Source organism: Pseudoalteromonas sp. Of11M-6 (assembly GCF_022347905.1).
GTDB lineage: Bacteria > Pseudomonadota > Gammaproteobacteria > Enterobacterales > Alteromonadaceae > Pseudoalteromonas.
The window spans coordinates 1-57,671 of the sequence record NZ_JAKRFW010000031.1 but is presented as its reverse complement, the minus strand read 5'-3'; the positions used below and the strand labels follow the sequence as shown (position 1 = coordinate 57,671).

General features: G+C 43.6%; 45 protein-coding genes (1 of these 45 running past the window's edge). 21 read left to right on the top strand and 24 right to left on the bottom strand.

Going from position 1 to position 57,671, the window contains the following annotated elements:
• The 3 genes from zipA to MHN32_RS15070 form a co-directional block, all read right to left on the bottom strand.
• Positions 1-724, bottom strand: partial view of a cell division protein ZipA gene (gene zipA, locus MHN32_RS15080; RefSeq protein WP_102057497.1) — the 5' portion only. The gene continues 2 nt to the left of window position 1, outside the view; 724 of the gene's 726 nt are visible here — the first part of the coding sequence; its start codon is at positions 722-724; its stop codon straddles the left edge of the window (only 1 of its three bases is visible, at position 1).
• Positions 725-742: 18 nt separating this feature from the next.
• On the bottom strand, positions 743-4,132 hold the full coding sequence (locus tag MHN32_RS15075; protein ID WP_239422234.1) for an AAA family ATPase: 3,390 nt from the start codon (positions 4,130-4,132) through the stop codon (positions 743-745).
• Positions 4,133-4,196: 64 nt separating this feature from the next.
• Positions 4,197-4,931, bottom strand: coding sequence for an RNA methyltransferase (locus MHN32_RS15070; protein ID WP_239422233.1), 735 nt, complete (start codon positions 4,929-4,931; stop codon positions 4,197-4,199).
• 127 nt (positions 4,932-5,058) lie between these two features.
• On the opposite strand from MHN32_RS15070, the gene MHN32_RS15065 reads away from it, so the two are divergent.
• Positions 5,059-5,355, top strand: a complete 297-nt coding sequence (locus tag MHN32_RS15065; RefSeq protein WP_010378819.1) for a hypothetical protein — start codon at positions 5,059-5,061, stop codon at positions 5,353-5,355.
• A 32-nt stretch (positions 5,356-5,387) separates the two neighbouring features.
• On the opposite strand, the gene gpsA is transcribed toward MHN32_RS15065, so the two are convergent.
• The 4 genes from gpsA to MHN32_RS15045 form a co-directional block, all read right to left on the bottom strand.
• Positions 5,388-6,395 carry an NAD(P)H-dependent glycerol-3-phosphate dehydrogenase gene (gene gpsA / locus MHN32_RS15060; RefSeq protein ID WP_010607583.1) on the bottom strand — a complete coding sequence of 336 codons (1,008 nt, stop codon included), beginning with the start codon at positions 6,393-6,395 and terminating at the stop codon, positions 5,388-5,390.
• A gap of 3 nt (positions 6,396-6,398) precedes the next feature.
• Entirely contained in the window at positions 6,399-6,887 is a 489-nt protein-coding gene (gene secB / locus MHN32_RS15055) for a protein-export chaperone SecB (RefSeq protein WP_010607582.1), read from the bottom strand.
• Between the two features lie 83 nt (positions 6,888-6,970).
• Positions 6,971-7,228 carry a glutaredoxin 3 gene (grxC, locus tag MHN32_RS15050; RefSeq protein WP_206473070.1) on the bottom strand — a complete coding sequence of 86 codons (258 nt, stop codon included), beginning with the start codon at positions 7,226-7,228 and terminating at the stop codon, positions 6,971-6,973.
• 12 nt (positions 7,229-7,240) lie between these two features.
• Entirely contained in the window at positions 7,241-7,672 is a 432-nt protein-coding gene (locus MHN32_RS15045; protein WP_010378806.1) for a rhodanese-like domain-containing protein, read from the bottom strand.
• A 277-nt stretch (positions 7,673-7,949) separates the two neighbouring features.
• On the opposite strand from MHN32_RS15045, the gene gpmM reads away from it, so the two are divergent.
• The 5 genes from gpmM to MHN32_RS15020 all read left to right on the top strand — a co-directional run bounded on the left by gpmM (position 7,950) and on the right by MHN32_RS15020 (position 13,207).
• Positions 7,950-9,491: a 2,3-bisphosphoglycerate-independent phosphoglycerate mutase gene (gene gpmM / locus MHN32_RS15040; protein WP_045990307.1), complete on the top strand. Its 1,542-nt coding sequence runs from the start codon at positions 7,950-7,952 to the stop codon at positions 9,489-9,491.
• Positions 9,492-9,503: 12 nt separating this feature from the next.
• Positions 9,504-10,649 carry a peptidoglycan DD-metalloendopeptidase family protein gene (locus tag MHN32_RS15035; RefSeq protein ID WP_174169725.1) on the top strand — a complete coding sequence of 382 codons (1,146 nt, stop codon included), beginning with the start codon at positions 9,504-9,506 and terminating at the stop codon, positions 10,647-10,649.
• A gap of 38 nt (positions 10,650-10,687) precedes the next feature.
• Complete coding sequence (locus MHN32_RS15030) at positions 10,688-11,899, top strand: S41 family peptidase (RefSeq protein WP_239422232.1); 1,212 nt, start codon at positions 10,688-10,690, stop codon at positions 11,897-11,899.
• A gap of 81 nt (positions 11,900-11,980) precedes the next feature.
• Entirely contained in the window at positions 11,981-12,724 is a 744-nt protein-coding gene (locus tag MHN32_RS15025) for a divergent polysaccharide deacetylase family protein (RefSeq protein ID WP_045990310.1), read from the top strand.
• 9 nt (positions 12,725-12,733) lie between these two features.
• Positions 12,734-13,207: a GNAT family N-acetyltransferase gene (locus tag MHN32_RS15020; protein WP_174169723.1), complete on the top strand. Its 474-nt coding sequence runs from the start codon at positions 12,734-12,736 to the stop codon at positions 13,205-13,207.
• A 21-nt stretch (positions 13,208-13,228) separates the two neighbouring features.
• Here the strand turns inward: MHN32_RS15020 and MHN32_RS15015 are convergent, their stop codons facing one another.
• Entirely contained in the window at positions 13,229-13,882 is a 654-nt protein-coding gene (locus tag MHN32_RS15015) for a DUF2987 domain-containing protein (protein ID WP_239422231.1), read from the bottom strand.
• 136 nt (positions 13,883-14,018) lie between these two features.
• On the opposite strand from MHN32_RS15015, the gene MHN32_RS15010 reads away from it, so the two are divergent.
• On the top strand, positions 14,019-14,438 hold the full coding sequence (locus MHN32_RS15010; protein WP_010378791.1) for a CBS domain-containing protein: 420 nt from the start codon (positions 14,019-14,021) through the stop codon (positions 14,436-14,438).
• A 60-nt stretch (positions 14,439-14,498) separates the two neighbouring features.
• Here MHN32_RS15010 and pepB read toward each other — a convergent pair whose 3' ends face one another.
• Positions 14,499-15,794 carry an aminopeptidase PepB gene (pepB, locus tag MHN32_RS15005; protein WP_102057504.1) on the bottom strand — a complete coding sequence of 432 codons (1,296 nt, stop codon included), beginning with the start codon at positions 15,792-15,794 and terminating at the stop codon, positions 14,499-14,501.
• A 76-nt stretch (positions 15,795-15,870) separates the two neighbouring features.
• On the opposite strand from pepB, the gene sfsA reads away from it, so the two are divergent.
• From sfsA to MHN32_RS14955, 10 genes are all read left to right on the top strand, one after another.
• Positions 15,871-16,590 carry a DNA/RNA nuclease SfsA gene (sfsA, locus tag MHN32_RS15000; RefSeq protein WP_239422230.1) on the top strand — a complete coding sequence of 240 codons (720 nt, stop codon included), beginning with the start codon at positions 15,871-15,873 and terminating at the stop codon, positions 16,588-16,590.
• Positions 16,591-16,764: 174 nt separating this feature from the next.
• Complete coding sequence (gene dksA / locus MHN32_RS14995) at positions 16,765-17,208, top strand: RNA polymerase-binding protein DksA (RefSeq protein ID WP_017216564.1); 444 nt, start codon at positions 16,765-16,767, stop codon at positions 17,206-17,208.
• A 10-nt stretch (positions 17,209-17,218) separates the two neighbouring features.
• A complete protein-coding gene (gene gluQRS / locus MHN32_RS14990) occupies positions 17,219-18,166 on the top strand; it encodes a tRNA glutamyl-Q(34) synthetase GluQRS (protein WP_174169719.1) in 948 nt (315 codons plus the stop codon).
• A 173-nt stretch (positions 18,167-18,339) separates the two neighbouring features.
• On the top strand, positions 18,340-19,656 hold the full coding sequence (gene pcnB / locus MHN32_RS14985; protein WP_029215927.1) for a polynucleotide adenylyltransferase PcnB: 1,317 nt from the start codon (positions 18,340-18,342) through the stop codon (positions 19,654-19,656).
• Positions 19,657-20,139 carry a 2-amino-4-hydroxy-6-hydroxymethyldihydropteridine diphosphokinase gene (folK, locus tag MHN32_RS14980; RefSeq protein ID WP_010607569.1) on the top strand — a complete coding sequence of 161 codons (483 nt, stop codon included), beginning with the start codon at positions 19,657-19,659 and terminating at the stop codon, positions 20,137-20,139.
• 20 nt (positions 20,140-20,159) lie between these two features.
• A complete protein-coding gene (panB, locus tag MHN32_RS14975) occupies positions 20,160-20,954 on the top strand; it encodes a 3-methyl-2-oxobutanoate hydroxymethyltransferase (protein ID WP_010607568.1) in 795 nt (264 codons plus the stop codon).
• A gap of 85 nt (positions 20,955-21,039) precedes the next feature.
• On the top strand, positions 21,040-21,888 hold the full coding sequence (gene panC / locus MHN32_RS14970; RefSeq protein ID WP_206473058.1) for a pantoate--beta-alanine ligase: 849 nt from the start codon (positions 21,040-21,042) through the stop codon (positions 21,886-21,888).
• A gap of 9 nt (positions 21,889-21,897) precedes the next feature.
• Positions 21,898-22,128 (top strand): hypothetical protein, encoded by a 231-nt coding sequence (locus MHN32_RS14965; RefSeq protein ID WP_010607566.1) that lies wholly within the window; start codon positions 21,898-21,900, stop codon positions 22,126-22,128.
• Between the two features lie 329 nt (positions 22,129-22,457).
• Complete coding sequence (locus MHN32_RS14960) at positions 22,458-23,651, top strand: porin (protein ID WP_102057509.1); 1,194 nt, start codon at positions 22,458-22,460, stop codon at positions 23,649-23,651.
• Positions 23,652-23,662: 11 nt separating this feature from the next.
• Positions 23,663-24,070, top strand: coding sequence for a phosphate ABC transporter substrate-binding protein (locus tag MHN32_RS14955; protein ID WP_102057510.1), 408 nt, complete (start codon positions 23,663-23,665; stop codon positions 24,068-24,070).
• A 333-nt stretch (positions 24,071-24,403) separates the two neighbouring features.
• On the opposite strand, the gene MHN32_RS14950 is transcribed toward MHN32_RS14955, so the two are convergent.
• From MHN32_RS14950 to MHN32_RS14895, 12 genes are all read right to left on the bottom strand, one after another.
• On the bottom strand, positions 24,404-26,026 hold the full coding sequence (locus MHN32_RS14950; RefSeq protein WP_010607563.1) for a HAMP domain-containing methyl-accepting chemotaxis protein: 1,623 nt from the start codon (positions 26,024-26,026) through the stop codon (positions 24,404-24,406).
• A gap of 209 nt (positions 26,027-26,235) precedes the next feature.
• The gene (locus MHN32_RS14945; protein ID WP_017216573.1) at positions 26,236-27,204 is read right to left on the bottom strand and encodes a phosphate ABC transporter substrate-binding protein; all 969 of its coding nucleotides are present in this window, start codon (positions 27,202-27,204) and stop codon (positions 26,236-26,238) included.
• A 77-nt stretch (positions 27,205-27,281) separates the two neighbouring features.
• The gene (gene phoR, locus MHN32_RS14940; protein ID WP_237115723.1) at positions 27,282-28,610 is read right to left on the bottom strand and encodes a phosphate regulon sensor histidine kinase PhoR; all 1,329 of its coding nucleotides are present in this window, start codon (positions 28,608-28,610) and stop codon (positions 27,282-27,284) included.
• Positions 28,611-28,661: 51 nt separating this feature from the next.
• Positions 28,662-29,351, bottom strand: a complete 690-nt coding sequence (phoB, locus tag MHN32_RS14935; protein WP_010378755.1) for a phosphate regulon transcriptional regulator PhoB — start codon at positions 29,349-29,351, stop codon at positions 28,662-28,664.
• 301 nt (positions 29,352-29,652) lie between these two features.
• A complete protein-coding gene (locus tag MHN32_RS14930; RefSeq protein WP_010607560.1) occupies positions 29,653-30,606 on the bottom strand; it encodes a porin in 954 nt (317 codons plus the stop codon).
• 528 nt (positions 30,607-31,134) lie between these two features.
• Entirely contained in the window at positions 31,135-32,199 is a 1,065-nt protein-coding gene (gene fba, locus MHN32_RS14925) for a class II fructose-bisphosphate aldolase (protein ID WP_010607559.1), read from the bottom strand.
• 198 nt (positions 32,200-32,397) lie between these two features.
• Complete coding sequence (locus MHN32_RS14920; protein ID WP_239422229.1) at positions 32,398-33,576, bottom strand: phosphoglycerate kinase; 1,179 nt, start codon at positions 33,574-33,576, stop codon at positions 32,398-32,400.
• A 127-nt stretch (positions 33,577-33,703) separates the two neighbouring features.
• Complete coding sequence (gene epd, locus MHN32_RS14915; protein WP_239422228.1) at positions 33,704-34,714, bottom strand: erythrose-4-phosphate dehydrogenase; 1,011 nt, start codon at positions 34,712-34,714, stop codon at positions 33,704-33,706.
• Positions 34,715-34,823: 109 nt separating this feature from the next.
• Positions 34,824-35,441 carry a 3'-5' exonuclease gene (locus MHN32_RS14910; RefSeq protein WP_102057514.1) on the bottom strand — a complete coding sequence of 206 codons (618 nt, stop codon included), beginning with the start codon at positions 35,439-35,441 and terminating at the stop codon, positions 34,824-34,826.
• Positions 35,442-35,444: 3 nt separating this feature from the next.
• Entirely contained in the window at positions 35,445-37,283 is a 1,839-nt protein-coding gene (locus tag MHN32_RS14905; protein WP_102057515.1) for a DUF294 nucleotidyltransferase-like domain-containing protein, read from the bottom strand.
• Between the two features lie 90 nt (positions 37,284-37,373).
• The gene (locus MHN32_RS14900) at positions 37,374-39,098 is read right to left on the bottom strand and encodes a sodium:solute symporter family protein (protein ID WP_010607554.1); all 1,725 of its coding nucleotides are present in this window, start codon (positions 39,096-39,098) and stop codon (positions 37,374-37,376) included.
• An 11-nt stretch (positions 39,099-39,109) separates the two neighbouring features.
• Positions 39,110-39,373, bottom strand: a complete 264-nt coding sequence (locus MHN32_RS14895) for a DUF4212 domain-containing protein (RefSeq protein ID WP_010607553.1) — start codon at positions 39,371-39,373, stop codon at positions 39,110-39,112.
• A 412-nt stretch (positions 39,374-39,785) separates the two neighbouring features.
• Here MHN32_RS14895 and MHN32_RS14890 point away from each other — a divergent pair, with 412 nt between their 5' ends.
• On the top strand, positions 39,786-43,211 hold the full coding sequence (locus tag MHN32_RS14890; RefSeq protein ID WP_227386852.1) for a PAS-domain containing protein: 3,426 nt from the start codon (positions 39,786-39,788) through the stop codon (positions 43,209-43,211).
• Between the two features lie 76 nt (positions 43,212-43,287).
• Here the strand turns inward: MHN32_RS14890 and MHN32_RS14885 are convergent, their stop codons facing one another.
• Positions 43,288-43,434, bottom strand: a complete 147-nt coding sequence (locus MHN32_RS14885) for a hypothetical protein (protein WP_239422227.1) — start codon at positions 43,432-43,434, stop codon at positions 43,288-43,290.
• Between the two features lie 356 nt (positions 43,435-43,790).
• Here MHN32_RS14885 and MHN32_RS14880 point away from each other — a divergent pair, with 356 nt between their 5' ends.
• The gene (locus MHN32_RS14880) at positions 43,791-44,339 is read left to right on the top strand and encodes an ECF-type sigma factor (protein ID WP_227386851.1); all 549 of its coding nucleotides are present in this window, start codon (positions 43,791-43,793) and stop codon (positions 44,337-44,339) included.
• Between the two features lie 18 nt (positions 44,340-44,357).
• Positions 44,358-47,138 (top strand): serine/threonine-protein kinase, encoded by a 2,781-nt coding sequence (locus tag MHN32_RS14875; protein ID WP_239422226.1) that lies wholly within the window; start codon positions 44,358-44,360, stop codon positions 47,136-47,138.
• Positions 47,139-47,321: 183 nt separating this feature from the next.
• Here the strand turns inward: MHN32_RS14875 and MHN32_RS14870 are convergent, their stop codons facing one another.
• A complete protein-coding gene (locus MHN32_RS14870; protein ID WP_239422225.1) occupies positions 47,322-47,852 on the bottom strand; it encodes a DUF1566 domain-containing protein in 531 nt (176 codons plus the stop codon).
• A gap of 189 nt (positions 47,853-48,041) precedes the next feature.
• On the bottom strand, positions 48,042-56,240 hold the full coding sequence (locus MHN32_RS14865; RefSeq protein WP_239422224.1) for a DUF1566 domain-containing protein: 8,199 nt from the start codon (positions 56,238-56,240) through the stop codon (positions 48,042-48,044).
• Between the two features lie 256 nt (positions 56,241-56,496).
• Here MHN32_RS14865 and purU point away from each other — a divergent pair, with 256 nt between their 5' ends.
• Positions 56,497-57,327: a formyltetrahydrofolate deformylase gene (gene purU, locus MHN32_RS14860; protein WP_239422223.1), complete on the top strand. Its 831-nt coding sequence runs from the start codon at positions 56,497-56,499 to the stop codon at positions 57,325-57,327.
• Positions 57,328-57,671: the final 344 nt, after the last annotated feature.

Genomic DNA, 57,671 nt, shown 5'->3' with positions numbered 1-57,671 from the left:
AAGCGGCGAATTCACGCACTTTTTCAACATAACCACGCACGGCTTCAACCGTTAACGGCTCGCGGTCTTTATCAAGTACGGTTGCACCAAACTCTTCAGCTAGTTTTTTCGATGCACTGTGAAGCATATTAAATGCAGCCAAGTTATCGCCTTCACAAGGTAAGGTCATAAATAGGCTAATGCCAGCGGTGCTAAATTGTTCCATGTTATCGATATCAAACGTACCTGGGTTGTACATGTTTACCAATCTAAATAACACAGGACCGTTTCCGGACGGCTCTAAATGGCGATTGAAGAAGCCCTCATCAGAATATTTAAACCCAAGGCTTAACACGGTTGGTAACAACCTTGAACCTGCCATTTTCAGGCCTTCAGGCATGTCAACGTGAAGAATAATAAAGTCTTGTGGCTCTATCGCATTCTCTTCAAGCTCAACCTCTTCAGATCCACTGTTCTCGGTTTGCACCTCAGTTTCAGACTCTTCAGTCGCTATAATGCCCTCAGTCGCAGGCTCGTCATCCACCGCACTAAAGGTCATCTCTCCAATTTCAGGTTCGTCAGGCTCTTTATCATGATTCGGCGTTTGCTCTTTGAGTTCATTGGGCTCCTTTTTAGACACTTTATCGCTGCTCTTCTTACGAACAGACCAAAGTCCATGTATGAGTAACCCGCCTATGACCAACGCACTGATCACGATTAATGCCCATCTTAACTCTGTGGCCATTGCTCACCTTTTTTGTTGTTATGCCTGTGCCATTTGCACCGCTTGTTCTATATCTACGGCAACCATGCGCGACACCCCGGGTTCTGCCATGGTTACCCCCGTCAGTCTACCCGCCATTTCCATAGCGACCTTGTTATGACTGATATAAATAAATTGCACTGTTTGCGACATTTCTTCAACCAAACGACAAAATCGTCCTACGTTTGCGTCATCAAGCGGTGCATCTACTTCATCCAGCATACAGAATGGGGCTGGATTAAGCCTGAATATTGAGAACACCAATGATAATGCGGTCAGCGCTTTTTCTCCACCACTTAACAGATGAATTGTCGAGTTTTTCTTACCAGGCGGCCTTGCCATGATAGAAACACCACTTTCAAGCAGGTCATCGCTAGTCAATTCTAGATATGCATTCCCCCCACCAAACACTTTAGGAAACAACTCGGCTAAATCTTCATTCACTTGATTAAAGGTGGCACTAAAGCGGGTTTTGGTCTCTTTATCAATTTTTCTGATCACCGCCTCTAACGTTTCTAACGCATTCGTGAGATCATCCAGCTGTGTATCTAAATAGGTTTTGCGTGCCTTCGCTTCTTCAAACTCTTCAATTGCGGCTAAGTTTACAGCCCCTAACTTACCAAGATCATTACTGACTCGACTCAAATTGGCTTGATACTGGCCCAAATTCGCGTCTTCAGGTAATTGCGCCAGTTCCGCTTTTAGCGTCCGACCAAGCTCCTGCAAGGGGTCAAGTGCCGCTTGCGCCTTTATCATCAAGCTTTGCTCTTCAAGTTTCACTTGTTGCAAAGACTCATTGAGTTTACTCACTTCGCCTTGCGCATCTTTTAATGCCGCTTGTTTTTGGGAGAAGTTTTCCTTGGCTTGGTTAAGCGTATCCAACATCGTTTGCTTTTGTGCTTTGGCTTCTAGATGTTGGGCGAGCAATAACTCTATATCTTCATGTGCCTCCGCGAGTGGCTCTTCACAAAGTACAATGTCTTCTTGTGTTTGTTCGATGCGTTGGTTTATTTCATCGCGACGATGTTGCAAGTGTTCCAACTTAGAATTACTGAGCTGTAGTTCACTTTCTGCCTGCTGCGACGCAAGTTTAGTGGTATGAACTAATTGCTGCGCGTCTTGTAATGCGGCGCGTCGAGATTGACTATGTTGTTTAAACTCGGCCAACTTAGCCTCGGCCAGTTGTTGTGTTTGTTGTACTTGCGCTAGCAACTCATCACGTTGTAATTGCTGTTCAGTATAAAGTTCAAGTTGTTCGATGACCTCGTCTCGTTCTTGAGCAATGGCATCAAGCTGTTCTTGAATTTTTTGTCCTTGCTCACGCCAAGCGCTCAGATTCTCATCCAGCATTTCAACTTTGGTTTTATGGCTGGCGATCGCTTGGGCTTTTTCGTGAACGCATTGCTGTGTTTCTAATAAGCCAGCTTGCGTGTCTTCAAGGGCAATACGCTTTTGTGCTACAACCTGCTCAGCCTCTTCGGCGAGTTGTTGCAAATGAGGAAGCTGAGTATGGCATGACTGCAATTGGGCATAGCGTTTTAACGCGCCACTCTCTTCATTGCTTTTCGCCTTGGCGTTAAAGTTATCCCCCACAATAACGCCACTGACCGTCACGCCGAGAAGGAATTGTTCACACGATTTAAAGTCTGTAGGTTCAGCACATAATTTTATTTTCGTTAAAAAGCTGGGGAACAGTCCTGAGCTTATTTTTGTCGCGACGGAATCAACGGGAACTTCGAGTTCAATGGGCCATAGCGTATTCATTTCGCTTTGCTCAACGACTAAATGCGTCAACCCAAGCAGTGCCGCTTCCACGCATTCTTCATACCCAGATTCAACAACAAGTTGCGATAACATAGTCGCAGCTGAAGTCTCCGACGTTTCCTCTGCCCAGCGTGATAACGCTTTTATTTCAGATTGCACTTCTTGTAGCGCCTGAAGCGCTTTTTGAGCATGAGTCTGCGCCAGTAAGATTTCTTCTTTATTGGTTTGCTCTTGGCCTTGCAACTTACTAGCTTGGCTTTGTAATTTAGCCATCGCTTGAACTAGCTGATGATGTGCATCCTGAGCTTCAGCCAAGTCATTTTCCAACATAGATGCGTGATGCGTTTCGGCCTGTTCCAGCAGCTCAGCCTGACGCTTATCTATGTGCAGTTTAGCTTGCTGTTGTTGCGCTAATTGGCTTGCCCCTTGCTGTACTTGAGCATGTATTTGTTGGTACTGCTTCTGTGCGTCACTAAACTGCGCTTCTAACTGAGTTTGCTCTGTGTCATTTTGCTCATTTGTGAGTTGAATTTCTTCCAGTTGCAATAGCGCAATTTCAAGTCGTTCAGAAACTTCAGCGACTTTTTCAGCGCTGCTCGCCACATACTCGGCTTGCTCATCTTGCGCCTCAATCACTTCTTGCTGTTGAGATTTCAGTATTTGGGACTGCTCAATGAGCTGACGCTTTTTATCAGTTAGATTGACTTTCTGTTGCTCAAGCGTTGCCAACTGGGTTTCAATTCGGTGCACGCTATGCTGTGCTTGCTCATAGCCATCATTGAAATGCTTAATTTCATGTTCTAGCGTCGCCAAAATGCTGTCATGACCACTGTGAGCTTCATTAAAAAATGCTAATTTTTCGTTGAGTTTGGCAATTTCTTTGGCTTTGATTGCCTGCTTTTGCTCAAGGCTTTGCCACTTTAAAATTGCTATCCACGACTTTAAGTCACGCTCTTGCGACTTTAAAGACTTATATTCGCTCGCCTGTTGTGCTTGAAGTGCCAGTTTATCTAGCTGACTCTGTAGCTCTTGCCTAACATCGAGCAAACGCTCCATGTTTTCGCGGGTACTCTTGATCCGAGTTTGGGTTTCTCGTCGACGCTCTTTGTATTTTGAAATTCCGGCGGCTTCTTCTAAAAAAACTCTTAACTCTTGCGGCTTACTTTCGATCAAGCGAGAGATCATCCCTTGCTCGATAATTGCGTAACTGCGAGGACCTAGGCCAGTACCTAAAAAGATATCCGTGATATCGCGCTTACGGCACTTACTACCATTTAAAAAATAAAGAGATTGGCCATCGCGCGTTACTAAGCGCTTAATGGCAATTTGATTACGATCTGCAAACGTGCCGGGCAACCGGCCTTGAGTATTATCAAAAATCAGTTCTACAGAAGCTTGCGAGATAGGTTTACGTTTGGTTGAACCATTAAAAATAACGTCCGTCATGGCATCGCCACGGAGGTTTTTCGCAGAGCTTTCTCCCAGTACCCAGCGAACCGCATCAATAACATTAGACTTACCACAGCCGTTTGGCCCAACCACACATGTCATCTGGTCAGGAAACGGGATCTTGGTTGGCTCTACGAAAGATTTAAAGCCGGCCAGTTTGATGCTACTCAGTCGCATAGCTTATTATTGTTGTTCGCGGTTACTTTTGAGAATAAGGCAATTCATTAGTAAGATCTATGAGTTAGCAATGACAGCGTTTGATATTATCCAAAATGATCCCGGTAGCCATCGCCACATTCAATGATTCAGCACCACCGAACGCAGGAATAGTCACCTTTTTATTGATGTGCGCCGCTATGGTATCGCTAATACCATGAGACTCGCTGCCCATGACCAACACGGCATTACGACTAAATTGGCACTGATGCACACTCTCACCACCAAGGAATGCACCATAGCACTCGCCTTGATATTGCTTTAAAAAGGCCTCGAGATCGGTTCTCACCACATTAACACGCACAAATGAGCCCATGGTGGCACTGATCACTTTAGGGTTAAATTGATCCGCGCAGTTTTCGCTCACCACAAGCTGCGTTAATCCATACCAATCAGCAAGACGAATAATGGTACCGAGATTACCTGGGTCTGAGACGCCATCTAATGCCAACACCAGCCCAGCAGTATTGACTTCTTCTGCTGGCGGCATTGCAACGACCGCTATCGCCGCATTATTTGACACTAAAGTGCTCACCTTACTCAGCACATCTTCTTCTGCTTCTACACAGGCAATATTAACGAGTTTGGATTTATACTTTGTCATGAACTCACTGGTCGCGAACAATTGCTCAACGACCAACCCAGCATCAACTAACTCAATCACATTCTTCTCGCCTTGTACTAAATACAGGCCATGTTGTTTGCGATATTTTTTTTGCCCTAAAGCACGAAGTAGTTTTTGTTGATTCTTGGAGATCATGTGCACCTCAAAAGTTGGATTCACCATTATACCTGTTCAGTATCAGATAAAAAGCGTTTCAACGAGGCATTAAGCTAAGAAATTATGTTATCTTGTGCCGAATGACACACAAGGCATAGAGGTAATCATGTCACCTGAGCTAACGCTTATTTTACTCAACTTTATTCTACTTTTTGTGGCCTACGTATTCGTTTACCCAAAGTTAAAAGAGAAAAGTCTCGCCAGTATCAGCAAACAAGATTTATTGGTTACTGCGGTTTCTTTAGTCGTGTCTGGAAGTTTGTACTATGGCAAGGATATCGAGTTTTCGTTAGTGTTTTTTAAGAGTAATTGGGTGGTGTTTACGATTGTCGCATTTAGCGTGATTGAAATCCCATTTTTACTGTGGTTTAAGCGTCGCTATAACATTAAGTTTGGAGAGTAATAGAGAGGTAGCTACGCCTCTCTATTCGATTATCACTCAGCTCGCTTCTCGCGACCAAGTAACGCCATTGCGGCTTCTTTCACATCTTTTTGCTCATAAAGCACTTGATAGATCTGCTCAGTGATCGGCATTTCAATACCCGTGCGTTTGGCAAGTAGATAAACTTCTTTGGTATTGCGATAACCTTCGACCACCTGACCTATACTCGACATCGCCTCATCGACCGACTTTCCCGAGCCAAGTGCAAGGCCAAAACGGCGATTACGCGACTGGTTATCCGTACAAGTGAGAATCAGGTCACCAAGCCCCGCCATACCCATAAAGGTTTCAGAGCGCGCGCCTAACGCACATCCTAAACGACAAAGTTCAGCGAGTCCTCGGGTGATAAGCGCCGTTCTAGCATTCGCACCAAAACCAAAACCGTCAGACATGCCCGCGCCAATTGCGATAACATTTTTGACCGCGCCGCCGAGCTGAATACCAATAAAGTCTTCGTTGCTATACACCCTAAACGAGCGACCGCAATGCAACAGCTCTGCGAGCTCTTCACGAAACTTTGCACAAATCGAAGACACTGAAATAGCAGTAGGTAATCCTGCGGCCATTTCTTTTGCAAAAGTAGGTCCACTTAGCACTGCCAGCGGCACATCGTCACCTAACACATCCAGTGCAACCTCTTGCAATAATCGCCCAGTATTTGGTTCGAGCCCCTTGGTTGCCCAAGCTACTTTTGCATTCTCAAGTAGCATAGGTTTAATCTTCTTTAAGGTGTCTGCAAACGCATGACTTGGCACAACCACCAAAATACGCTCACTAGACTTAACAGCCGTTTCTAAATCGGCCTCAAGTTCAAGCGTGTTTGGAAACTGGATGTCAGGAAGATAACGTTGGTTTTTGCGCTCAGCTGCTAGCGCCTCAACGTGTTCGCTATTGCGTCCCCATAGTGTCACTTGGTGACCATTTCGGGCGAAACAAATAGCAAGGGCGGTGCCATAAGACCCCGCCCCCAATACAGTTACAGCTGATTTTGCTGTACTCATCAATTATGCGTCAGCAGTTTGCTCAGGCTGTGCTTGAGCCGCACGTTGCTGCATATACTGAGCGAATAATGCGTCAAAGTTAACTGGCGCAAGGTTTAACTGTGGGAAAGTACCACGGTTAACTAGGCTAGCTACCGCTTCACGCGCATATGGGAATAGGATGTTAGGGCAGAATGCGCCTAGCATGTGTGCCATTTGCATTTCTTCAAGATCTGCAATTGCAAAGATACCAGCTTGTTGGATTTCACATAGGAATGCAGTTTCTTCACCAATAGTTGCCGTTACCGTTAGCGCGAGAACAACTTCAAAAACGTTGTCATCAAGCTTTGCTGAACGTGTGTCCATGTCTAGCTTAACTTCTGGTGTCCACTCTTTTTGGAAGATACCTGGTGAGTTTGGCGTTTCAAACGATACATCTTTAGTATAGATACGTTGAATGTTGAACTGAGCGCCTTCTTGTTGTTGTTCTGCTGCTTGGTTTTGTTCTGCCATGATAATTTCCTAAATTCTGTTGTGATCCTGCTAGTTCCTAGCAGTCATTATAAAAAGTAAGCTGAGCCAAAGCTCAATCAATCTTATGCTTGTAATAGCTTATCGAGTTCGCCTTTCGCTTCAAGCGCCATCATATCGTCGCAACCACCAATATGGCGCTCAGCGATAAAGATTTGTGGCACGGTATAGCCACCGTTGGCTTTTTCGATCATCTCGTCACGAAGCTCTGGCTGTGCGCCAATATCATACTCAGTGTATGTGACACCTTTTGCATCTAATAGTGCTTTTGCACGATGACAAAATGGACAATAGTCTTTGGTGTAAATTACGACTTGGCTCATCATAGACCTCAGTTATTTTCCGTTAGAGATTGGTAAACCCGCACTTTGCCATGCGCCAATACCACCTGATAATACGTACACTTGCTCGAATCCAGCTTTGTGCATGTTATCAGCAACAGCAGATGCCGTCATACCTGTGTTACAGACCAATATAATGGGCTTAGATTTATGTTTTTCAAGACCAGCAAAATCTTTTTGCTTGAGTTTTTCCGCATTCACCTGCTCAGAACCTGCAATGTGACCCTGGTTAAACTCTTTTGCTGCACGCATATCGAGTACCTGACCATCTTGGCGGTTAACAAGCATAGTCAACTGCTGGGGGTTAATTTGTCTAATTTTAGAAAACTGACTCTTAAACCAACTACTCACTAACATCGCGGCTAACACAACCCAAATGATGCTAAGTACCGGATGGTTACCTAAAAACGCAACGTATTGTTCCATTAATTTATCAACCAAAAATTATTAAACGATAAAGTGGCAGCAAGTATACCTGCTTTATTCTCGACAAAACAGACTTGTTCAACATGAGCAAATATCAATCTCAAAGTTGATAATTCATCACTGTGGGGCTGAATATTCATACAAAAACAGGTATTCTACTTACCAGCAACCAGAGCAAGCTTATCGAAGCGCTGCAGCCCAAGTTAGTAAATCTAACCTTGTAGCGTTTGCTATAAGACATCAACATCGTGCCTAATTCAGGATTTCAGGAGCGCAAATGACAGCTAAGAAAAAGCCATTGGTATTAATGATTTTAGACGGTTGGGGCTATCGCGAAGAAAGCGAGAGCAATGCTATTTTAGCAGCCAATACCCCAGTATTAGATGAACTATGGCGCTCTGCTCCGCACACCTTGATTTCAGGTTCAGGCCTTGATGTTGGTCTACCGGATGGACAAATGGGGAATTCCGAAGTTGGCCACGTTAACCTCGGTGCAGGACGTGTGGTTTATCAAGACTTCACGCGGATCACTAAAGCGATTGACGATGGTGAGTTTGAGCACAATCCAGCTCTGGTTGAGAATATCGACAAAGCCGTGGCAAAGGGAAAAGCCGTTCACCTAATGGGGTTATTGAGCCCAGGTGGCGTTCACAGCCATGAAGATCACATTGTTGCGGCAATTAAATTAGCAGCTGAGCGCGGTGCAACCGTTTATTTGCACGCATTTTTGGATGGCCGCGATACACCACCTCGCAGCGCACAAGCATCAATTGAAAAAATGGAAGCCTTGATGCAGTCACTCAATTGTGGCCGACTAGCGTCTATTATTGGTCGCTACTATGCTATGGACCGTGACAATCGTTGGGACCGCGTCGAGTCTGCATACAACCTGATGGTAAGTGGCGACGCTGATTTTACTTATAGTAATGGCGTTGAAGCGCTACAAGCAGCTTACGCGCGTGATGAAAATGATGAGTTTGTTAAAGCATCAGTGATCACCGAAGCTGGGCAACCTGCCGCTACTATCAATGATGGTGATACGGTTATCTTTATGAACTTCCGTGCAGACCGAGCGCGCCAGATGACCCGTGCTTTTGTCGATGCTGACTTTAACGGCTTCGAAAAACGCAAAGCACCGGACTTAAGTGCGTTTGTTATGATGACTGAATACGCTGCCGACATTAAAGCCCCTATCGCTTTCGCGCCTGAAGCACTTGTCAATGTGCTAGGTGAATGGCTAGCTAAGCACAACAAAACTCAGCTGCGTATTTCAGAAACGGAAAAATATGCCCATGTCACTTTCTTCTTTAGCGGCGGTCGCGAAGATCTCTTTGAAGGTGAAAAACGTGAACTTATTCCTTCTCCACAAGTTGCCACTTACGACTTACAACCAGAAATGAACTCAGAAATGCTAACTGATAAGTTAGTTGAAGCCATTCATAGCGGTGAGTTTGACGTCATTATCTGTAACTACCCGAATGGTGATATGGTTGGACACTCTGGTGTATTTGAAGCCGCAGTAAAAGCATGTGAAGCCGTTGATAAGTGTATCGGTCGTGTGGTTGCAGCGTTAAAAGAAACCGGTGGTGAAGCTCTGATCACAGCAGACCACGGCAATGCTGAGCAAATGCAAAACCCGAAAACGGGCCAAGCTCATACAGCACACACTAGTGAGCCTGTACCGTTTATTTATGTAGGTCGTGATGCAGAGCCACAAGCAGGAAAAGCACTAAGCGATGTTGCACCAACAATGCTGCATTTACTTGGTATGGAGCAGCCTAGCGAGATGACAGGCACTCCAATTATGCGTTTAAAATAACGGCCTGCCTGTATGCCGTTAAAAACGACATTTCACTATGCCGCACTTCTCGGTGCGGCGTTACTCATGACAACAGCGCCCGCTGTTGCCAACGAATCTAGAACCAAACAAGACTTAAGCGAAGTTCAGCAACAGCTTAAAGCTAGCCAACAAGCATTAGAAAAGCAGCGCGGTGAAATTAACAGTCACGAAGCAAAGCTCAAAGCCTTCGAACTTGATATTGCCAAAAGTGCCAAAGCTATCTCACTCACAGAAATCGGGATCAAAGAAAACCAAACCGAGCAGGCCGAACTTAAAAAGCAAGAAAGCACGCTGTTAAACGACAAGAAAAAATTTGAAAAGATCCTTGCGGCTCAGCTAAAAAGTGCCTACATGACGGGCTCTCATGATTATTCTAGAATGTTACTTAATCAAGAACATGCAACAAAGCTCGAGCGCACCATTGCCTATTATGATTACCTAAATAAAGCACGTATTAAACAACTCGAACAACTGAAATCTATCGGCCAAGAATTGGCACAGACTCAAGCTGAGTTAGCAAGAACACAAGCACGCTTAGAAGCGCTACAAAACCATCAGAATGAACGCTTGGAAGCGCTCAAGAAGGCGCAGCAAGAACGTCAAAACCAGCTTGCAAACCTAAATAACAAACTCAGTGAAACACGCTCTGCCATTGCTTATTTAAAAGAAAATGAACAAACCTTAATCCAAACGTTAGAAGAGCTTGCCAAGGCACAAAGAGAAGCCGAAGTACGTTTAGATGGATTAGCCAAACTCAAAGGCAAAATGAGTTTACCAACCAAAGGTCGAATTAAACATAAATTCGGCCAAAGCAAACATGCAGGCATGAATTGGAAGGGCGTCCTCATTGGTGCAAAAGAAGGGGCTGAAATTGCGAGTGTCGCCCCCGGTCAAGTTGTGTATGCAGATTGGTTAAATGGCTTTGGCTGGGTTATTGTGCTCGATCATGGTCATGGTTTTATGAGTCTATACGGCCACGCACAAACGCTGCTTCGCGATGTTGGTGATCAAGTTCGCAGTGGTGAAGTGATCGCTTTGGTAGGACAAAGCGGCGGACAAAGAGATCCTGGTCTATACTTTGAAATACGGCATAAGGGAAGCGCTGTAGATCCGATAAAATGGTGCAGATCCAGTTAACTGAATAACCCGTGCTGCGCCTTGATGAGGAGCAGCACATGAATAGACAAACCCGTTTTTACGCGCTCGCAGCGCGCTATGTTGCATTATTAAGCTTCCTGCTTTTGTTAAGTTTTAGCGCTTTTAGTCACGCGTCTACACAAAAGTTCTCGGCTCAAGAAATCGATGAAATCCTGTATCATATTCACACCTATTATGTTGAAGACTTGCCTCTGAGTCGCTACAACGCGGGCAACTTATCGAGCCTCTTTGATAATTTAGATCCCTACTCTAAATACCTCAACGAGGAAGACTTGGAATCCATCTTCAGTGCAGCAAATGGGCGCTACACGGGACTCGGTATTGAAGTCGAAGAGCAAGGTAATTACGTGATTATCTTGGATACCCTGCCCAATTCACCAGCAGCCCAAGCAGGCATAGAGAGCGGTGATAAACTCCATGCAATCAATGGCGCTAATGTCGTGGGTAAATCGATAGAAGAAGTGTCTGCCCTACTCAAAGCTGCAAATAAAAATCTCATCAATTTAGTAGTATTAAGACAAGACGAGCTGGTTGCACTTGAGCTTAAACGTCGAGAGATAGTCATTGAAAGTGTCGCCAGTAAACTCTTAAACGACGGTACCGGTTTTTTAAGCGTCAACAATTTTAATCATCACACCTATCATGATGTTGCAAGACACATAAACCGACTACAAGTACAGTTAGGTAGTCCGTTGAAAAAGCTGGTTATTGATTTACGTGACAACCCTGGTGGTACACTTAATAGTGCCGTGGCAATCTCAGATCTTTTTTTAGATAGTGGCACAATCGTCACGACCAAAGGCCGCTTCTATGACGCCAATCAGGCTTACATTGCAAAGCGGGGAGATATTTTAAATGGTGCGCCTATTTTGGTATTAATCAACAATAATTCCGCTTCAGCTGCCGAGATTTTAGCCGCCGCACTCAAGGATAATAAACGTGCCTTAGTCGTTGGCTTACGTTCCTATGGTAAAGGCTCGGTTCAATCCTTGATCCCGATTGGCAATGGCACTACTGCATTAAAGTTAACGACAGCGAGATACTACACACCAGCAGGTACATCAATTGAAGGTAAAGGCATAGAGCCCGATGTATATTTTACCAAACAAGCGCTTTCCCTGTTGGATAAAAGCGCTATAATCACTGGTGAAGAATCAATCAAAACAACAGGTATTGAACAACTTGCCTCGCATTGGCCTAAGGCACTGGCGTTAGTTCAATCACAGTAAATAAAAAACGGTCCTGTAGGGCTGTAAACTATAATAATAATTTGTGTGCTAAAAAAAATAATCGGGATAATACTGGCCTGCATGACTTTTGCAGTGCCAGCAAAACAGTTTGCCATTGTTATAGACGATATTGGCAATCACCAACGTGACTTAGAGTTGCTGTCCTTACCGGGTGGGATCACCTTTTCGATCCTGCCCCATACGCCTTTTTCTCAACAATTTGCCTTTGCAGCCAGCCGCCAACAACGCGAGCTTTTATTACATGTGCCAATGCAGGCACAAGACACGGAAAAGGCCCTTGGCCCGGGCGCATTAACCACCGATATGGAAAAGTGGCAGTTGCAAATGACACTTGGCAATGCGCTATCGACACTGCCTCAGGTTAAAGGCGTAAACAATCACATGGGCTCAGCATTAACAGAACAAATAGAGCCAATGAAATGGACAATGGAAATACTAAAAAAGCGCGGATTATACTTTTTGGATAGCCGTACCACTAGCCACAGTCAAGCCCAATATGCTGCCAACCTTTACGGCGTAAAAAACGTCGCTCGACAGGTCTTTCTAGATAATGATATATCCACTGAGGCGCTCAACAAGCAGTGGCAACATATGCTTAAGCTACTTGATAATCACGAGCATGTTATTATCATTGCGCACCCATATAAGGAAACCGCCGCCTTTCTTGCAGCCAAGTTAGCTGAGCTTGAAAGTATTGATGCCAAACTGGTACCCGTCTCTCAACTGGTTGAACAAAAATACGTACGACTTGCAGAAATTGCTGAGCAGCATGCTATTTCCGGACAATTAAGACTCCAAGAATAAAGATTAACAATGATTATCATCAGACAGTTTCAAAACGGCGAAGAAGCCGTGCTACGCAAGCTTATGTTTGACACAATACGCTCGGTAAATGTACAGCATTACTCCAATAGCCAAGTTAATGCATGGGCACATAGCGACGTTGCCGATAAAGGCTGGCAAGACCGATTAAGGAACAATCAGCCCCTTGTCGCCGTACTAAATGGTAAAATTGTTGGCTTTGCCGATATCCAAGCTGACGGTCTTATTGATCACTTTTTTTGCCATGCGGAACATCAAGGCCAAGGCATAGGTAAAGCACTTATGCTCGCACTCTTAGAACACAGCAAAATAACCAACACAACGCGCTTATTTTCCCATGTTAGTAAAACGGCTAAACCTTTCTTTGAATATTTTGGTTTCCAAGTGATAAAGGAACAACAAGTGACGGTTCGTGGCGAAGTGTTAACTAATTACCTGATGGAAAAGAGTATGCCTGCCTGCTAGCAGGCATACGAACTTTCTTCCCTAATCTATGGGCGCAAACCGCGTGGGTAAGGCACTAAATTGCAAGGATGGATTTTGCTTCATCCACGTTTTCTTATTAGGGATTTGGATCTTAAATTCATCATCCGTCACAAACTTTTGGGTTTTACCCTTGGCATTCACAAACTGAATTGATGCAGGCTCGGTAAATGTAAACTCTAGTTCATCAAAGCTTGGAGCAAACCAAGACAAGCTACCTGCCATCAACTCAACAAAAGCGTCCATGTCTTCTAAAAGGATGAATAAATCGCGATACATAACCTGCTGCTTAGTCAACGGCGCTATATCCGTATTGACCATAATCGCAACGGCGTCTTTTTCTTGATTGATTACTAAGTTGACTTTATCTGCGCGTGACTGCGATAAAATAGGTAAATCAATATTGCCGTCTTTATCTATGATACCGTTGGCAATGATCTTGCCATCTTGCTCCAACCAAAGTTTAACATCCTCTAACGCGATATCAGGCTGCTTCACTTCCACTGTAAATTTAGACAAGATATATTGCGACTGCGCTTTGTTGACAATTAAATCTAGAATTTGATTAATTTCTCCATATTCAACACTTCGCTCTGCTGCAAAAACAGAATTACAAAGCAAGCTCACGACAGCACCTAACATCAACAATTTTTTCATTGGGTTATCCTTTTAATTTTTATATTCATAAGAAGCCCACTGCAAAAAATAGTTCAAAACTTGATCTCAATTCCATACATCCCGAACAGATCAGGCTAAACTCAAAATAAGCATATGGATTGAAAAGGAGTAACAGATGACCCAAACCGTAGCTGATTTAATGACCCCAGATCCGTTCGCAGTGATTGCTGAAAATACCTTGCAAGATGCGCACAATTTAATGAAAGAAAAAAATGTTCGTCACATTCCAGTGATTGACGAAGCAGGAGCCTTGGTTGGTATGCTCACGCAAAAGATTATGATCGCCAAGGTAATGGGAATAATGGCAACCTATGGCGCAAATGCGCTTGCAAGAAAAGAAAAGCAAACAAAAGTACAAGATATTATGGCGACCGATTTTGCGAGCGTGCGCCCAAGCCAATCACTACAAGATGTGGTGCGCTTTTTTGTCGATAATCGCCATGGCTGTATGCCTGTGGTAGACGAGCAAAACAAATTGGTTGGTATACTCACTTCATCAGACTTTGTGCGACTCGCTGCTGCACTCTTGTCTTAAACGTGGTAACAAGCGAGTGTATTCCACTGACTCGCGGAATACACTCAGCTATTAGCATGATTACGCTTTTTCTTGGAGCGTTCTCGCTACAGTTCTCATACCTAAAGTCGTTGCACCCGCAGCCCATTGACCACTAGCGCTATTTTGGAAAGAAGCCGCAAGGTCGATATGCACCCAACCTTGACCTTCATTTGGTACAAAGCGAGATAGGAAACCCGCTGCATTTGATGCACCACCAAAACCGCCACCTTTTTGCGCTCGGCTGTTAGCAGTATCCGCATAAGGCGATGGACAGTTATTTTGGTGCCACTTTTCTAGAGGCAATGGCCACGCGGCTTCAAATTCGTCACTCGCGAACTGCTGCACATCACCGACAAGTGTTTTGTCTAAACCAAATAACGCATTGTACTCTTGGCCTACAGCAACGAGCGCGGCGCCCGTTAATGTCGCGGCATCAATGATAAGCTCTGCGCCTGTTTCACCGGCAGCCATCAAGCCATCAGCAAGCACCAAGCGACCCTCTGCATCGGTATTTACGATTTCAACTGTGGTACCATTTTTGTAGGTAAGAATATCACCTAACTTATAGGCATGGCCTGAGATAAGGTTCTCAGCACAACATAGGAACAACTTAACACGACGGTCAAAACCACGTTGAATAGCCAGCGCTAAACCAGCCGTTACGGTTGCGGCCCCGCCCATATCACACTTCATCGTAAGCATGCCTTCGCTTGGCTTAATCGAGTAGCCACCTGAGTCAAACGTGATCCCTTTACCCACAAGTGCTGCGCTAACTGGTGCGTCATCATTACCTGTTGGGTTGTAGTCAAGCTCAAGCAACACAGGAGGACGCTCACTGCCGCGTCCCACTTCGTGGATACCAATCCATTGCTGCTCTAACAGCGCGTCGCCTTTAATGATTTGATAGCTAACATGCTCAGGTGCCAATGACTGAATAAACTCAGCCGCTTTTCCAGCAAGGCTTTCAGGATAAATATCTTCGGCCGTCCCGTTGATCATCTGACGCATCCATGTTGCCGACGCTTTTAGTGCATCAAGTTCGTTAAGACTTGACTGGTCGTTGTCAACAAACACCACACCATCTAATGCTTTTGGTGAAACAAAACCTTGATAAAAAGCCCATTGAGATTCAGTACACCACAAGCCACCTTCTAGATGAACTTGTTTAATCCCTTGTTGTGCGATGCTACGAGCCGCCTTTTGAATATTCTTCAGCGTTTCGTCTTGTTGTAAATGGATAAAAGCACCGTCCTTTTCAAACGACAATGCAGCACCAGCAGATAAATACTCTGGTTTTGCGTCTTCACTCAGTCGTACAATAAATTTCTCTGACATTCTCTTTTCACTCTTGTGCTTGTAAGTGTGGTTAAGTGTACACTAGCCACTAAATACACCCAACCTAAAGCGACCAATGAAGTTTTCTAGGCAATTACAACAAGCAACCTTGCTCAAACGATATAAACGCTTTCTAGTCGATTTACGCGCCCCAAGTGGTGACGAATTCACCGTACACTGCGCCAATACGGGTAGAATGACCAATTGTGCAGATCCGGGATTTACGGCCTATTACTCCACCAGCGATAACCCTAAACGAAAGTACATTCATTCGTTGGAGCTGACGCAAGATAATGATGGTCATTTTATTTGTGTAAATACAGCGGTGGCCAATAAAGTGTCTGTTGAGGCCATAGAGCAAGGAAGAATAACGCAACTGCAAGGCTACAAAACACTTCAAACTGAAGTGAAATACGGGGCTGAAAATAGCCGAATTGATATTTTGTTGAGCGACCTCGAAAATGGACAATCCTCGCAATTCTGCTACGTTGAAGTAAAGTCGGTGACTTTGCTCGAGAAACAGCAAGGTTTTTTCCCTGATGCAGAAACCTTAAGAGGTCAAAAACATCTTAGAGAATTAATCCACATTAAACAGCAAGGTCATCGTGCGGTGTTACTGTTTGCCGCGCTCCATACAGGGATAAATTGTGTCAAACCAGCCAGCCATATCGATCAAAAATATGCAGCGTTAGTAAAAGAAGCAATTTCTCATGGAGTAGAAATCATTGCTTACCGAGCGCATATTGACGACAACCAAGTACAATTAATTGAAGAAATTCCTTTTGATTACGCTTGACTTTTTTCATGCTGCCCACATATAGCCGTGATAGTTTTCTCCCCCAAATAGTTAAACATTGAAAAAAGTGGCTGACATTTGCAGTAAAAAAGTGTTTGCTAAGGGGTAAAGATTTTGCTATTTATACCCGCCGGCGAAAGCTGGGGTTATGTATTAAGGATTTAGGAGAATGGTATGCCAGACCAGAAAAAACTAGGGTTATTGGCTCAAGCCGGTGTAGAACCTTATCAAGAAAAGCCAGGCGAAGAATACATGAATGAAGCACAACGTGCTCATTTCAAAGCGATATTAGAAGCATGGCGTGCCGATCTACGTAATGAAGTAGATCGTACTAAGACACACATGCAAGACGAAGCGGCAAACTTTCCTGATCCTGTGGACCGTGCAGCGCAAGAAGAAGAGTTTTCTCTTGAACTGCGTACTCGCGACCGCGAGCGTAAGCTAATCAAGAAAATTGAGAAAACACTTCAACTTATCGAAGATGATGACTTCGGCTTTTGTGAGTCGTGCGGTATTGAAATCGGCATTCGCCGTTTAGAAGCGCGTCCAACAGCTGATCTTTGTGTTGATTGTAAATCTCTCGCAGAAATCAAAGAAAAACAACAAGGCAGAGGATAATCTCAGCCCTGTGTCCCCAAGCTTAAAGCAAACTGGGAGCTATCGCGGTCGATTTGCTCCCTCGCCTTCTGGACCGCTTCATTTCGGCTCTCTAGTGGCCGCCCTGAGTAGCTATTTAGATGCAAAAGTCAATCAAGGTAAATGGCTCGTTCGCATCGAAGACATAGATACACCGCGCGTAGTTGCGGGTGCTGCCGACAATATATTAACCACTCTTGAAGCATATGGCCTTTATTGGGATGAAGACGTTGCCTATCAATCACAGCGCCATGCTCTATACCAAGCCTATTTGACGACACTGAAATCAGACTCCCTTGTGTATGCATGTCAATGTACAAGAAAGCAAATTAAAGCAATGGGTGGGTTTTACGACAATCATTGCCGAGCTTTAGCGCTAAGTTGGCAAGATAATGCTTTACGCCTACAGCAGCGCTGTCCAGTTACTGAATTTAATGATGCAATACAGGGCATGGTTGTCATTCCCCCTGCAATTGCGCATGAAGATTACATCGTTAAACGCCGCGATGGCTTATTTGCTTATCAATTGGTGGTGGTCGTTGACGACATAGAGCAAAAGATTAGTCATATCGTGCGTGGTGCCGACCTGCTAGAACCCACAGCAAGACAAATTAGTTTATTTCGGCAACTCAATCAGCCATCACCTAAGTACGCTCACGTACCACTGGCTGTCGCAGAGCCCGGATATAAGTTATCTAAGCAGAATCATGCTCCAGCTATTGATAACCATAACCCGTTACCAACCCTTTATGCCGCGCTGCGTTATTTGCATGTGCCGGTTGATTCTCTCCATAATTATCAAGATGTTGAGGCATTACTGACTCACGCTATTGATATTTTTAGTCTAGATAGCGTTCCTAAAGTACAAGAAATTCAACTAGACTCTCTAGAAAATGGCGATTTTGCTTTTCGCCCACTATTTTCAAGTACTTCAATTTAGTCTCATTTGAGTATATGATAGCGAGCCTTAAATGCGACCTGTTTTAAGACAAAAGCAGTGGTTCACAACAACTAGAATAGAAAACTTGATTGCTCAGGAGACGAGTTATTATTTCCAAGCTTGTAAACTTTTGCCGCCAGTTTGTAACTGGAAAAGGCGATGAGACGGTGAAAATGGCCAGCCCGACACCTGCGATAATTCCTCGCAGCGAGCATGGTATATCTCGTAAACAATTTAGCCCTAACGCTATCAAAGTGCTCTATCGCTTAAAAGACGGTGGCTATGATGCCTACCTAGTTGGTGGTTGTATCCGCGATATCATGCTAGGAATAGAGCCTAAAGACTTTGATGTCGTTACCAATGCGACACCTGAACAAATCAAAAAGCTCTTCCGTAACTGTCGCTTAATAGGTCGTCGCTTCCGCCTTGCGCACATTGTTTTTGGACGAGAAATTATTGAAGTTGCCACCATGCGTGGCCATCATCAAAGTGATGACTCTTGTGCCACGACAAGTCAAGCCAGCGAACACGGGCAGCTATTACGCGACAATGTCTACGGCAGTATTGAAGAAGACGCCGAGCGCCGCGACTTTACTATCAATGCGCTATATTATTCGATCAATGACTTTACTTTACGCGACTTTGCCGGTGGTGTTGCTGACATTAAAGCGCGTAAAATTGAGCTGATTGGCGATCCTGAAACTCGCTATCGCGAAGATCCGGTACGTATGCTGAGAGCTATCCGCTTTGCAACCAAACTGGATATGGAGATTGCTACGCCGACCCGCACTCCGATTAAAGCATTAGCGCCGTTACTTGGGCATATCCCAGCTGCACGCTTGTTCGAAGAAACGCTAAAGCTATTTTTAAATGGTAAAGCGGAAGAAAACTTTCTTCAGATGCGTGAATACGGCTTGTTTGCACAATTATTCCCGGCGTTAGATAAAATCCTAGCACAGCCTGATAATGACTTTGAGCGTCGCTTTATTCAGCAAATGTTTGCCAATACGGATAGCCGTATCAACGCGGATAAAAAAGTAACCCCTGCATTTATCTATGCAGCACTTTTATGGTTCCCTATTTTAGCTAAAAGCGAAGCGCTCGCGGCCGAAGGTATGAATGAATATGATGCCTTTATGCAAGCCATTAATCACGTCCTTGCTGAAAATGCTAAACACGTTGCAGTGCCTAAACGCTTTACTTTAGGTGCCCGAGATATCTGGCATATTCAACAACGCCTAGATAAACGTTCAGGCCAGCGTGCATACCGCCTAAGCTTGCAGCCGAGATTCAAAGCCGCATATGATTTCCTATTATTGCGTGTTGAAAGTGGTGAACAAGAGCAAGAAGAACTTGCAGCTTGGTGGACTGACTACCTCAAGAATGACGTCACCGGCCAAAAAGACATGGTGCGCAACTTAGGTAACCAAAGCAAACCTAAGCGTCGTTATAATAGACGTAAGCCAAAAAGAAAACCGAAAGAAGATTAAATGAATATTGCGTACATTGGATTGGGTGCAAACCTATCCGAACCGATGGCACAAATACAGCGAGCACTCGATGTGCTCGCCGCCCATCCAGACCTCTCGCTTGTCCAGCACTCTAGCCTGTATGGCTCAAAACCTATGGGCCCTCAAGATCAACCTGATTATGTGAATGCCGTAGCAAAACTAGCGACATCATTAACAGCAGCATCTTTACTCGATGTGTTGCAACAAATAGAGCTTGAACATGGTCGTGTACGCAAAGCTGAGCGCTGGGGACCGCGCACGCTCGATTTGGATATACTGCTTTTTAATACCGACACCATTAACAGTGATAGACTGACGGTGCCACATTACGGCTTGAAAGAAAGAGAATTTGTCGTCTATCCACTGTTAGAGATAGCGCCAGAACTCAAATTACCTGATGGCACTGAGCTTAGCTCTTTAACACAAAAGTTACCACTTAACGGATTAACAATCCTCAAATAAACCAATCCAAGGGGTTTACCATGGCAAAAATTTCCGTCTCAACACTTGCCAAAATGAAGCGTGAAGGAACAAAAATAACAGCCCTCACCGCATACGATGCAAGTTTTGCAAAGTTATTTCACGACAATGGCGTAGATGTCATCTTAGTGGGTGATTCTCTGGGTATGGTTTTACAAGGTGGTGAAGACACTTTAGCCGTTACCACGGATGACATTGCCTATCACACCCGTTGTGTCAGAGCTGGTAGTAAAGAGCTATTCGTTATCGCCGATATGCCTTTTATGAGCTATTCAGATCCGCAGTCAGCCTGTCAGAATGCAGCTACCTTGATGCGCTCTGGTGCTAATATGGTTAAGCTTGAAGGTGGTGAATGGCTTTACGACAGCATTGCACTGCTTACTCAGCAAGGGATCCCAGTTTGTGGTCATTTAGGTTTAACCCCACAATCAGTGCACGTGTTTGGCGGCTTTAAAATTCAAGGTCGTGAAGAAGCACAAGCGCAAAAGATGATAGCCGATGCACAAGCGTTAGAACGTGCTGGTGCACAAATGATTGTGATTGAATGCGTACCTTCAGCACTGGCTAAACGCATTACCGACGCAGTGACAATTCCAGTCATTGGTATTGGCGCAGGTAAAGAGACCGATGGCCAAATTTTGGTTATGCATGACTTGGTTGGTATTTCTGCAGGATATATTCCTAAGTTTTCGAAGAACTTCCTGCTCGAAACTGGCAACATGCCAGATGCGGTGAAAAAGTTTTGTGCAGACGTGCAATCAGGTGAGTTCCCGGGGCCTGATCACGAATTTAATTAAATTTGCGATGAGCGATGCTTATCGCTGAGTCTGATCCAAGCGTTTTGTTTGGGTTAGTATTGTTATTATTGAGTTAGAGTACAACATGCAATCAGTTACTGAGATTAAATCGTTACGAAGCCAGATTAAAGCTTGGCGCCAACAAGGGTTGAGCATTGCCTTCGTACCAACGATGGGCAACCTTCACCGTGGTCATTTTTCCTTAGTAGAAAAAGCAAAAACCCTAGCGGATAAAGTCGTTGTCAGTATCTTTGTAAATCCAATGCAATTTGGTGCGAACGAAGACCTCGACAGCTATCCACGTACGCTTGAGCAAGACAAGCAAGGCCTTGCAGAACTAGAAACTGATATTGTGTTTACGCCTACCGTTGAGACCATATATCCTAACGGCCTAAATGCGCAAAGTTTTGTTGATGTACCAGGAGTATCAGAAGGACATTGTGGTGGCACACGCCCAGGACACTTTCGTGGCGTTGCAACGGTTGTCACTAAACTGTTTAACTTAGTACAACCTGATTTTGCCTGCTTCGGTGAAAAAGACTTTCAACAGTTACAGGTTATCAAAACAATGGTGAAAGACCTGTCTATTCCTGTTGAAGTGATTGGTGTTGCGACTCAAAGAGAAGTTTCTGGACTGGCGATGAGCTCACGTAATGGCTACCTCTCTGAATCAGAAAAAGACACTGCTAAAGTACTTTTTCAAGCACTAAAAGCAGCAGCTGGTGCTTTAGAAAATGGCGAAAAGGATTTTTCGAAGGTAACAAAAAATGCAACAGAAATGCTGCATAATGCAGGTTTAAAGTTGGATTATTTTAACATTTGTCAAAAAGATAGCTTGAAACCTGCTACACTCGAGGATAGTCAACTCGTCATTCTTGCCGCAGCTTTTCTCGGTAAAGTCAGACTGATTGATAATATTCAAGTCACAGTCTAAGGAATAATAATGAAAATTGCGTTCGCCTTGTTAGTACTTTCTACCACCCTACTGGGGTGTAGTAACTCTATCTCACCTGAGTTGAATCAATGTGCACAACAGAATTATCAATGCGAGCGCAACTGTGAGATGCAAAACACGCCAGAGACAATGTCGTTACAGATATGCACGGATAAATGTATTGAGCAGTATAATGCCTGTAAAGTACAGGCTGAAAAAATTACCGAGAGCAAGCGATAGTTTGCTCTTTTTTAGCAAAAAATCCCCTTTATTCTTTTAAATACAAATACCTCCTGACTCCAGCAGTTATTTTTTATTCACCTTTTTAGAATATTTTGCGATACAATAAACTGGTCTGATGAGATAGACATACAACACCAACTTAGCTTGGCTTAAGGCTTGATTTACTAAACAATGCAGGTTGTAAGCACTAACTTTTCTTAATAACTTGTTATTTCTGGTTTTTATTCTAATCTCTAAGACAAAAGTAACACGACTGTTGAGCTCAGTATCAGTGCTTTTAATGCGTGTTACAGACACGACTCTTTGCAAAGAAAATGGGAATCAATATGAAAAAATCTGCAATTGCATTAGCGATAGCGCTTGGGACAGTGAGTTTTCAAAGTGCCGCTGAGATCAGAATTAATGGTTTTGCTTCCATTATTGGTGGTCAAACGCTAGATAGTGACGACACACTATATGGCTATGATAATGATTTTGATATGGAAAATCGTAGCTTATTTGCTTTACAGCTGTCCGCCGATCTACAAGAAAGTCTAACTGCCACAGCACAGATCGTAGGTCGTGGCCAGAATGACTTTGATGCCGAGTTTGAATGGGCATACTTAACTTATGCGATTTCAGATTCTTCGCAGATAAGCGCAGGTAAAATGCGTATACCATTCTATCGCTATTCTGACTTTTTAGATGTGGGCTATGCATACCGCTGGGTTAAACCACCTCAATCTGTATATAACCTAAGCTTTAGCACCTATAACGGATTGAGTTATATCCATAATTCGACATTAGGGGAATGGGAAAGCACTGTACAGCTAGCTTTAGGCAGCGTAGATGACGACATTGTTGCTATTACCTATTCAGATGAAGCTGAGTTAAATAACACGGTAGGTATTAACTGGACACTAAGCAGAGATTGGTTCAGTGCGCGTGCGGCCTACTTTGCTACCGAAGCGAGCATCAGCGCAGCTAATAGCCCTGAACTATCGGGATTATTGGCAGGGTTAACTGGCTACGGGCTAACGCAACAAGCGGATGATATTGCTGTCGATAAAGATGATGCTTACTTTGCCGCGATTGGTATTGCTATCGACTACAACGATATCTTGTTCGATGCAGAATACACTCAGTTTGAAGTGGATAACAGCATACTTGCTAAACAACAGCAGTATTACGCTTCCCTCGGTTACCGTATTGATGCATGGACAGTCCACCTAACCTACGAACACAATGAAGATAAGAATGACAACGACGAGTTTAACTCTGTCCCACTCACCATCACCGCTCCAAATGGTGTAACCATTCCTGTCACGACCGATCCAACCAATCCAAATGCACCTTATTTAAGAACACTTGTTAATGGTGCGCTTGCAGGCGCTCGTGCAGAATCAGAAACGTGGAGTATTGGTGCACGTTATGACTTCCATCCGTCAGCAGCATTCAAGATTGAACTAAACCAATTCGATAACACGCTAACAGATCAAAAAGTTGAACTGTTGAGCTTCGGTATCGATTTAGTATTCTAACGGAGGTTAATATGATTAAAAAAATAATGACCTTAGGGCTACTATTAGCCAGTCAGGCAGTTTTAGCAGATGTTGCTGTTATCGTGAACTCAGCAAATGCATCTACTGTAGATGATGGTACTATCAAAAAATTATTCCTTGGCAAAAGCAAATCATTTGCCGATGGTAGTAGTGCGACCCCTGTGAATCAGGATGGTAACGCGGTATTTGACGAGTTTAACGACAAAGTGATTGGTAAATCTAGCTCTCAGCTAAATGCCCATTGGTCTAAATTAGTATTCACCGGTAAGGGAACACCTCCGAAGAAGCTAGATAGCGATCAAGCGGTAATCGATTTTGTTTCGAGCAATGCAGACGCAATTGGTTATATCGATGCTACTAAAGTAACCGGTGCCGTCAAAGTGATTGGTAAATACTAGGGCCTGTTGACCTTTGCTGTTTGATTTTTGTTCTTCTGAGTGGGTTTTGGTCGCGACGCCCGACTTGCCGCCTAGTGATCTAGGCAAAAGTTGAGCAACAATGAACAAAGCGCACTCAGGTGAACCCAAAGGGCAGCGCTTGATTGGCATTTCTACTGTGTTCTCGCCTGACTCACATAGAATGACTATGCTACGCAGGCTCTGCCTTGTATAAATACCAATCAAACTGCTGCAAAAGCAAACTTGAAAGATAAACAGGCCCTAATATTCCTTATCAAATAAAAACAGCCACTTAATGTGGCTGTTTTTATTTATCGTTTAAAAATTAAAGCATTAGACTCTAAATTTTGAGGTTGCATCTTTCAAGTTGTCGGACAGTACATGGAGATTCTCAGCAACGTCTTGTACTTCATTCAACGCTTGCATTGTGTCTTGGAAAGACTGGTGCATAGATGTCACATTGTTTACTACCATAGCGGCTACCGAGGTCTGTTCCTCCGTTGCCGCAGCAATTTGACCATTCATGCTATTAATTGACAAGATTTGTGCTGCTATCTGCTCAATCGACTGCCCAGTTTGTGCTGCAGCTTCAGCATTATTAATTGCCATACTGCTTGCACTTGTCATTGCTTTCACCGCTTGATTTGCCGCTTCTGTTAGCACATTTAAAAGTTCTCTTATCTCATTGGTCGACTTTGCTGTTCTTGAGGCTAATTCGCGGACTTCATCAGCAACCACCGCAAAACCTCGACCTTGCTCACCTGCACGAGCCGCCTCAATCGCAGCATTCAAGGCAAGTAAATTGGTTTGCTCTGCAATCGATGTGATCACATTTAAGATTTGCGTCACGTTCTGTGTATCATCAGCTAGCTTATTGATCGTCTCTGCTGCATGATTAATTTCTTCACTTAATGCTTGTGATTCGTTAACTGACACCTGAATTTGGCGCTTACTCTGCTCAACTTCTTGTTCGGCCAGCTGAGCAGCATCAGAAGCTTGTGACGCTGAATGAGAGATATCACCCACACTTAACCGCATTTCTTCCATAGATTGACGTACTACTTCCGCGTCATGCGTTTGTTGATTCGTTGCCCCCTCAGCTTTTTCCATCCCCTGAATAAGGCGACTTGAGTCTTTCATCAAAGGTTCGACGACACTCATCACCTCAACAACAGCCCCTTTTAGTAACCCGACAAATTCATTAAAGTTTATGGATACCTGGCCAATTTCATCGTGAGAGCGCACATTGAGCGTGGTGGACAAAGAACCCTGCCCTTGCGCTAATAGTTTCAGATTTTGCGCCGCATCCTTAGCTGAGTTGCCTATACCTCTTGCGATCATAACCGCTAAGAAAACCAGCACAAGTAAAGAAATAACGGCCACAATCAACATTATCGTGAGCGCGTTTGCTGAGCGCTCTTCGGTATTTTGAAGTAATTCAACAAAACGATCATTCGCGTTCGTTTTAGCCTTGGTAAAATCTGCGACTAAGCCTTCGTAGATTTCAGTTTTCTTTTTGGCATCTTCTTGGATACGGGAAAAATCAGCTGTACCATCTATCATTCCTCCAGCAATTTGTTGCGCAATTTTGCCGTACTGCGTAAGTTCATCGCTATTATCTGAGGGCATAAAGCCACTTTGTACCGACTCAATTTTTTGCAAGTTAGCTTGGATTTGCTGTTGATATTCTTTTGCTTTATCTAATAATTCAGCATCCCCGAAGGTTACAGCTTGAGTGAATAGCTCATCTAAATTCTGCAGCTTATTTGCGTTTTCTGTGGCGAGGTTAAGAATTTTGTATGTCTGCTCCTCTAATTCATTTAAGGCCCTTTGGTTAGAACTAATAGCGTTGTAATTAACAAACACGATAACCACAAAAGCGACAACCGCAACGAGCGTAATTGCGTGGATCTTTTTGGTGATACTAAGATCAGCAAAAGCAGTACCTAGACTCATATATACACCTTTTGAAGTAAGACGAGTTCATTATCGACTGATTTATTATAAATTTTAACTAAATATAGAATATTTCCAGCTTTTTTGCCGCCTGAGGATGAAGATTTAAACAAATTATTCAATCTGGGAACATATAAGTGTGAAAATAAAAAATGCCGCTCAATGAGCGGCATCAATAACAACAAGTAATTAGCGGGTTGAGTAATTGATTAAAGTAAACCTAACTTTTTCAATTCACGTGTCGCCATTTCGCTAGAAAGAGGAACGTAACCATCTTTCTCAACAATCTTTTGACCTTCTTTAGACAATACCATCTTCAAGAATTCAGCCTCGATAGGTGCTAATTCTTTATTAGGGTGCTTGTTCACATATAGATATAGGAAGCGAGACAGTGGGTATTTGCCCTGTGCCACATTTTCTAATGTTGCATCAACGTAGTTCGTGCCTTTTTTCGCTAATGGTACGGTACGTACGCCTGACGTTTTATAACCGATACCAGAATAACCAATCGCATTCACTGAAGACGAGATAGACTGTACTACAGACGCAGAACCTGGCTGCTCGTTAACATTATTGCGGAAGTCACCTTTACACAGTGCTTTTTTCTTGAAGTAACCATAAGTACCAGATACTGAGTTACGACCATAAAGCTGAATATCTTTTGCTGCCCAATCACCCGTTAGACCAACATCACTCCAGCGATTTGCCTGTGCTGCCGAACCACACTTGCGCGTTGAAGAGAAGATTGAATCAACCTGTTCAATTGTTAAGCCTTCAATTGGGTTATCTTTGTGTACAAATACTGCGAGCGCATCAATTGCTACGCGGATTTCTGTTGGCTTATAACCATAACGCTTTTCAAAAGCTTCGATTTCTTTTGATTTCATCTTACGGCTCATTGGGCCGAAGTTTGCCGTTGCTTCCGTTAGTGCAGGTGGCGCAGTAGAAGAACCAGCAGCTTGGATTTGGATATTTACGTTAGGGTAAATTCTTTTATATTCTTCTGCCCAAAACGTCATCATGTTGGCAAGCGTATCAGAACCTACAGAAGAGAAGTTTCCTGAGATACCGCTGGTTTTATTATACTCTGGTAACTTTTCGTCTAAAGCAGATACTTGAGTAGAAACTAATGTAGTAATAGCCACACCCATTGCGGCAACTAAGCTTTTAAATTTCATTGGGGTCACTCCAGTTGTTGGTCCCAGTTATTTTACGCAGCTCATTGTGCAGCGATAAAATGACAATAAAATTACTCTTAAATTACACTTTTATGACTTTCATCATTTGTCATAAAAATTCGCTTTTGTTTGGGGAAAGCAAACCAAAAGCGAGAGCCTTCACCCACTTTGCTTTCAATATGTAAAGCTGAGTCATGACGAGACAACACATGCTTAGTAATTGCTAAACCAAGGCCCGAGCCGCCTGTTTTTCGGCTTCGTGCTTTATCCACACGGTAAAAACGTTCAGTTAGTCGGTTAATGTGTTCAGGCGCGATACCATCGCCATTATCGACGACACTAAAGGTCGGCAAGTCGTTTTCTAAATACCAACGTACACGAATGTGCCCACCGGGTTTAGTGTAATGAATAGCATTAAAAATTAAATTTGAGTAAGCACTGCGTAACTCATCCCCAGCCCCTTTGATATCCAAAGTCGGATCAATGTCAAAAACGAGCTCATGGCCCTTTTCCTGATTAAGTGACTTCGCTTCGGTATAAATAAGATCAAGCATGGCAGGAATATTCACGGCTTTGTCATTGTCTTGCTTTCTCGCCCCTTCGATTCGAGACAAGGAAAGAAGTTGATTTACCAGACTATCCATCCGTTTACACTGATCTATCATAGTACCATGTGCTTTAGCCCACATTGCGGGGGGTGGCATATTATCGCTATCCATCATCTCTAGATAGCCAGCCATGACGGTTAGCGGCGTCCTTAGCTCATGAGATACATTTGCGACAAAGTCTTTGCGCATTTGCTCTAGTTGCTTTAGTCGGCTAACATCACGCGCCACTAGCATAAGCTGCTCGGCATACGGCATGACTCGTATTTCCAACACTTGCTCATGTGCAAGTCCGGTCTCAAGCTCTAATGCTTCATCAAAGCGATGTTCATGCATGTATTTTACAAATTTAGGATCTCGGATAAGGTTATCCAATCTTTGACCATGATCTGTAGGCCATTGCAAACCTAACACTTTCAAAGCTAATTGGTTACACCACACAATACTGAGATCTTGTTGCAGTACAACGACCGCGTCTGGGATAGCTTCAGCCCCCTCACGAAAGCGTCGGATCAGTTCAGCGAGCTCATTACGCTTTTTACGATTACGTTGCTGAAGCTGATAGATCCCTTCAAACACTTGCTCCCAAGCGCCCTTACCTTCAGGTGGATTAAAACTACGTTGGTTGAGCAGCCAGTCGCTCAAACGATAGAGTTGTTTGTAATGCCAAACTAATAAGACGAAAGCACCTATGAAAAGAAACAGAAAAGGTGCACTGACTAAATAGCCAATTAAGGCTAGTGGTAGGAAATACAAAAACAGGCGTCTCGTTAACGCCTGTTTATCAATCACTCGATACATAGACTAAATCCATTTAGGAACCAAATAATTCAGTTCCTCTTGGAATACTAATTACAGTTTACTCGAAAAGCGGTAACCTGCACCACGTACGGTTTGCACTAAGCGATCGTGGCCAAGCGGTGCGATAGCTTTACGTAAGCGACGAATATGAACGTCTACAGTGCGATCTTCAACGTACACATTAGTGCCCCATACGTGATCTAACAGCTGTTCACGGCTATAAACACGTTCAGGGTGTGTCATGAAGAAATGTAATAAACGAAACTCTGTCGGCCCCATATCTAACTCAGTGCCCGCAGATGTCACTCGGTGAGAAATAGGGTCTAAACGTAATCCGTGAACTTCTATCGCTTCTTCTAGCGACGTCGGTGAAACTCGACGCATTACCGCTTTAATACGAGCCATTAGCTCTTTAGGAGAGAAAGGCTTTGTCACATAATCATCCGCACCAACCTCTAATCCTTTAACTTTATCTTCCTCTTCACCTCTTGCCGTTAGCATGATGATTGGGATCTGACGGGTATATTCACTTTGCTTAAACTTTTTAGCAATTTGAATACCACTGCCTCCTGGCAGCATCCAGTCTAGTAGCACCATATCTGGATAAGGTTCTACCATAGCAGCAACTGCTGAATCATAGTCTTCCGCTTCAATTGCTTGAAAACCATTTTGCTCTAGTACGAACACCAACATTTCTCTGATAGGTGCTTCATCATCAACTACAAGTACTTTACGTGACATTCCCAATGTTCTCTCGTTACCGACGTTGTTGATGTCATTATTATGACTAACTGTGACATTTTTATGAAAGTGTAACGTGTAAACGCAAAACAAGCCAAAAAAATCTCTTTTTTGGCTACAAAGGGAATACCTTATTTATTTGTAATAATATGATTTTAAATATATTTTATACTAAAATATTGGTCTCAAAATAGTGTTTTCGAAATATGGACTACGATCTCCAAACCATACTACAAAAACTACGCTGCAATTCACCGCAAAATCAGCATGCTTTTTGTAAATAGCCTTACGCCTTTGTAAATTAAAAGTCATATCTCAATGTGACCGCCATCGTGTTGTGATCTTCGTTGTTATCCAAAGAAAATTTCGAATACCAAAGATACATACGAGCTTGTTTACTTAGACTTTTTTCCACACCTACTGAGGCTGCATTGCCAGAGTCTTTCAGCTTACCTGCAGCCCCATCCGAATCTTGATATTGAGCCAGTAAGGTATATGACTCAATCTGGTAAGCAGCACTCACCATGAAGCTATCTACTTCTTCATCACTATCAATCGCTTCATTTTGTTGATACATACCGCCGAGTTTAAAGTCCCCTAGTTTTCCTTGTACCGTCACGCGATTAATGTCTTGTCCCGCAACTTTATTGTCGTGGGCAACAGCAACATATACATTGGTTTTTTTGAGTTTGCTATCACCGTAACTTGCCGACAAAGATAAGCCATCTTCACCGTTTTGTTTGCTGTTGTCTTCGGCAATATAACTCACTGTAAACTGCAAATGATTAATAGCCGGAGTTGTATATTGCACGGTGTCACCAAGGCGATTTTCACCAACAAAGAACGAATTAATATCACCAGAAAAGTCATTCATTAAGTCCACTTTGCCTTGCGACTTTTTCATCGGTGTATCATCACGGCCGATCAGGAGCTGACCATAGCTCCCTTTAACCCCAAGATACTGAGAGCGTGCTGTAAGGTTATCACCTGACTTACCATCTTTGTCTTGATCTGTGATCTCAACTTGGAATTCATATTTATAAAAGACCTCAAGCCCATCCTGCAGCTTTGTCGATCCCTTTAACCCCATGCGAGAGTTATAACTCTCAATTGAAGTATCGCTATCACCGTCTTTATCAGAGTTTTGCACCCCGACATGAGCTCTACCGTATAGAGATACAGCTTCGTTTGCATAACTACAAACACTCATAGAGCAAAGGCTTAGAGCAACAAATGGTAGGTATTTCATTTTCATCTTTGATCACCTTGGATAGTATTTGGGCGCAGTACAACAAGGTTTGAGATGCCGAAGCCAGACAGAGAGGACGTAGCGAACAGATCTCGTATTGTTAAAGTTAGACACTTTTAGCTGGAGATCAAGAAACTGACTCCGGGATCAGTATTTTATTAACTGCTAGAGATCATCTATAGTCAGGATCAGCTTTTTACCAACAAGATCGTCCCCAAGATCATTTTCTTACTAACCTCTTACTACTTAACGCTGGATCACGTTGGTATAAAAATGATCTAAGCGAGGCTAACTTATTGATCTGAGGTTTTGAAATATATCTACTTAGTTAAACAATGATCTTTGTTAGTAAAGATCTGATCCCTATTTACCTCGCTAGTAAAATGGCGATCTAAGTGTATTTTCACCTTGCAAGCCCTATTAAACATTGGCTTTCAATCAAGGATCAGATACAAAAAAGCCTCTATTTCAGAGGCTTTTTGAAGTATCAGCGTGCGATGCACAATTTTACTTAGTCAAATTTTGATCCGTAAGTTATTTCACTTTAGGATCTAACTCACCAGTTAGATATCTCAAGTGCATATCATCAAGTGAAATTGGCTTGATCTTAGCAGCTTGACCAGCTGTACCAAACGCTTCGTAGCGCGCAACACAGATCTCAGTCATCGCTTTCGTCGCTTCCGCTAAGAATTTGCGAGGATCGAAATTGCTTGGGTTTTGCGCAAGGTGGCGACGAATAGCACCTGTTGATGCTAAACGTAGATCAGTATCAATATTAACTTTACGAACACCGAATTTAATACCTTCAACAATTTGCTCGACCGGTACACCGTAAGTCTCAGGGATTTCGCCACCAAACTCATTGATGATTGCTAACCAATCCTGCGGTACTGAAGACGAACCATGCATTACTAAGTGAGTATCAGGAATACGAGCGTGGATTTCTTTGATGCGGTTAATTGCTAAGATATCGCCCGTTGGTGGACGAGTAAATTTATAAGCACCGTGTGATGTACCGCATGCAATAGCAAGCGCATCTACATTGGTTTTCTTGACGAAGTCTGCAGCTTCTTCAGGATCTGTCAGTAGCTGATCTTCTGTTAATTTACCTTCAGCGCCAATACCGTCTTCTTCACCAGCTTCACCGGTTTCAAGAGAACCAAGTACACCTAACTCGCCCTCAACAGACACGCCACAAGCGTGCGCCATTTCAACAGTACGACGAGTAACGTCCACATTATACTCGTAGCTTGAAGGCGTTTTACCGTCTTCCATTAGAGAGCCGTCCATCATGACTGATGAGAAACCAAGTTGAATTGAGCGCTGGCATACAGCAGGTGAAGTACCATGATCTTGGTGCATTACAACTGGAATATGAGGCCATTCTTCTACAGCCGCTAAAATCATGTGGCGGATAAATGGTGCACCAGCATATTTGCGTGCACCAGCAGAACCTTGCACGATAACCGGACTATTTGTCTTGTCCGCAGCTTCCATAATCGCACGCATTTGCTCTTGGTTATTCACGTTGAATGCCGGAACGCCATAACCATGCTCAGCTGCATGATCGAGAAGTTGACGCATACTGATTAAAGCCATATTGCTTTTCTCCAATTGTTGATAGCCACCGCTATCGGTTTGAACGGATAATATGTTTACACCAGCCAACGCTGATGAAGTTAACCACTTTATTTGTTGGCTAACCGGACGCTACGCGTCGTCAAGCAAACATCAAGTATGTGAGAGAGTGATGTTTACCTGATATTAAGAGGTAGCTTAACGCTACCTCAATCAATTTTAGTCTTTAGCTCGCTGCTCAAGCATGGCGACCGCAGGAAGTGTTTTACCCTCAAGAAATTCAAGGAAAGCACCGCCACCAGTAGAAATATAAGAGATATCTTGCTCAACACCATACTTATCGATAGCAGCTAACGTATCGCCACCACCAGCAATTGAGAATGCTGACGACTTAGCGATAGCATTGGCAATCGCTTCAGTACCATTACCAAATTGATCAAATTCAAATACACCCACTGGGCCATTCCAAACCACAGTGCCAGCATTTGCAATGATCTCGGCAAGTTGAGTTGCAGTATCAGGACCGATGTCGAAGATCATGTCTTCGTCTGAAACTTCGCTCGCATCTTTAATGGTAGCAACTGCAGATTCTGAAAACTCATTACCGACAACCACATCAGTCGGAACAGGAATATCACCGTCATTCGCTCTGGCAGCAGCCACTAGCTTGTTCGCTTCAGGGATCAAGTCCGCTTCGTACAGCGACTTACCAACAGGGTTACCCGCTGCAGCAATGAAAGTATTCGCGATACCACCACCAGTAACGAGTTGGTCAACAACCTTAGACAATGAATCAAGCACGGTTAGTTTGGTTGATACTTTAGAGCCGCCAACGATAGCCACCAAAGGACGAGCTGGATTATCTAGTGCTTTGCCAAGCGCGTCGAGTTCTGCCGCAAGCAATGGACCTGCACAAGCCACCTCAGCGTACAAGCCAACACCATGTGTTGAAGCCTGTGCGCGGTGCGCAGTACCAAAGGCATCCATCACGTAGACATCACAAAGCGCTGCTAGTTTTTTCGCAAGTACTTCATCGTCTTTCTTCTCGCCAACGTTAAAACGCACGTTTTCGAATACGATAACTTCATTGTCTTGTACATCCACGCCGTCAAGATAGTCAGTCACTAAACGTACATCTTGAGATAACGCATCATTAAGATAATCCACAACCGGCTGCATGGAGTATTGTGCATCATATTCTCCCTCGGTTGGACGACCAAGGTGAGACATCACCATCACTTTAGCACCTTTTTCTAGCGCTAATTTGATACTAGGTAGTGCAGCACGGATCCGCGCGTCCGACGCGACTTTGCCATCTTTAATTGGCACATTTAGGTCTTCGCGGATCAACACACGCTTGCCGTTTAAATCTAAATCCGCCATCTTAATGACTGACATTGGACATCTCCTTAAAGAACGATACATTTTGTTATCTACAAGGCAGCAATCGTTTGCTACCTCGGTTTGAATTATTGTTTTAATTTTGTGCAGACAATTTGATTATAACAGCGTCTGAAACAAATGATTAGCCACGCATCATCACGCAAGCGGTATCAAGCATACGATTAGCAAAACCCCACTCGTTATCACACCAAACTAGCAGCTTAACCAAGCGCTTGTGACTCACTCGAGTTTGCGTACCATCTATAATACAAGAATGTGGATCGTGATTAAAATCAACCGACACTAGCGGCTCTTCAGTGTAGCTCAGTACCCCTTCTAAACGACCACCAGCAGCCTGCTTTAGAACTGAGTTTACCGCATCAATTGTGACATTTTCATTGAGCGTCACACTCAGATCCATCGCCGTAACATTGATTGTTGGCACCCGCACCGCGATCGCCTCAAAACGACCTTGGAACTTAGGTAAAATACGTTCAATACCGCGAGCCAGCTTAGTATCAACAGGAATGATGGATTGGCTTGCCGCACGCGTACGCCGCAAATCACTGTGATAAGCATCAATCACTTGTTGATCATGCATAGAGGCGTGAATAGTCGTAATAGCACCGGACTCAACACCAAACTTATCGTCTAGCACTTTAATTACCGGAACAATACAGTTTGTCGTACATGAGCCGTTAGACACAATGGTGTGCTCAGGTAACAGTATTTCTTCGTTGATACCGAAGATCACCGTCGCATCAACATCAGCATCCGCAGGATGTGAAAATAATACTTTCTTTGCCCCAGCCTGAATATGCGCAAGTGCGTGCTGACGAGAATAATAGACGCCAGTGCAATCAAGCACCACATCAACATCTAGCGCGCGCCAAGGCAGGTGACTTGGATCTGGCTCTGAAAATAACTGGATCTTATCCTCAGCTACTTCCAAAAAAGATTCTGTTAACGAAACTGGAAAAGCAAAACGCCCATGTGAGGTATCGTATTTTAGAAGATGCGCGATCCCTTTAGGATCCGCCAACTCATTGATGGCTACAATTTGTATTTCGTGGTGACGACCCGACTCATAGAGTGCTCTTACGATATTACGCCCTATTCGACCAAAGCCATTAATTGCAAGCTTGATTGTCATTAAATTGAAAATCCATGAAGTCGCAAGTACGAAAGTTCCCCTTCGTTTTGATGGCGCTATTGTAATCGACCTGAGTGAAATGTGTAAGAGGCTAGGGCAATTTTTTAACTCAAGTTAAATCCGCAATTTTACATTTACCACCGGCACAGATGGCCTGAGATTGCGCCAACAGTAGCTCCGCTGTCGCTAAAGCATCGCTAAGCGCATCATGCAATTGGTGAGGAGGTAAACCATAACGCATTCTACAAGCGTTTAGTGTTAACGCATCTTGCGCCAGCGGATAGCCTTGCTTTAACACACGACGCTTATCTATCTGCATGGTATCTAACAGCAAGGCAGGTCTTACGTTTAGCTCAAAGCGCTGAAATGCCGCCTTAAGAAACGCCCAATCCATCTGTACGTTATGACATACCAACACTTTACCGTGGAGCGCATGCTGAAGCGCTAGCAGCAGAGTTTGTAAGGACTCACCTTCAGCCAATCTGCTACTATCAATACCGTGGAAAACTGGACTTTGTGCAAGCGTTCTCACTTCACTGTTCAAATGATACTGCGCATCTTTCACTTGGATCCGCATATTTTTAATTGGCAACCAACCAGCCGACACAATTTCATGGCGCTTAGGGTCAAGACCTGTGAGCTCAAGGTCAAGCACCACCAACTCGGCTTGCGCAAACGGCAGATGTTTATAGCGCCACTTAGCAACTGAGTGAGAAAACCAGTTCATTGCTTATAAACTCCCTCGAGCAAACTTAAAGGCACTCGCCTGCTGTGCTTGTTTGACTAAATAAAATGCTTCTTTGAGTTGATGGCGTTCAAGAGAAGAGAGATTTTCTGGGTTTATACAATTACCTGGTAATCCTTCACGGTTGATTTGAGTCTTTAACCGCAATTGTGTTAAGAATCGCCAACAGTCTTTTAGATTGTCGATATCCGACTTAGCAAGTAATGGGCTTTTAGTCAGCGCCTCTAGGCGCTCTAAGGTGTTAGCTCTTGCAACCCCAACCTTTAGCGCATACAACCTAACCACATCGTTGATAATGGCAACCCCACGCTTTTTCAGATCTAAATACTTATGTTTGCTCTTGTCTTTTTCCAGCTTAAATTGTTGAAAGATCCCGATCGGTACCGAGTTTGCGTTGATGTCTGTCGCCATTGCCGCATAAAACAGCTCGTTTCGACTGATCTGATCCAAAGATTGGCGTAGGGTCGCATAGAGATCGCTGGCGCCATCAATAAAACGCATATCAAAGTAGATCTTGCAATTAAGCATCGCTTTTGGCGTAGGAGACAAGATCCACTTGCTAAATTTGGCGGTCCACTGGGCAACTGTGCCACGGCAATCTGCATTACTAGCCATGATATTTCCCGGGCAAGATTGAATACCGCACTCGTTGAGTTGCTCACAGACAAACGCGCCTAAAGCAGCAAAGTAACGACGATCGTTTTCGCTGATATTGTCTGGTAGCAATAAACCATTGTCTTGATCTGAATGTAAGGTCTGCTCTTCTCGTGCCTGAGAGCCAAAACAGATCCACGCGAAGCGACATGGCGCGGCACCATGCTGCTGTTGATATAAATAGATTAATCTTGATGTTAGCGCATCAGTGAGGCCACTTAATAGCTTGCCAATCAGTGAAATATCTTCGATATGATAGGAAAATTGGCGTAACAGATCTGGGATCTCCTGAGCGCAGTTTTTGATAGCCAGAAGATTTTGTGCTTTATAGATCCTGCCAATAAGTTGCACCGGATCACTTTTTTGCTGTCTCAGTAGATCGGTGCTGGTCAGCATGCCCAATGGTTTATATGCTTCATTTAACACAGGCAAGTGATGAATATTGTGCTTAAGCATTAAATGCAGGGCCGAAAACACACGGTTGTTTTCGAAAATATGTTTTGGCTTTTCCGTCATGATCTCAGCAAGTGGAGCACTGGGATCTTTGTCTTGCGCAAGAACTCGATTGCGCAGATCTCTATCCGTCACAACGCCAACCAAGCGCGCTTGCTCCGTGACCATAATTGATGAAACACGATGCTGGCTCATCAATTTGGCAGCGTCACGAATACTCGCTGTCGGCGCGATAGTAACCGCGTCTTTAGTCATTAGCTCAGATATTTTCCGCTCTGACCAAGTTTCGCTTTGCTGTTTATAACGAGAAGAAAGTAGTCGGTTAGCATGTGCTCTAACAAAGTATTGCTCAAAAGGTTTATATTCTCGGCGCAAAAAATCAAAGTTCTGCTCATTGAGAATATAAACCAAGCCATCTTTTTGAACTTCGATGCGATTTTGAATGGCATCACCGGTTAATAAAGAAGGATAACCAAAGTAATCTCCCTCACTCATACGACCAATGACTTCGTCTTTTGCAGAGATCAGATCAACCACACCTGAGCGCAGCAGATATAGATTTGGCTTGCCATCTTGAAGCCAATCTTGTTGATTCGTCTGGCTAAGATAAACAATTTCGATATGTTTTGAAAAGTAGCTGGCAGCCGCTTCGGGCAATTCAGAAAACGGGGCTTGTTTATAAACAAACTGAAAGACATCTTGAATTTCTGGCGTCATACCTAACTGTCCTTTTAATCGTCTACAATTTTGCACTATCAAAAACAAATTTGCCCAGCACGCTGGCTGGGCAAATTCGATTAGCATTGCTTAGTGTGCGTGAGCAGCGCTAGACCCTTTAGGGTTACGGATCCCATCAACCATCACTTTGACTTCTTCAGGTGTATCCGCAGTCACCTTCATAACCAGTGCAGCTACAACGAAGTTCACTAGCATACCTACAATACCAATCCCTTCAGGAGAAATCCCAAACAACCAGTTTGCAGGGGCATTTAGCTCAGGGCTAACAAACTTAAAGTAAATAATATAAGCCGCAGTGAAACCTATACCCGTTACCATGCCGGCAATCGCACCTTCTTTATTCATTCGCTTAGAGAATATCCCCATGATAATTGCAGGGAAGAAACTCGCCGCAGCCAACCCGAAGGCAAATGCAACCACCGAGGCAACAAACCCTGGCGGGTTTATACCAAAATATGCTGAGATCCCAATCGCTACCATCGCCGCTAAGCGTGCAGCCAGCAATTCTTGCTTATCGTTGATATCCGGCTTAATGGTACGCTTCAACAAGTCATGTGATACCGATGTTGAAATAACCAGTAGCAAGCCTGCGGTTGTCGATAGCGCCGCAGCAATACCACCTGCAGCGACCAATGCAATCACCCAGGCAGGTAGATTCGCAATTTCTGGATTTGCCAATACCATAATATCGCGGTCAATCTTCACTTCGTTTGCACTTGCAGGATCATCAATCTTGCCTGCAGAGTACTGCATTTTGCCATCACCGTTCTTATCATTGAATACGATAAGGCCCGTTCTTTCCCAGTTTTTCACCCATTGTGGTGCTTCTTCATATACCGTGCCACTACCATCTTTACCGTTGATAGTGTCGATCATGTTTACGCGAGCGAATGACGCAACAGCGGGTGCAGTTGTATATACGATAGCGATAAACACTAAGGTCCAAGCGGCTGAAATGCGAGTGTCTTTTACTCTAGGAACGGTAAAGAAGCGAACAATTACGTGTGGCAGACCAGCAGTACCAACCATAAGTGCAGCGGTAATCGCGAACACATCAACCATACTCTTAGAGCCTTCGGTGTACTGCGCAAAACCGAGTTCGGTACTGAGTCCATCTAGCTTGTCGAGTAGGTAGGTGCCCGAGCCATCAGCCAACGTAGCGCCAAAACCGGTTTGTGGAAGTAAATGGCCCGTCATCATCAGTGAGATGAAAATAGCAGGAACTAAATAAGCAAAGACAAGTACACAATATTGAGCGACCTGTGTATAAGTGATCCCCTTCATACCGCCAAGTACCGCGTAGAAGAATACAATCACCATACCGATGTAAACACCCGTTTCAATATCCACTTCGAGGAAACGAGAGAACACCACACCAACACCACGCATTTGACCGGCAATATAGGTAAAACAAATGAAGATAGCACACAGGATCGCAACCACACGTGCAACCTGAGAATAGTAACGATCACCAATAAAATCTGGTACCGTGAACTTACCAAATTTACGCAAATAAGGTGCTAAACACAGGGCAAGTAATACATAACCGCCGGTCCACCCCATGAGGTAAACACCGCCGTCGTAACCAGCGAAGGAAATAATCCCCGCCATTGAAATAAAGGACGCTGCACTCATCCAATCTGCAGCAGTTGCCATACCGTTTGCAACAGGAGGTACACCGCCGCCAGCAACATAGAATTCATTCGTGGACCCAGCTCTCGCCCAGATAGCGATACCGATATAAAGCGCAAAACTAAGGCCGACGATAATAAAAGTTAAAATTTGAACATCCATCGATTAGCTCCTCACTCATCCACGCCGTATTTTTTGTCCAACGCATTCATTTTTGAAACGTAGACAAAAATTAACGCAACAAAAGTATAAATTGCGCCTTGCTGAGAAAACCAAAATCCGAGTTTAAATCCAAAAAAACGAACTTCGTTGAGCACATCAACTAACAGGATGCCGAATCCAAATGAAACGACAAACCAGATAGCGAGTAGCTTAAACATCAAGGCGAGATTTTCTGACCAATATGCTTTCGCTTGTTCTTCACTTTTAAAAGCCATTTTAAATCTCCTATCACCCGCTCCAACATGGAGCAAGCTGTGTTAATAGACCTTAATGAGAGTAGCAACGGCTTGGTAAGTTGAAATTGAGACCTTAGTCGTAACGGCAAATTAACGTTTACGTAAACTGCAGATACGTGGTATTCATTAGAATTAAAAAGTCTTTATAAACAAATAGATAAGTCAAAACAGGTTGGATAAAGATGTATTTTCAATGAGTGGATACGACAGTAAGACATTAGTCTAACTTGAATGGTGAATGAACCTCTTTACTCACCAAAGAAAACTCTAACACTTTGATTTTAAATCACATGTAAAGCTCAAATTAAATTATAAGAGTAAACTAGACTATGGGTGCCATTTGTTTGCTAAAGTATGACGATATTAATACCCAAAAACTATAACAAACATTATGACTGCCATTTTACTCCTTGTTGCCGCTGCTTATATTGGTGTACTTTTTTGGCTCGCCAACTGGGGAGATAAAACCACCCCCCGCGCACTCAAAATTAGTCATCATCCGTTTGTTTATGCCTTTTCCTTAGGGATTTATTGTACCTCTTGGACTTATTACGGCTCGGTAGGTACTGCGGCCACCAGTAGCTGGCATTACTTCCCTATTCTTTTGGGGCCCATTTTACTGTTTTTGTTCGGTCAGGGGTTTTTGCGCAAACTCATATTGGTCAGTAAAAAGCAGAATATCACCACCATTGCCGACTTCATTTCGGCACGATACGGTAAACGCCAAACTACGGCCGTCATGGTAACGATGATAGCCCTATTGGCAACCATTCCATATATTGCGCTCCAGCTCAAAGCCTTGAGTAGTAGCTTTTTGTTATTACAGCAGGATGAGCAAGTGTCTGGCACTGCGCTCGCATTAGCTGGCACCTTGATCATGGCATTATTTGCGATTTTCTTTGGCACCAGAAAGGTAGATGTGACTGAGTATCGCTCAGGGTTGATGTTGGCCGTTGCTTTTGAATCTATCGTTAAACTACTCGCACTCGGTATTGTTGCCGTGCTTGCATGGCAATCTTTAGCTCAAGTTCCAGACTCATTTGAAGCATTGAGCGAACATTGGCAATCTTTTGACTTCTTTAACTTCAACTTCGTTGGACAAACGCTTATGGCAGCGGCTGCCATCGTCTGTTTGCCCCGACAATTTCATGTTGTGGTGGTAGATAACCACAATACTTCACACTTAAAAACCGCACGTTGGGCATTTACGCTTTACTTGTTATTGATAGCAGCCATGATCATCCCAATCGCTACCGCCGCTATCCACCCCGATATTGGCTATGGTGCGGCACCGGATAGTTTCGTACTCGCTTTACCTATCATGATGGAGCATCCGATCCTAGCTACATTTGTATTTATCGGCGGTTTATCTGCGGCAACGGCCATGATAGTCGTTGCGACTCTCACACTTAGTACCATGTTATCAAACGATGTGGTATTGCCTCTGTTGTTCAAGCGTAAATTTAAGAAGAACATTCTTAACAGCAGTTTTAAGAGTCAAATACTCTTAGTCCGACGCTTTGTTATCGCCGCAATCTTATTACTTTCATATATGTACCAGCAATGGTTTGGTCATGGTGAAGCACTCGCAAATATGGGGTTAGTTGCCTTCTCATTGGTGACTCAGCTATTGCCTGCAATTGTCGGTGGACTTTATTGGCGCAAAGGCCATGCGTATGGCGTATATGCGGGGCTCATCGCAGGTTTTATCTGCTGGATGCTATTTCTTATGTTTCCAATTCTGGAAGCTGGAGGATTACTTGATTACGAAATGCGCCAGACCCTTATCACCCGAGGAACTTTACTTGCACTGCTCGCCAACATTAGTTGCTATATTAGCTTTTCTATCGGCGCACAGGAGCGCCTAATCGACCGTATTCAGGCCGCGGCATTCGTAAACCCTAAAGATCAGGCTGCTCTCTCTAAACGCTTGAATAAACAAGTTCGCGCTACCGTGTATGACTTTAAAGTGCTACTACAAACCTTCTTGGGGGTTCAGCGCAGTCAGCAATTGCTCGGGCACTATGCTCAAAATAATATTTTAGAAGATAATGACGCGTACCCAGCTCCTGAATTTATCTCATTCTGCGAGCGCGCACTCACAGGAGTGCTCGGTGCTTCATCAGCCCAAGCTCTGATCCGTACCGTGTCATCGGGTCGCCAAATGGCATTTGAAGAGGTGGTTAACTTTTTTGATGAAACCACACAAGCACTACAGTTCAACCAAAACCTACTTTATACCTCATTAGAAAATTTAAGCCATGGGATTTCGGTTGTTGATAAAGATCTAAAACTAGTTGCATGGAACAGGCGTTATCACGAGATGTTCGCCTACCCTGATGGTTTCTTAGAAGTAGGACAACCGATAGAAGAAGTGATCCGCTTTAACGCCGAGCGCGGTGAATGCGGACCTGGAGAAATTGATAAACACGTCGATAAACGAGTTCAACATCTGAAAAATGGCACTCCTCACCACTTTATTCGCCACCGCCGTAATGGCCAAGTATTTGAGATGACGGGAAACCCGCTTCCTGAAGGCGGGTTTGTGACGAGTTTTTCAGATATCACCACGCATATTGCGACGCAAAACGCACTGGAAGAAATCAATATGGATCTAGAGAACCGTATTGAAGCCAGAACCCAAGAGATCCGCACCATTAATATGGATCTTAAAGCGGAAATAGCCAATCGTCACGAAACAGAGCAGGCACTAATGGCCGCTAAAAAAGAAGCAGAACAAGCAAATGAGAGTAAAACCCGCTTCTTAGCGCTTGCCAGTCATGATATTTTGCAGCCACTCAATGCCGCACGCCTGTACTTAGCAGCGATTGATACCCACAATCTAATAAGTAAAGATCAGGGTAACTTTGAAAAACTCACCGATAGTCTAGACTCTACCGTGCACCTGATGAGCGCGCTTTTGGATATTGCAAAACTTGAGCAAGGTGCAATGAAGCCCACTCCTAGGCACTTCAACATTGACGATATCTTATTACCACTGGCAAATGAGTATGCCATCATTTCAAAAGAGAAAGGTCTAGAACTTAAGGTGAGAAGCTCCCACAGCATTGTGCACAGCGACACCACTTACCTGCGCCGGATCATTCAAAACCTGGTTTCCAATGCCGTTAAATATACCGACAGTGGCAAAGTGCTCATCGCCTGTCGACGCCGTAAACATAGTTTAAGGCTTGAAGTGTGGGATACCGGTCCTGGTATTTCAAACCATGAGCAAAATAAGATATTTAACGATTTTTATCGTATTCAAGCGGGCGATAATAAAGGTATTGGGCTTGGGCTTGGTGTTGTAAAGCGTCTATGCGATCTCTTATCCATCACAATTTCAGTGAACTCGGTTGTCAATCAAGGCAGCCGCTTTGCCATAGACATACCCTATGGCAATGTGGATTTACTCCAAGTAAAAGAAGATATTAGCCAAAAACCGCAAAGCAAAACTCAACTTAATGTCATCGCGGTTGATGACGACCCGAAAAACCTAGAAGCCATGGCGAGCCTGCTAGATAAATGGCATTGCCACTATCAGCTGTTTTACAAAGTAGAGGACGCGCTTGCTTACGCAAAACACAATCCCGCACCAGATGTTATTTTAATGGATTACCAACTTAACGATAACTGTGATGGGATCTCTTTGATCAAATCGCTACGCATCGTATGGCAAAATACGGTTCCAGCTATTTTAATTACCGCCGTGAGGGATGAAGAAGTAAAAATCGCCGCTAAAAGTGAGCAGATCCATTACCTGTCTAAGCCAGTAAAGCCAGCAAAACTCAAAGCTCTGCTCAACCATGGACGGTGATCAAAAAAGCCTAAATAAACTTAGGCTTTAGTCGCGGATATCGAAGCTTTACCATTATTGTAAAGCTAAGCAAGAACTAGTGTGATGCCAGTGCCAGTAATTGATTTTCAGCTTCTACGAAGTCGCTAACTTGTTCGGCTGTATAAAAAATCTCTCCCTTCACAGTCATCACTAAACTAAACTGGCTCTTGTGCTGTGCAAAAAACAACTCATCAACAGTCACATCCGAAATCTCTTCTACCAGTGGTCTTATCCCCTAAATTATCATTATTTGGACTGTCTGGAGATGAATCATCAGAGCCACAACCTGCCAATAGCAAACCCAAGGCAATACAACTCAACGTAAATCTATTTTTCATGGATATCCCTCCTCGGTCCTTTAAAGTAACGCAACACGGTTCTTTACGTGCTTTCATTGCGATGCAGTTACACCTAAGTGATAGCTTCACTGTTGAACTATCTGACAAAAATCGTCTTAACGAAAAACCTGTGAGATTTTTTCTGCCAGCTAGAAATTAATTACATTTGATACCTATTTGTTGCTAGGATAATGAAGTAATAACAAGATAGGGAATGCGCATGGATATCATTGCACTGCTGGCCGATTGGCAAAGAGGCTGCAAAGAAAGTGAGAAAAAGCTTAAAGCCTTAGTTTATAACCACTTAAAAACCGTGTGTAGTTTACACCTTGAAGCACACAAGAAACAAATGGACGCGACATTCATTCTAAACCATTTGCCTAATACTACCTGCCTCTTGCACCAATCCTTAATGGAATTGATCCCTCCAAGCTATGGCATTGAGCATAAGACACACTTTAATCGCTACTTAAGCCTTTTTGTACGTAATATGCTACGAGATGAAATTCGCAAATTAAAAGCACAAAAGAGAACACCACCTACTTATTGGATTGAAGAAGCTACAGAGGCACCTCCTGACCAATATCTAGCACTAGATAGTGCCCTTTCACTGCTTGCGAAACAACACCCAACAAAAGCAGATATTTTTTCACAGCATTATTTTTTGGGCCTTGAGCCTGAACAATTGGCTCAGCAACTTAATATTTCAACAGCGACTGTTTATAGAGAGCTCAAAGCCGCAAAAGCCTTTATCAGGGTAAATGCGTAAAATAATAAAGGAAGCCCTATGACTTTTAATGATGCGCTCAGCGTATTTGATCACTTACTTGACAATTATTCTCAAAACCTGACCGCGGGTTTAAATAGCATACCCGAATTGTCGCCACAACTGAGAGATGAAGTAACGGCATTAATCTCAGCACATGAACAAAATGTGCAGCAAACTTTGTTTAGCAATATCATTGCGGCTCAAGTAGATACTTTAGATGCAGATAAAGATTTGCTTTCACTCACCGGTGAACAGATCCAACACTTTAAACTCAAAACGCTACTGGGCTCGGGCGGTATGGGGGTGGTGTATCTTGCTGAGCGCTGCGACGGCCAACTAGAACAACAAGTCGCCATTAAAATTATTGCACCATCAATCACTTTGTTAACCTCAAAAGAACTCGCGTTTAAAGAAGCGCAATATTTGGCCCGCTTAAACCACCCCAATATTGCTAAAGTGTACGACGTTGGCACAACAGAAAGTGGCCTAATTTACCTAATCATGGAATACATAGAAGGCGACCCCTTACAGCAGTTTTGTGCAACTGCGACTAATGATGAAATGCTGAGGCTACTGATTAAAGTATGTGATGCAGTAAGCTACTCTCACCAAAATCGAATTATTCATGGTGATTTAAAGCCCGATAATATCTTGGTGGATAAGCTGGGTGAGCCAAAACTGGTGGACTTTGGCGTAGCTCATACGCTAAGCGAGCAAAGTAACGCAACCTATTCAGCATATATCAATGGGCTAAGTAGAGACTACGCCAGCCCAGAGCAGCTTGCTGGAGAGCCATTAACCACACAAAGTGATGTGTATAGCTTGGGCAAGATCTTAAAAAAACGATTAAATTCGGAAACTAATAGGGCTAAAGTTAATGCTGATTTACTTGCAGTATTAGACAGAGCAACTTCAGCGGCCTTATCAGTAAGATATAGTTCAATCGCCTTATTGCAGGCCGATCTTCATGCAGTTTATGAAAAAAAGCCTTTATCAGCTACAACAAAGAAAAATACAATTCTTTATAGGTTGCAAAAACGATTCTACCGTCAGCCATTTCTTACCTCACTTTTATCTGTAGCAGTACTTGCAATCATCACAATGACCGCAGCACTGATTGTTAAAAACCAACACTTAAATGAACAGTATCAGCAAAAGTCGGCAATTGTTAACTACTTAAAAGATGTCTTTTATGCCGCAGATCCGAGATATTACAACGGAGAAAAGCCTGATTATGCACAGCTTCTATATTCTGGTAGCGCTAATTTAGACACTCAATTACCTAAGCAGAACGACGCCAGAATAGAAATTAAAGAAATTATCGCTCGCGCACTATTATCACTCGGAGATTATGAAAGGGCACGAATGCTGTTAGAGTCAGATATAGATAGCAACAAGCTCAATATACCCTTGGCAGAAACCATGTTCTATCAAGGTGCTTATGACCAAGCTGATGAGCTATTAAGCAAACTCACTCTAAGGCATGGTAGTGAAGAGTGGATAGAAAAAATCATCATTAGAAGTGCGATTCAATTAAAGCGAGGCAACAATAAAGAAGCCGTTGAAACGCTAGATAAACTTGTAAACCTAGTTCCAAGCACCGCAAACCAACAAAGACAGCTCATTCAAGCATCAGTAAAGAAAGCCATAGCTTACGATGAGCAGAGCATGTTTCAAAAAGCACTGCAAGAAATACAAAAAGCTTCTAAACTGGCAGAAGCCACCTACCCTGCTGACCATATTGGCCTACTTGATGTTTACAATACTCATGGCAACATTCTAAGTAGCTTAGGTGAGCTTGAAAAGGCCAGTAAGATATATAAAAAGCACCTTAACATTACCAAAAAGGTACTCGGTGAGCAGCACCCTTCCATCGGTAATGCATACAGAAACATCGGCTTTATAGAAGAAATGCAGGATCATTTCGAACTCGCGATCGAGTATTACAAGTCTAGCGAGTCCATTTTTTTAGAAAGTTATGGTGAAGACCATGAACAACTGGCATTTTTATGGAATGACATCGGGATAGCCTCACGCCTACGAGGAGACTTTGAGCAATCAGAGCACTATTTATTGAAAGCAGCTACAACCGCCAAAAAGGTGCTAGGTAAAAACAACCCCAATGTAGCTAGTATTTTAGGTAATCTCGCCATTGCTCAATTTTATTTAAAAAGACACGAGCAAGCTATCGATACGCTAAACTCCGCTTTAAAAATTGATTTATTATCATCGGGAGAGCTTCATAGCCGAACTGGTCATAGATATTTCTGGTTAGGTTTTGTTCATGCAAATATTGGGAATTACGATAAAGCGTTAAAGTTTAATTCAAAATCTGTAGCCATCTTTTCGCAAATATACCCAAATGGCAATACATCGACATGGGACGCAATCATGCATAAGATGGTGATATTACTGGCTAAGAAAGATTATGCAGGACTCGAAGATAGCTTTGCAATTGCCGAGGAGTTTATTAGTAACTCTGAAGATCCCAGTCACTTTTTAAATGATATGAATATTGTAAAAGTGTTTGATGCTCTGCTTAGAGGCGACATTGAAAAGGCAAAACTCGCATCATCAAAGCTCGATTTAAACGCCAAGCACAACTCAGGAACAACTGTTTTAAAATATTGGAAAAGCTTGCCGTATAAAAAAACCACTGATTTAACCGAAGTGAAGCAGCAAGCATACAATCCCCGAGGAGTAAAAAGAGCCGAGGGTTTAGACACCCTGCAAAATTGTTTTATTAATAAATCTATTTCTGAGTGCACTATAGCAAGCCCTGTCCTACTTTTACTGTGACTTGAAAACATATTTTAAACAAAAGGCTGCTCAAAAAGTTTGCAGCCTCATTCTTATACAAATGCAACAGATGTTGGGTGACCACCCAATGCCGCGCGCATTCACAAGCTCCGTGCAACAGAGCGCGATGTGAAATCGCGCCTACATTGGCAGGGATGCACCATTGTCGCGATAATATGGATGTTATTGAGCGACGCCGGCTCTAACCAATCGAACGCGTGCTTTGCTGTCCTTTGTGGAACTGCCGAATGATTCTTCTCCATTATAGAAAAAGATAATCCACACTTTACGCCTATCATAAAAAATAGGCGAACTAGACCAATATTGAGTACTCGGTGTACCAGGAAAGACTGATAGGTTTATTGCTGGGTTATAGCAGGAAAGCTCCGCTATTGAAGCAAGCTCCTTAATATTGGGCAAATACCAGTCACCAAAACCAGCAAAGTTATTATCTGTTGACGCTGACAAAGCTTGTCGCCAAGTGTAAATAGATGTTTCTCCTGTGCAAGTAGCGCCATCCCAAGTTTGCCCTAAACTGCAGCGCATCCACATAAGTCCAGTTTGAGTATCGGTTACCGTACCGTTGTCGTTAATGGTAAAACGGCTAGTTGGGGTTGAGGGGGTTATATTGTCATTACATTCAGCGTTAGTGGTCTGTATCGCGAGCAACTCAGCTACCAAAAGCGCAGACAACAATCGAATTGATATTTTCATAAGTTATTCTCTCATTATTTAATATTTCTATATTAGTTTATGTTCGGCTTAGCTCCTCGTAGGCGCGGTTTTATACCGTGCAAGACCTCCTCCTCTCGCAACAAAGCGCGATATAAGTTCGCGCTTACGGCCAAAAGCCAAATCACTGAGCTGTACTGGAATACCCTAAAACCTAAACAACAGGGGATGTTATTGAGTGGCGTCGAATCTAACCAATAAAACGAATGTGTTACTACTTTTCCAATAGCTGGGAAGGTCACCAAGACCAAGCCACCCAACCCGTGCATAGTCACTGTCATTAGCATAGGGCGAACTCGACCAATAAACGAAGCTCCGCGTATTAGGGAAGTAATCTATATCTACCGCAGGGTAATTGTGAGAAGCTGCGCTGTAATCTACAATTGATCGCAACTCTTCTTTGCTGGGCAATCGCCAACCACTAGCACCACATAGACCTTGGGTATTCACCCGTTCAACATAGGCATGGGTGTTACAGTAGGAGGCTTCATTATTGGCATCATAGCCATAACAAATATCACCATCGTCATCTTGATATCCGGGGTGACCACCATTGGTGGTGCTGTCTGGGTTATACCAGTTATAGCGGTCGTCTTTATCATGCAACCCACCATCATTAGTTTTGACTTCCCAAATAAGACCGGTGTGGTTGTCTTTTACACACGACCACTGGCTTGCCGATTCTGGTAGCGGGTTACCATCGACATCAAGCTTGGTAAAGTCAAAGCCTCCTTTACCGCCGCCGACTTTTTGCAACTGCCCTTTAGCAGCCAGCGCATCACGACCGTGCTCGGCATCTTGGCCTTTGTAGCCCGTCACAGGGCAGTCTAGGTTGTTAGTGCTGCCATCTGCGCACCAAGTAATACCCGTGTCGTTGAGTTTGCCGGTGCCACCGGATGGCGGTGGGGTATTTAGGTATTTTAAGTCGACAATATGGGTAACACTGGCTAAGTAAGTAAGGGTGATTTGGGTAAACGGATTACCGCGCAAATCCGCATTGCTCAGGGCTAAATTACTATCCAGATTAATAGTCGTAAGCGTGTTATGACTTAGATTTAAACTGACCAGGCCGGTTAGGTGGCTAAGCTCAGCCACCGAGCTGATACCACGACCGCTGCAATTCAGCGCAGTTAAGTCGGCAAGGCGAGTGACTTGCTGGCTATTTACATGCTCGCGTACACACTGAGCAAAGTGGATGTCAGCAAACTCGACGCCAAGTACCCAGCTTTCTGACTCTGCAACATCCAGCCATAAGTTCCCCGCTCCGTGCAAATACACACCGCCGGAGTTTTGCTTTACATAGACAAAAAGCTTGCCCACTTTATTCGGGGTGCAGTCTAGCTTAACTTTATCACTGCTTATATCGTATAACGGACCACAGGTCGCATCATGTACCGCCGCTGCCATGCTGGTTGGCAAGTTGCGACCGTTAATAATTAGCGTAAATTGCTCCCCCAATTTGGGCGGGTAGTTGACTACGATGTTGTTCACTCGCCCAGCTACGCCACTGCGGTTAAAATCAATAAAGTCGGAGGGGTCGAGCAAGCCTTCATCGTTTTTCATCCGGTTAAATGCCGTGACAATTTGCGCTGCTGTCATGCTTGCATGTTTTTCACCATCGTGACTGTAATAACCTATACCATTGTCATTGGGATAAATATCTGTGTCCGGTGCAATGCTGCGCAGCTCAAAGTGCAGGTGCGGTGAAACTGCTGTCATGCCTGTGGCTATTCGTGCGATGGTATCACCTCGGTTTACCGTATCGCCAACTTGCAAATGAAAGTCAGCTGTACTGGCACTTAACGTGCCTGTGACTTCGGCGTGTGTGGTTACATGGGTATACACACTGTGGACTTGCTCCCCGTCCGCCAGCGTGTGTTCAATCACCATGGTATAACCACCCGTTTGATAACCACTTTGGTAGGTAGATTGCAAATGCGTGATAACCCCATTGGCGATCGCAAACACTACTTCTCCGGCATCATCAGCGCCAGCGCCGTTATTCCAGTCTTCACCGGGGTGAACGCCACCAAATAGGGTTCCGCCATAATTGCCTAAAAATGACCCCACATCTTGCGCGTTATACCACTGAGTCGTCGCCAAGTTGAGACGAGTATGATTGTCAGTCACTAAGTTTTGGCTATAACTGTGGTTTAATTCATCCGCCATATGCTCGCTAAATGGAATTGGGTTACCGCTTTGGTCTAAACCTCGGTTGCCGATGGGATAATCAAAGCCGTCAAAACCATCGCCCAATGTTGTTAGCGTCAGTGGTGTATATTCAAAGATTTCAGGCGTTGCGTCGCCATCCGCTAGCATTTGACGCACTACCATTTCACCCGAACTAAGCTGTGCCTGCAAATTTAGCGTGAAGCTGGTATTATTTGGCCAACTTGCAGGAATAGTAAACGACAAGCTTGACCTATCAGCAGACAAGGTTGCTTGCGGCAGTGCCAAGGTGCTTTGTTCAGGCCAACTAAAGGTGAGTTGCGCAACCTGTTGATTGCCATATAAGGTAATAAAGTCGGCCAACAGATTGGTGATCGTTTGACTTGGTTGAATACTTAGGGGTGAAATTTGTTGCTGCCACTGCGCAGTTTTAGTCGTTGGGTCATAGCCTGTATAATTTGCTGGTAATGTCAGTGTTTTGATAAATTCGGCTAAGTTGGAATAACCGTCTTCATCAAAGTCTTCATTTGCTCCCTTACCGTTATCAGACTCTGCGCTATATGGGTCAAAACCATATAATACTTCCCACGCGTCTGCCATTCCATCACCATCACTATCAAAAGCAAAACGGCTATGTTGTGGAAAACTATCCCACTCATCAGCAACACCATCACCATCTGTATCTTGAGGTGGGTTGAGCTCATTCGTAATTTCTACGCGATTGATTTCAGAGTTATTTAAGTCAACACGAAGATAAGGCTGGCCTGCAAATTGGTTATATGCAACAGGCTGAGCTTTGGCGCTATTTATTAGTGTGTGATTTTCTGGCCTGCGCTTTTTAAACCAAGTAACAAAGTCACCATCAACGCTATTTAGGTAGCTTGCAAATACCGAGTCGTACAAAAATACGCTTATTGCGCGGTAGCCATCGGGCAAACCATGTAGCTTGATGAAATCCTCAGAAGCTCCGTTTACGTGCACCGCGGGGTGCTGCAGGTAAATTATCTCATTCGTTTGTTGATGCTTAGCCAAAATGACTGGGTAATAGGCTTGGTTATCAATACGATAGTCCGTTGTTAATGTATCGCCACCAAAGTAGTTATATGGACTGCTGCTTCGATCTAGTCTAACCCCCAAATACTGCGCGTTACTTGGTTCGCTGTAATACAGCGTAGATTGGTTAATAAAGGTTTGTTGATGGGACAAGTGGCTGTCATCATGTTTGCTGTAATCTGGCACCACAAACACATTGACCCCAGTTTGCCATGTCGCATCTCCAAGCTTCATATTTGAGCTTACATAGCGCACACCTGGACTTGAGAATGTCGCCACCTCCGCAAAATCGGCTTTTTTGGCCGCTTTAGTAAAACTTAAAAAGGCTAGGTTGTCAGTGTCGACTTGCAGCGCTGCTTCTTGTTGCTGATTAACTAGCTCCAACGTACTTACATACTGCTTTAAAATCGGATTCGTGAGCTCGGATGCTTTGGCCCGAATGATCACGTCTTTACATTTACGGCTTAGTAGTCCGGTTTTGTTCAAGTCGCAGTCGTATTCAGCCGCATCAACTTGTACTTGTACATAATTGTTATTTAGCGCATTAGCTTCGCTGCGCTCAAGGATGAAATCATCAAGTGCTTCTTGCCAATATTGGTTTTTATATGGATGAACAAACCAATCAAACTCAAGTTTGCGATGCTCGGCTTTCATACCCTTAATAAACGCCTGAAATGCTTCAAATTGATGAGGTGCAATATAGGCATCAAATTCGTAGCTTAATTTTGCCCCCGTTAACGCTAAAATTGCACTGTTCTTGTTGTTATTATTGATTGGAGTTGCGGCAAGATAATTGATATTACTCCCGAATACCCCTTTGCCATCTGGCCAGCTATGGTCATCGTGCTGTACCTCGCTATTATTAATAACACTATTGTGCAGTGCATTTGAGCTATCGAGCAAATAAACTGCGCTGTTATCTCTGGTGTCCTCAACAGCCACAACATACGGCAATATTTCTACCGGTGGAGCAACCGCTGCAAAGCAGACTTTTTCAGCGTTATCATCACATGCTTTAGTTGTGTAATTAAGCAAATCGGGCTTCATCGCAAGATCTGCAGCAAAGACACCAAGATCTGCGCCAGATAAAATTAGTTGAGCATACTTCTGGGGCCCCATACTTTTAATAATGGTGGGGACTAAATTGCTTGAAATCTTATTTGCCGTGCTCTCTAGTAGCGCCGTCACTACCGCTTTGAGTATTTCATCCTTGTTATGGAGTGTTGCAGATGCCAAACTCTTGAGTGTTGCGACCGCGCCCTTTCCGATAGAGTCAACATCAGTGAGTGTTTCTAAAAAGGCCTTCCTGAATTTAGGATCAGTCAATAATTTAGCAAAGTGCCCCTTGATTTTTACTGCGCTTAAATTCACAACCGCTTTGATATCAGCTGCTGATAATCCAGCCTTCGCGAGCTGCTTTTCAAGTATAATCACTTCCTCTGAGGAAGCTTTACGAAAGCCATACAAGGCTATACGGTATGCCACTGCTTTTGTGGGAAGCCTGATACCACCGATATCCACATACCCATCGATACTTTCAAACTCCAACAAGCCATAAAACACCGCCATTTGAATTGCGGTTTTGCTATGTCGAGTCACCTTGTAGTTATTACGTTTTTTAATTTTGTTCTTCATTTCAGCGAACAAGGCTTTTAAGTCAACCTGCTCAAACTGGTTGTCATCATTCGCCCCTGTGTCTATCACCTTTTGTAATATATCTAAACCCAGCTGTATGTTATTTAGCGCTTTGGTTGCGCCTAGATACAATGCAGTATTTGAATCTGGACCTTTTAACTGGGTTTCAAATGCTTCAAATAACAATTGGTAAGAGGTAATTACCCCCTCTGATAACGTAATAACCGGTTCATAGGTCTTTTTAAACTCTGTCGCTTTATTCGCCACGGCTTTAATATTCTCGGCGAGTTGATTATTTACAACGGGCTGCAAGCCAAAAACAATTTTAAATACGAAAGAGACGCCACGTGCCGTATTAAAAATACCGGGTTTGGAAATTAAACGATTTGGGTGTGATTTATATAAAGAGTACTGTTTACCCAATTCAACCGTGACTGGTGACGACTCAGCCGTCACTCGTAGTAGCTCTTTGGGTGTGATCATTTGCGAGTGACTGAGCTCTTGCCAAAAGGAGCTTGTAAGCAGTGTCTCGCTATCTGCCCAGCCATACCAAACCGCCAAGCGTGAATTGAGTACGGTTTCATCGCAAGATTTGTTTTCGAACGTTAACTGGTCAATCAGTACACCTGAAATCAATGGCTTAGGCTTTGAGTCCGGTTGACATTGCTGTGCGGCTTGTAGCGCTCTAGCGTGCTGTGGCTTGGCACTATGGATAGCAGAAGACGACTCACTCATTTGGTATGAGCTGGTTGCAGCGCTAGAAATAACATTGAGTTGTGGATCAGCTAACTCAGGCAGTACCAAAACGGCTTGCTCTAACAATGCGGTATAGTCATCCATAGAGACAAAATCACCAGAGCTAACCATGCTTTGATAAAGCGTGATGGCTTGGCTGAATGTTGAGCTGGCAAGTAGTTTTTCCGCAATTTCTGTTTTTTCAATTTCAGGTAAAAACAGCCAAGTCGGATTAAGCAAAAAAGCACTGGTTAATGAGTGTGTTTCAGCATTGAGTTGTCCGCGCCAACGACCTACATTAAAACCAAGATAAATAATGTCTGTTGTGACCTCTTGGCTTTGTGCATCCACAGATGAAGTTTGTAATACATAGTCTGACAAATAACCTGAAGTACTACCTTGTTGCTCACTTGTTTGCTGTGTTGCAACAGAAAAGACCTGCACAGTTTCGCCTTCATCCAAGCTCGGGGGCTCCCCCACTTCAATGGCAACGGTTTCAACTTGCCTTACTTTGCCAAGCGGAAATAGTTGTTTTACAGCGTCGCTATCTAGGTAGCTGTCGAGTGCATCTCCTGCTGAGGTAGTGATGACATTCAATAAACTAGACTCAGCAACCCAGCTTGTAAACATCGCCCTATCCATTTCGTTTGTGGTTTGACTTAAAAAGGGATCAATGGTGACACCCAACACTTCATTAATGAGCTGAGTGCTGTATTGTGCTTGATTCGTAGAAAATGCTTGTGCGATATAGGCTTTTAATAATGTAAAGGGAGTGATCACACAATTACTTACTTCACAACTGGTTACAAAGACTTGTTCATCCAGTTTTATATATATTTGTTGTAAAGTTGAATTAGCACGCTTTTCTATCCGAGTACCGTTAGCTATCAGTTCACGCCAACTTTCACCATCACTAGAAAGTGACACGCCATAACCATCCAGCGCGGAACTGGTTACATCAAAACTTCCTAAACTGAAATTCACACTGATTTGACAAGCTGACGTAATTATTCCTGTGGTATAGGTATTGCCAGTTAACACACCACCACAGCCAGATACGCTAGCGATTGCAAAGCCATCGTCAGGCGTAACGGTAAAGCTTGCAGTGTCACCATAGCTGACCGATTGAGTACTGGGTGAAATACTCCCGCCTGCGCTTGCTGTTGCCGTGACAGCAAGCAAACCTTGGGTAAAGTTCGCACTGATTTGACAAGCTGACGTAATTATTCCTGTGGTATAGGTATTGCCCGTTAACACACCACTACAGCCAGATACGCTAGCGATTGCAAAGCCATCGTCAGGCGTAACGGTAAAGCTTGCAGTGTCACCATAGCTGACCGATTGAGTACTAGGTGAAATACCACCGCCTTCACCAGCACTCGCATCCACAGTAAAAGTTTGTTGACTAAAGCTAGCGTTGATTTGGCAAGCAGACGTTATCACGCCAGTGGTGTAGGTGTTGTCAGTAAGCGTGCCGTTGCATCCTGTTACTCCACTTATTTCATAGCCTTCATCTACCACAAGAGTAAAAGTGGCGCTATCACCATAGCTTACCGTTTGTGTGCTGGGTGAAATACCACCGCCCTCACCTGCACTAGCATCTACATTGAAAGTGTGCGGACTAAAGCTAGCGCTGACTTGGCAAGCAGAAGTAACCATACCGGTAGTGTATGTGTTGCCCGTCAGAGTACCACTACATCCTGTAACATCACTTATCCCAAAGCCCTCATCAGGCGAAAGCGTGAAAATCGTTGAGTCGCCATAGCTAACAGTTTGTGTGTTAGGTGAAATACTACCACCTTCATAAGCAATGCCTTGTACTATTATTTTTTGTAATTCTGCTATACCCCCGGGATCTTTAATTATCCCATTGGCAACTCCATCACTATCACCATAACCACCATCTTGGAGATGTAAAACAATACTACGCTTATCAGCAGCAAGCTGGGCGAATTCAGTAGGCATAAAATACCACGTTTCCCCATCGCTCTTAATGTAACGAGATTGCTCTGAAACTGCACTTGGGTAAGTTAGTTCAACTAAGACATCTGCACCCGGAGTTGTTGCAATATCTATCGCAAGTAACTGGAATGGCAGTACAATATCGTTACTCATCGCTGGCAAGTTTGGTTCATCTTTTGAGATAATTCCTTGGCTGCTTGTAGCAATAACTCCAGCATTATCTAGAACCTTAACTTGAAGTTGCTGACCGCTTTTTTCATCAGTAAACGTTCGTTTTGGTGTTAAGGTTTTGAGTGATATTTCGCAACTTTCTACAAGTTTAGCTACTTGATAATACTCTCCGACTAATTGACCTTGACAGCCAGTTATACTCTCTACTTTATGACTAGCATCCAATATCAGTTGAGCAGAAAGACTATCACCGTAAAAGTAGTCAGATTTATCCAGCGTCAAACTTGCACCTTCTGGAAGATTTATTTTTATAGATAACTTTAAAGGCTTGAATGAAACGTCAATACTGCAACTGTCATTCACATTATTGACATGATAATTAAGCTTCTCCTTGTCCAAAAAACCGTGACACCCCGTAGCATCTGCAAGGTAATACCCTTCGTCAGGCCGCAGCTCAAAGGTGGCAGAGGAACCCACTTCTATATTTAGACTCTCAGGAACTATCGACCCAGCCCCAGTATAAGTTGTGACCACTTTATAACTTGCTTTAGTGTTTTGTTCGTTTTTTTCTGGATTAGCGTCATTACATGCAGATAAAAAACCACAAAGTAGTAATATATAGAGGCAGAATGTAAAAGTTCTCATTTAATATCCTGAGGTAGTAAGAGCAACAAAAGTTGCAAACGAATTCACGATTAGTCATCACAGTAATACCAACCTTAAAAAGGTTGATCACGTATTTTGAAGTGAACTTTCTCAACACTTAGTGCTTTTTTTAAGACGTGACATTTTATTTGTCGTGGTCAAATAAAATTGGCCAAAGTTTTTTGTTGGTAAGCATTTATCTCACTGCCAATTAGCAGTATTCTGAAAGTTCGCTTGGACGAATTGGAATGAGGAAATGAGTTACATACTAACGACAGAGTGCAAAGATGACATAGGACTGATCGCGAAGATCACGAGCCTTTGCCATGAGCACGACCTAAACATCACGCGTAATAACGAATTTGTAGATAAAGAAGGACAGCGCTTCTTTATGCGTACAGAGATCACAGGCACACCCAGTGATAACTTTCTGACACAACTTCGTCAGTCATTACCGACTGGCGCCAAATTAAACCTATACGGACAAGAACGAACAAAAGTGGTGCTGCTTGCGACGAAGGAAGCGCACTGCTTAGGCGGCGTGTTGCTTAAACAATATGAACAAGCATTCAATATTGAAGTACAAGCAGTTATCGCAAACTATGATACGTTGGAACCCCTTGTTAAAGGCTTTGGTATTCCTTTTCATCTGGTATCACATGAAGGGTTGAGTAGAGCTGAACACGACAGTGCAATGGCCGACTTAATCGAACAATATGATCCTGATATTGTTGGCTTGGCAAAGTATATGCGGATCTTAACACCGGAATTTGTCTCACGCTTTGACGGGAAAATTATTAATATCCACCACTCATTCTTGCCCGCCTTTATCGGTGCAAAACCCTACCATCAGGCATTTGAACGTGGCGTGAAAATTATTGGTGCTACTGCTCACTTTGTTAATGATGAATTAGATGAAGGGCCTATTATTGCCCAAAATGTCACGCAAGTTAGTCATGCTCAAAATGCCGAGGAGATGGCAAAAATCGGTAGAGACATTGAAAAAACAGTATTTTGTAACGCGTTACAATTAGCCTGCGAGCATAAGCTTTTCATTAACGGCAATAAAACCGTCGCCTTTTCATAATCAAGTTCAGAAACGCAGTTTAGCAACTCAGGAAATGAACGCATGGATGCGTGCACTCCCACAATGCTGTGTATTCGGTGGTAGGAGCGAGTTTACCTCGCGAGATTTTCTATACCCCAAACAACAAAAAACCCATCGCATTGCTACAACGGATTTTGATGTACATGGTTTTTTGCCGGAACTTCATTACAACCCATCGGCGGGTGAACCACCTCCTACCATGTTGCACTGTGCCTATACTGTGATAGGAGCGAGTTTACCTCGCGAGGTTTTTAAATCACACATAGCAAAAAACCCGTTGCATCTCTGCAACGGGTTTTGATGTACATGGATGTTCGAATGTC

What these genes read in the sequence shown, in the direction of transcription:
- MHN32_RS15075 (WP_239422234.1), bottom strand. Translation starts at nt 4,132, where the DNA reads ATGCGACTGAGTAGCATCAAACTGGCCGGCTTTAAATCTTTCGTAGAG.
- MHN32_RS15070 (WP_239422233.1), bottom strand. Translation starts at nt 4,931, where the DNA reads ATGATCTCCAAGAATCAACAAAAACTACTTCGTGCTTTAGGGCAAAAA.
- MHN32_RS15065 (WP_010378819.1), top strand. Translation starts at nt 5,059, where the DNA reads ATGTCACCTGAGCTAACGCTTATTTTACTCAACTTTATTCTACTTTTT.
- gpsA (WP_010607583.1), bottom strand. Translation starts at nt 6,395, where the DNA reads ATGAGTACAGCAAAATCAGCTGTAACTGTATTGGGGGCGGGGTCTTAT.
- secB (WP_010607582.1), bottom strand. Translation starts at nt 6,887, where the DNA reads ATGGCAGAACAAAACCAAGCAGCAGAACAACAACAAGAAGGCGCTCAG.
- grxC (WP_206473070.1), bottom strand. Translation starts at nt 7,228, where the DNA reads ATGAGCCAAGTCGTAATTTACACCAAAGACTATTGTCCATTTTGTCAT.
- MHN32_RS15045 (WP_010378806.1), bottom strand. Translation starts at nt 7,672, where the DNA reads ATGGAACAATACGTTGCGTTTTTAGGTAACCATCCGGTACTTAGCATC.
- gpmM (WP_045990307.1), top strand. Translation starts at nt 7,950, where the DNA reads ATGACAGCTAAGAAAAAGCCATTGGTATTAATGATTTTAGACGGTTGG.
- MHN32_RS15035 (WP_174169725.1), top strand. Translation starts at nt 9,504, where the DNA reads ATGCCGTTAAAAACGACATTTCACTATGCCGCACTTCTCGGTGCGGCG.
- MHN32_RS15030 (WP_239422232.1), top strand. Translation starts at nt 10,688, where the DNA reads ATGAATAGACAAACCCGTTTTTACGCGCTCGCAGCGCGCTATGTTGCA.
- MHN32_RS15025 (WP_045990310.1), top strand. Translation starts at nt 11,981, where the DNA reads ATGACTTTTGCAGTGCCAGCAAAACAGTTTGCCATTGTTATAGACGAT.
- MHN32_RS15020 (WP_174169723.1), top strand. Translation starts at nt 12,734, where the DNA reads ATGATTATCATCAGACAGTTTCAAAACGGCGAAGAAGCCGTGCTACGC.
- MHN32_RS15015 (WP_239422231.1), bottom strand. Translation starts at nt 13,882, where the DNA reads ATGAAAAAATTGTTGATGTTAGGTGCTGTCGTGAGCTTGCTTTGTAAT.
- MHN32_RS15010 (WP_010378791.1), top strand. Translation starts at nt 14,019, where the DNA reads ATGACCCAAACCGTAGCTGATTTAATGACCCCAGATCCGTTCGCAGTG.
- pepB (WP_102057504.1), bottom strand. Translation starts at nt 15,794, where the DNA reads ATGTCAGAGAAATTTATTGTACGACTGAGTGAAGACGCAAAACCAGAG.
- sfsA (WP_239422230.1), top strand. Translation starts at nt 15,871, where the DNA reads ATGAAGTTTTCTAGGCAATTACAACAAGCAACCTTGCTCAAACGATAT.
- dksA (WP_017216564.1), top strand. Translation starts at nt 16,765, where the DNA reads ATGCCAGACCAGAAAAAACTAGGGTTATTGGCTCAAGCCGGTGTAGAA.
- pcnB (WP_029215927.1), top strand. Translation starts at nt 18,340, where the DNA reads ATGGCCAGCCCGACACCTGCGATAATTCCTCGCAGCGAGCATGGTATA.
- folK (WP_010607569.1), top strand. Translation starts at nt 19,657, where the DNA reads ATGAATATTGCGTACATTGGATTGGGTGCAAACCTATCCGAACCGATG.
- panB (WP_010607568.1), top strand. Translation starts at nt 20,160, where the DNA reads ATGGCAAAAATTTCCGTCTCAACACTTGCCAAAATGAAGCGTGAAGGA.
- panC (WP_206473058.1), top strand. Translation starts at nt 21,040, where the DNA reads ATGCAATCAGTTACTGAGATTAAATCGTTACGAAGCCAGATTAAAGCT.
- MHN32_RS14965 (WP_010607566.1), top strand. Translation starts at nt 21,898, where the DNA reads ATGAAAATTGCGTTCGCCTTGTTAGTACTTTCTACCACCCTACTGGGG.
- MHN32_RS14960 (WP_102057509.1), top strand. Translation starts at nt 22,458, where the DNA reads ATGAAAAAATCTGCAATTGCATTAGCGATAGCGCTTGGGACAGTGAGT.
- MHN32_RS14955 (WP_102057510.1), top strand. Translation starts at nt 23,663, where the DNA reads ATGATTAAAAAAATAATGACCTTAGGGCTACTATTAGCCAGTCAGGCA.
- MHN32_RS14950 (WP_010607563.1), bottom strand. Translation starts at nt 26,026, where the DNA reads ATGAGTCTAGGTACTGCTTTTGCTGATCTTAGTATCACCAAAAAGATC.
- MHN32_RS14945 (WP_017216573.1), bottom strand. Translation starts at nt 27,204, where the DNA reads ATGAAATTTAAAAGCTTAGTTGCCGCAATGGGTGTGGCTATTACTACA.
- phoR (WP_237115723.1), bottom strand. Translation starts at nt 28,610, where the DNA reads ATGTATCGAGTGATTGATAAACAGGCGTTAACGAGACGCCTGTTTTTG.
- phoB (WP_010378755.1), bottom strand. Translation starts at nt 29,351, where the DNA reads ATGTCACGTAAAGTACTTGTAGTTGATGATGAAGCACCTATCAGAGAA.
- MHN32_RS14930 (WP_010607560.1), bottom strand. Translation starts at nt 30,606, where the DNA reads ATGAAAATGAAATACCTACCATTTGTTGCTCTAAGCCTTTGCTCTATG.
- fba (WP_010607559.1), bottom strand. Translation starts at nt 32,199, where the DNA reads ATGGCTTTAATCAGTATGCGTCAACTTCTCGATCATGCAGCTGAGCAT.
- MHN32_RS14920 (WP_239422229.1), bottom strand. Translation starts at nt 33,576, where the DNA reads ATGTCAGTCATTAAGATGGCGGATTTAGATTTAAACGGCAAGCGTGTG.
- epd (WP_239422228.1), bottom strand. Translation starts at nt 34,714, where the DNA reads ATGACAATCAAGCTTGCAATTAATGGCTTTGGTCGAATAGGGCGTAAT.
- MHN32_RS14910 (WP_102057514.1), bottom strand. Translation starts at nt 35,441, where the DNA reads ATGAACTGGTTTTCTCACTCAGTTGCTAAGTGGCGCTATAAACATCTG.
- MHN32_RS14905 (WP_102057515.1), bottom strand. Translation starts at nt 37,283, where the DNA reads ATGACGCCAGAAATTCAAGATGTCTTTCAGTTTGTTTATAAACAAGCC.
- MHN32_RS14900 (WP_010607554.1), bottom strand. Translation starts at nt 39,098, where the DNA reads ATGGATGTTCAAATTTTAACTTTTATTATCGTCGGCCTTAGTTTTGCG.
- MHN32_RS14895 (WP_010607553.1), bottom strand. Translation starts at nt 39,373, where the DNA reads ATGGCTTTTAAAAGTGAAGAACAAGCGAAAGCATATTGGTCAGAAAAT.
- MHN32_RS14890 (WP_227386852.1), top strand. Translation starts at nt 39,786, where the DNA reads ATGACTGCCATTTTACTCCTTGTTGCCGCTGCTTATATTGGTGTACTT.
- MHN32_RS14880 (WP_227386851.1), top strand. Translation starts at nt 43,791, where the DNA reads ATGGATATCATTGCACTGCTGGCCGATTGGCAAAGAGGCTGCAAAGAA.
- MHN32_RS14875 (WP_239422226.1), top strand. Translation starts at nt 44,358, where the DNA reads ATGACTTTTAATGATGCGCTCAGCGTATTTGATCACTTACTTGACAAT.
- MHN32_RS14870 (WP_239422225.1), bottom strand. Translation starts at nt 47,852, where the DNA reads ATGAAAATATCAATTCGATTGTTGTCTGCGCTTTTGGTAGCTGAGTTG.
- MHN32_RS14865 (WP_239422224.1), bottom strand. Translation starts at nt 56,240, where the DNA reads ATGAGAACTTTTACATTCTGCCTCTATATATTACTACTTTGTGGTTTT.
- purU (WP_239422223.1), top strand. Translation starts at nt 56,497, where the DNA reads ATGAGTTACATACTAACGACAGAGTGCAAAGATGACATAGGACTGATC.